The sequence below is a fragment of the Agrobacterium sp. a22-2 genome (assembly GCF_012276985.1).
In the GTDB taxonomy this organism is placed as follows: domain Bacteria; phylum Pseudomonadota; class Alphaproteobacteria; order Rhizobiales; family Rhizobiaceae; genus Allorhizobium.
In genome coordinates, this window is sequence record NZ_JAAXMM010000009.1 from 1 (window position 1) to 54154 (window position 54154).

At 62.6% G+C, this 54154-nt stretch carries 60 protein-coding genes and 1 tRNA gene (1 of these 61 cut by a window edge); 24 read left to right on the top strand and 37 right to left on the bottom strand.

The genetic code is table 11. The features are described 5' to 3' along the window. Positions 1–2653: excinuclease ABC subunit UvrB (gene uvrB / locus HFC70_RS14800; RefSeq protein WP_246735806.1), on the bottom strand; the 2653-nt coding region annotated here is incomplete at its 3' end. 73 nt (positions 2654–2726) lie between these two features. Continuing rightward, positions 2727–4694 (bottom strand): bifunctional diguanylate cyclase/phosphodiesterase, encoded by a 1968-nt coding sequence (locus HFC70_RS14805; RefSeq protein ID WP_168474043.1) that lies wholly within the window; start codon positions 4692–4694, stop codon positions 2727–2729. 214 nt (positions 4695–4908) lie between these two features. On the opposite strand from HFC70_RS14805, the gene HFC70_RS14810 reads away from it, so the two are divergent. From HFC70_RS14810 to HFC70_RS14820, 3 genes are all read left to right on the top strand, one after another. Beyond that, positions 4909–5262, top strand: coding sequence for a DMT family protein (locus HFC70_RS14810; RefSeq protein WP_168474044.1), 354 nt, complete (start codon positions 4909–4911; stop codon positions 5260–5262). 68 nt (positions 5263–5330) lie between these two features. Beyond that, positions 5331–6794 carry a DUF1800 family protein gene (locus tag HFC70_RS14815; protein ID WP_168474045.1) on the top strand — a complete coding sequence of 488 codons (1464 nt, stop codon included), beginning with the start codon at positions 5331–5333 and terminating at the stop codon, positions 6792–6794. 1 nt (position 6795) lies between these two features. Continuing rightward, on the top strand, positions 6796–7968 hold the full coding sequence (locus HFC70_RS14820; RefSeq protein ID WP_368669677.1) for a DUF1501 domain-containing protein: 1173 nt from the start codon (positions 6796–6798) through the stop codon (positions 7966–7968). 21 nt (positions 7969–7989) lie between these two features. On the opposite strand, the gene HFC70_RS14825 is transcribed toward HFC70_RS14820, so the two are convergent. After that, positions 7990–8376 carry an acyl-CoA thioesterase gene (locus HFC70_RS14825; RefSeq protein WP_168474047.1) on the bottom strand — a complete coding sequence of 129 codons (387 nt, stop codon included), beginning with the start codon at positions 8374–8376 and terminating at the stop codon, positions 7990–7992. Between the two features lie 252 nt (positions 8377–8628). Here HFC70_RS14825 and HFC70_RS14830 point away from each other — a divergent pair, with 252 nt between their 5' ends. Then, entirely contained in the window at positions 8629–9243 is a 615-nt protein-coding gene (locus tag HFC70_RS14830) for a hypothetical protein (protein WP_168474048.1), read from the top strand. Between the two features lie 53 nt (positions 9244–9296). Here the strand turns inward: HFC70_RS14830 and HFC70_RS14835 are convergent, their stop codons facing one another. The 3 genes from HFC70_RS14835 to HFC70_RS14845 all read right to left on the bottom strand — a co-directional run bounded on the left by HFC70_RS14835 (position 9297) and on the right by HFC70_RS14845 (position 11123). Further along, a complete protein-coding gene (locus HFC70_RS14835; RefSeq protein ID WP_210259280.1) occupies positions 9297–10316 on the bottom strand; it encodes a GlxA family transcriptional regulator in 1020 nt (339 codons plus the stop codon). 289 nt (positions 10317–10605) lie between these two features. Further along, a complete protein-coding gene (locus tag HFC70_RS14840) occupies positions 10606–10833 on the bottom strand; it encodes a hypothetical protein (RefSeq protein ID WP_168474041.1) in 228 nt (75 codons plus the stop codon). A 122-nt stretch (positions 10834–10955) separates the two neighbouring features. Next, positions 10956–11123, bottom strand: a complete 168-nt coding sequence (locus tag HFC70_RS14845) for a hypothetical protein (RefSeq protein ID WP_168474050.1) — start codon at positions 11121–11123, stop codon at positions 10956–10958. A 111-nt stretch (positions 11124–11234) separates the two neighbouring features. Between HFC70_RS14845 and HFC70_RS14850 the strand changes: the two genes are divergently transcribed. After that, positions 11235–12131 (top strand): LysR substrate-binding domain-containing protein, encoded by an 897-nt coding sequence (locus HFC70_RS14850; protein ID WP_168474051.1) that lies wholly within the window; start codon positions 11235–11237, stop codon positions 12129–12131. A gap of 31 nt (positions 12132–12162) precedes the next feature. Here the strand turns inward: HFC70_RS14850 and HFC70_RS14855 are convergent, their stop codons facing one another. Beyond that, positions 12163–12891 carry a pyridoxamine 5'-phosphate oxidase family protein gene (locus HFC70_RS14855; protein ID WP_168474052.1) on the bottom strand — a complete coding sequence of 243 codons (729 nt, stop codon included), beginning with the start codon at positions 12889–12891 and terminating at the stop codon, positions 12163–12165. Positions 12892–12955: 64 nt separating this feature from the next. Here HFC70_RS14855 and HFC70_RS14860 point away from each other — a divergent pair, with 64 nt between their 5' ends. Next, complete coding sequence (locus tag HFC70_RS14860; protein ID WP_168474053.1) at positions 12956–14422, top strand: PLP-dependent aminotransferase family protein; 1467 nt, start codon at positions 12956–12958, stop codon at positions 14420–14422. 148 nt (positions 14423–14570) lie between these two features. Continuing rightward, positions 14571–14978: a hypothetical protein gene (locus HFC70_RS14865; protein ID WP_168474054.1), complete on the top strand. Its 408-nt coding sequence runs from the start codon at positions 14571–14573 to the stop codon at positions 14976–14978. 169 nt (positions 14979–15147) lie between these two features. Here the strand turns inward: HFC70_RS14865 and HFC70_RS14870 are convergent, their stop codons facing one another. The 9 genes from HFC70_RS14870 to HFC70_RS14910 form a co-directional block, all read right to left on the bottom strand. Continuing rightward, on the bottom strand, positions 15148–17184 hold the full coding sequence (locus HFC70_RS14870) for an ASKHA domain-containing protein (RefSeq protein WP_168474055.1): 2037 nt from the start codon (positions 17182–17184) through the stop codon (positions 15148–15150). 56 nt (positions 17185–17240) lie between these two features. Next, positions 17241–17501 (bottom strand): BrnA antitoxin family protein, encoded by a 261-nt coding sequence (locus tag HFC70_RS14875; RefSeq protein WP_168474056.1) that lies wholly within the window; start codon positions 17499–17501, stop codon positions 17241–17243. Beyond that, complete coding sequence (locus HFC70_RS14880) at positions 17491–17775, bottom strand: BrnT family toxin (RefSeq protein ID WP_168474057.1); 285 nt, start codon at positions 17773–17775, stop codon at positions 17491–17493. Before HFC70_RS14880 ends, HFC70_RS14875 begins: the two co-directional genes overlap by 11 nt. A 51-nt stretch (positions 17776–17826) precedes the next feature. Next, a complete protein-coding gene (locus tag HFC70_RS14885; protein WP_168474058.1) occupies positions 17827–18789 on the bottom strand; it encodes a methyltetrahydrofolate cobalamin methyltransferase in 963 nt (320 codons plus the stop codon). Between the two features lie 96 nt (positions 18790–18885). After that, a complete protein-coding gene (locus HFC70_RS14890) occupies positions 18886–19980 on the bottom strand; it encodes a methylenetetrahydrofolate reductase (protein ID WP_168474059.1) in 1095 nt (364 codons plus the stop codon). A gap of 2 nt (positions 19981–19982) precedes the next feature. Then, positions 19983–20552 carry a methylenetetrahydrofolate reductase C-terminal domain-containing protein gene (locus tag HFC70_RS14895; RefSeq protein WP_168474060.1) on the bottom strand — a complete coding sequence of 190 codons (570 nt, stop codon included), beginning with the start codon at positions 20550–20552 and terminating at the stop codon, positions 19983–19985. Further along, entirely contained in the window at positions 20545–20847 is a 303-nt protein-coding gene (locus HFC70_RS14900) for a virulence factor (protein ID WP_168474061.1), read from the bottom strand. Before HFC70_RS14900 ends, HFC70_RS14895 begins: the two co-directional genes overlap by 8 nt. A 98-nt stretch (positions 20848–20945) precedes the next feature. Then, on the bottom strand, positions 20946–21722 hold the full coding sequence (locus HFC70_RS14905; RefSeq protein WP_246735807.1) for a formyl transferase: 777 nt from the start codon (positions 21720–21722) through the stop codon (positions 20946–20948). Between the two features lie 14 nt (positions 21723–21736). Continuing rightward, complete coding sequence (locus HFC70_RS14910; RefSeq protein WP_168474063.1) at positions 21737–22384, bottom strand: exopolysaccharide biosynthesis protein; 648 nt, start codon at positions 22382–22384, stop codon at positions 21737–21739. Between the two features lie 212 nt (positions 22385–22596). Here HFC70_RS14910 and HFC70_RS14915 point away from each other — a divergent pair, with 212 nt between their 5' ends. Next, positions 22597–22773 (top strand): entericidin B signal peptide protein, encoded by a 177-nt coding sequence (locus tag HFC70_RS14915; RefSeq protein WP_210259297.1) that lies wholly within the window; start codon positions 22597–22599, stop codon positions 22771–22773. A 12-nt stretch (positions 22774–22785) separates the two neighbouring features. Here the strand turns inward: HFC70_RS14915 and HFC70_RS14920 are convergent, their stop codons facing one another. Next, positions 22786–23388, bottom strand: coding sequence for a DUF1638 domain-containing protein (locus HFC70_RS14920; protein WP_168474064.1), 603 nt, complete (start codon positions 23386–23388; stop codon positions 22786–22788). Positions 23389–23436: 48 nt separating this feature from the next. Here HFC70_RS14920 and HFC70_RS14925 point away from each other — a divergent pair, with 48 nt between their 5' ends. Then, positions 23437–23595 (top strand): entericidin, encoded by a 159-nt coding sequence (locus tag HFC70_RS14925; RefSeq protein WP_168474065.1) that lies wholly within the window; start codon positions 23437–23439, stop codon positions 23593–23595. 27 nt (positions 23596–23622) lie between these two features. Next, positions 23623–23781: a hypothetical protein gene (locus HFC70_RS14930; RefSeq protein WP_168474066.1), complete on the top strand. Its 159-nt coding sequence runs from the start codon at positions 23623–23625 to the stop codon at positions 23779–23781. A gap of 18 nt (positions 23782–23799) precedes the next feature. On the opposite strand, the gene HFC70_RS14935 is transcribed toward HFC70_RS14930, so the two are convergent. Next, positions 23800–24501: a B12-binding domain-containing protein gene (locus tag HFC70_RS14935; protein WP_168474067.1), complete on the bottom strand. Its 702-nt coding sequence runs from the start codon at positions 24499–24501 to the stop codon at positions 23800–23802. Between the two features lie 252 nt (positions 24502–24753). Here HFC70_RS14935 and HFC70_RS14940 point away from each other — a divergent pair, with 252 nt between their 5' ends. Together HFC70_RS14940 and HFC70_RS14945 are read left to right on the top strand one after the other, a co-directional pair. Further along, complete coding sequence (locus HFC70_RS14940) at positions 24754–26322, top strand: trimethylamine methyltransferase family protein (RefSeq protein ID WP_168474068.1); 1569 nt, start codon at positions 24754–24756, stop codon at positions 26320–26322. 101 nt (positions 26323–26423) lie between these two features. Next, a complete protein-coding gene (locus HFC70_RS14945; protein WP_168474069.1) occupies positions 26424–27122 on the top strand; it encodes a 4Fe-4S dicluster domain-containing protein in 699 nt (232 codons plus the stop codon). Between the two features lie 10 nt (positions 27123–27132). On the opposite strand, the gene HFC70_RS14950 is transcribed toward HFC70_RS14945, so the two are convergent. Beyond that, positions 27133–27843 (bottom strand): ParA family protein, encoded by a 711-nt coding sequence (locus tag HFC70_RS14950; RefSeq protein ID WP_168474070.1) that lies wholly within the window; start codon positions 27841–27843, stop codon positions 27133–27135. Positions 27844–28041: 198 nt separating this feature from the next. Here HFC70_RS14950 and HFC70_RS14955 point away from each other — a divergent pair, with 198 nt between their 5' ends. Further along, positions 28042–28791: a phosphodiester glycosidase family protein gene (locus HFC70_RS14955; protein ID WP_168474293.1), complete on the top strand. Its 750-nt coding sequence runs from the start codon at positions 28042–28044 to the stop codon at positions 28789–28791. A gap of 10 nt (positions 28792–28801) precedes the next feature. On the opposite strand, the gene HFC70_RS14960 is transcribed toward HFC70_RS14955, so the two are convergent. Next, positions 28802–29155 carry a hypothetical protein gene (locus HFC70_RS14960; protein ID WP_168474071.1) on the bottom strand — a complete coding sequence of 118 codons (354 nt, stop codon included), beginning with the start codon at positions 29153–29155 and terminating at the stop codon, positions 28802–28804. Between the two features lie 266 nt (positions 29156–29421). On the opposite strand from HFC70_RS14960, the gene HFC70_RS14965 reads away from it, so the two are divergent. Beyond that, complete coding sequence (locus tag HFC70_RS14965; protein WP_168474072.1) at positions 29422–30444, top strand: glycosyltransferase; 1023 nt, start codon at positions 29422–29424, stop codon at positions 30442–30444. 32 nt (positions 30445–30476) lie between these two features. Here the strand turns inward: HFC70_RS14965 and bmt are convergent, their stop codons facing one another. The 5 genes from bmt to HFC70_RS14990 all read right to left on the bottom strand — a co-directional run bounded on the left by bmt (position 30477) and on the right by HFC70_RS14990 (position 35649). After that, a complete protein-coding gene (bmt, locus tag HFC70_RS14970) occupies positions 30477–31496 on the bottom strand; it encodes a betaine--homocysteine S-methyltransferase (RefSeq protein WP_168474073.1) in 1020 nt (339 codons plus the stop codon). 127 nt (positions 31497–31623) lie between these two features. Further along, complete coding sequence (locus HFC70_RS14975; protein WP_168474074.1) at positions 31624–32676, bottom strand: glycine betaine/L-proline ABC transporter ATP-binding protein; 1053 nt, start codon at positions 32674–32676, stop codon at positions 31624–31626. Continuing rightward, positions 32669–33583 (bottom strand): proline/glycine betaine ABC transporter permease, encoded by a 915-nt coding sequence (locus tag HFC70_RS14980; protein WP_168474075.1) that lies wholly within the window; start codon positions 33581–33583, stop codon positions 32669–32671. The genes HFC70_RS14975 and HFC70_RS14980 overlap by 8 nt, the downstream gene beginning before the upstream one ends. A gap of 248 nt (positions 33584–33831) precedes the next feature. Then, complete coding sequence (locus tag HFC70_RS14985; RefSeq protein WP_168474076.1) at positions 33832–34830, bottom strand: ABC transporter substrate-binding protein; 999 nt, start codon at positions 34828–34830, stop codon at positions 33832–33834. A gap of 675 nt (positions 34831–35505) precedes the next feature. Then, positions 35506–35649, bottom strand: a complete 144-nt coding sequence (locus tag HFC70_RS14990; RefSeq protein ID WP_168474077.1) for a hypothetical protein — start codon at positions 35647–35649, stop codon at positions 35506–35508. A gap of 245 nt (positions 35650–35894) precedes the next feature. Here HFC70_RS14990 and HFC70_RS14995 point away from each other — a divergent pair, with 245 nt between their 5' ends. After that, entirely contained in the window at positions 35895–37349 is a 1455-nt protein-coding gene (locus tag HFC70_RS14995; protein WP_168474078.1) for a cobyric acid synthase, read from the top strand. Positions 37350–37402: 53 nt separating this feature from the next. On the opposite strand, the gene HFC70_RS15000 is transcribed toward HFC70_RS14995, so the two are convergent. The 4 genes from HFC70_RS15000 to HFC70_RS15015 all read right to left on the bottom strand — a co-directional run bounded on the left by HFC70_RS15000 (position 37403) and on the right by HFC70_RS15015 (position 39247). Then, on the bottom strand, positions 37403–38119 hold the full coding sequence (locus HFC70_RS15000) for a phosphatase PAP2 family protein (RefSeq protein ID WP_168474079.1): 717 nt from the start codon (positions 38117–38119) through the stop codon (positions 37403–37405). 291 nt (positions 38120–38410) lie between these two features. After that, positions 38411–38659, bottom strand: coding sequence for a hypothetical protein (locus tag HFC70_RS15005; RefSeq protein WP_168474080.1), 249 nt, complete (start codon positions 38657–38659; stop codon positions 38411–38413). Positions 38660–38727: 68 nt separating this feature from the next. Next, positions 38728–38817, bottom strand: a tRNA-Ser gene (locus HFC70_RS15010). Positions 38818–39001: 184 nt separating this feature from the next. Continuing rightward, positions 39002–39247, bottom strand: a complete 246-nt coding sequence (locus HFC70_RS15015; RefSeq protein ID WP_168474081.1) for a DUF982 domain-containing protein — start codon at positions 39245–39247, stop codon at positions 39002–39004. A gap of 292 nt (positions 39248–39539) precedes the next feature. On the opposite strand from HFC70_RS15015, the gene HFC70_RS15020 reads away from it, so the two are divergent. From HFC70_RS15020 to HFC70_RS15035, 4 genes are all read left to right on the top strand, one after another. Then, a complete protein-coding gene (locus HFC70_RS15020; RefSeq protein ID WP_168474082.1) occupies positions 39540–40589 on the top strand; it encodes a septal ring lytic transglycosylase RlpA family protein in 1050 nt (349 codons plus the stop codon). Positions 40590–40671: 82 nt separating this feature from the next. After that, positions 40672–41805: a D-alanyl-D-alanine carboxypeptidase family protein gene (locus HFC70_RS15025; RefSeq protein ID WP_246735811.1), complete on the top strand. Its 1134-nt coding sequence runs from the start codon at positions 40672–40674 to the stop codon at positions 41803–41805. 121 nt (positions 41806–41926) lie between these two features. Next, on the top strand, positions 41927–42643 hold the full coding sequence (tmk, locus tag HFC70_RS15030; protein ID WP_168474083.1) for a dTMP kinase: 717 nt from the start codon (positions 41927–41929) through the stop codon (positions 42641–42643). Next, the gene (locus HFC70_RS15035; protein ID WP_168474084.1) at positions 42640–43665 is read left to right on the top strand and encodes a DNA polymerase III subunit delta'; all 1026 of its coding nucleotides are present in this window, start codon (positions 42640–42642) and stop codon (positions 43663–43665) included. The genes tmk and HFC70_RS15035 overlap by 4 nt, the downstream gene beginning before the upstream one ends. A 21-nt stretch (positions 43666–43686) precedes the next feature. Here HFC70_RS15035 and HFC70_RS15040 read toward each other — a convergent pair whose 3' ends face one another. Continuing rightward, a complete protein-coding gene (locus HFC70_RS15040) occupies positions 43687–44487 on the bottom strand; it encodes a sulfite exporter TauE/SafE family protein (RefSeq protein ID WP_256368925.1) in 801 nt (266 codons plus the stop codon). Between the two features lie 207 nt (positions 44488–44694). On the opposite strand from HFC70_RS15040, the gene metG reads away from it, so the two are divergent. From metG to HFC70_RS15055, 3 genes are read left to right on the top strand one after another with little or no spacing between them, the layout of a single operon-like run. Then, the gene (gene metG / locus HFC70_RS15045) at positions 44695–46257 is read left to right on the top strand and encodes a methionine--tRNA ligase (protein ID WP_168474085.1); all 1563 of its coding nucleotides are present in this window, start codon (positions 44695–44697) and stop codon (positions 46255–46257) included. 8 nt (positions 46258–46265) lie between these two features. Continuing rightward, complete coding sequence (locus HFC70_RS15050; protein WP_168474086.1) at positions 46266–47045, top strand: TatD family hydrolase; 780 nt, start codon at positions 46266–46268, stop codon at positions 47043–47045. Between the two features lie 3 nt (positions 47046–47048). Next, entirely contained in the window at positions 47049–47876 is an 828-nt protein-coding gene (locus tag HFC70_RS15055) for an MBL fold metallo-hydrolase (RefSeq protein WP_168474087.1), read from the top strand. A 269-nt stretch (positions 47877–48145) separates the two neighbouring features. Here HFC70_RS15055 and HFC70_RS15060 read toward each other — a convergent pair whose 3' ends face one another. Next, the gene (locus HFC70_RS15060; protein WP_168474296.1) at positions 48146–48346 is read right to left on the bottom strand and encodes a hypothetical protein; all 201 of its coding nucleotides are present in this window, start codon (positions 48344–48346) and stop codon (positions 48146–48148) included. Positions 48347–48592: 246 nt separating this feature from the next. Here HFC70_RS15060 and HFC70_RS15065 point away from each other — a divergent pair, with 246 nt between their 5' ends. Continuing rightward, complete coding sequence (locus HFC70_RS15065; RefSeq protein ID WP_168474088.1) at positions 48593–49027, top strand: DUF4864 domain-containing protein; 435 nt, start codon at positions 48593–48595, stop codon at positions 49025–49027. A 24-nt stretch (positions 49028–49051) separates the two neighbouring features. On the opposite strand, the gene tgt is transcribed toward HFC70_RS15065, so the two are convergent. The 6 genes from tgt to coaD are packed head-to-tail and all read right to left on the bottom strand — an operon-like array spanning position 49052 to position 53572. Then, positions 49052–50182 (bottom strand): tRNA guanosine(34) transglycosylase Tgt, encoded by a 1131-nt coding sequence (tgt, locus tag HFC70_RS15070; RefSeq protein ID WP_168474089.1) that lies wholly within the window; start codon positions 50180–50182, stop codon positions 49052–49054. Position 50183: 1 nt separating this feature from the next. Beyond that, on the bottom strand, positions 50184–51263 hold the full coding sequence (gene queA / locus HFC70_RS15075) for a tRNA preQ1(34) S-adenosylmethionine ribosyltransferase-isomerase QueA (RefSeq protein ID WP_168474090.1): 1080 nt from the start codon (positions 51261–51263) through the stop codon (positions 50184–50186). A 1-nt stretch (position 51264) separates the two neighbouring features. Continuing rightward, a complete protein-coding gene (locus HFC70_RS15080) occupies positions 51265–51924 on the bottom strand; it encodes a hypothetical protein (RefSeq protein WP_168474091.1) in 660 nt (219 codons plus the stop codon). Beyond that, positions 51924–52433 carry a peptidylprolyl isomerase gene (locus HFC70_RS15085; RefSeq protein ID WP_168474092.1) on the bottom strand — a complete coding sequence of 170 codons (510 nt, stop codon included), beginning with the start codon at positions 52431–52433 and terminating at the stop codon, positions 51924–51926. The genes HFC70_RS15080 and HFC70_RS15085 overlap by 1 nt, the downstream gene beginning before the upstream one ends. 39 nt (positions 52434–52472) lie before the next feature. Further along, entirely contained in the window at positions 52473–53042 is a 570-nt protein-coding gene (locus tag HFC70_RS15090) for a peptidylprolyl isomerase (protein ID WP_168474093.1), read from the bottom strand. Positions 53043–53077: 35 nt separating this feature from the next. Next, on the bottom strand, positions 53078–53572 hold the full coding sequence (gene coaD / locus HFC70_RS15095) for a pantetheine-phosphate adenylyltransferase (protein WP_168474094.1): 495 nt from the start codon (positions 53570–53572) through the stop codon (positions 53078–53080). Positions 53573–54016: 444 nt separating this feature from the next. On the opposite strand from coaD, the gene HFC70_RS15100 reads away from it, so the two are divergent. Beyond that, positions 54017–54154 carry the 5' portion of a hypothetical protein gene (locus tag HFC70_RS15100; protein WP_168474095.1) on the top strand. It continues 15 nt past the right edge of the window, so only the first 138 of its 153 coding nucleotides appear in the window; its start codon is at positions 54017–54019; its stop codon lies beyond the right edge, outside the window.

Here is a 54154-nt window from a genome sequence, read left to right on the forward strand (position 1 = left end):
CAGCACCTCCCCCCTCAAGGGGGAGGTGGGGGCCGGCCTTGCCGGGGCCGGACGTAATTCCTTTTGGCTGGCCTTTGCCGCTGCCCTCGATGGCCTTGGCTTCCTGCCGAGCCATCGGGTCGTCCATGGAGGCGAGTTCGACGGCTTTGAGGCGTTTGATTTCGTCGCGCAGGCGCGCGGCCTTTTCGAAGTCGAGGTCGGCGGCTGCGTCGCGCATGGATTTTTCCAGCGCGGTCAGATGGGCCTGGAGATTGTTGCCGACCAGATGGCCGCCATCGGCAAAGCCCTTGCCGGAGACGCCCGAAATGTCGGCGCGGACATGGTCACGCTCGTAGACCGAATCGAGGATGTCGGAAATCTTGGCCTTGACCGATTCCGGCGTGATGCCGTGCGCGAGATTGTAGGCGGTCTGCTTTTCGCGGCGGCGGGCGGTTTCGTCCATGGCGCGCTGCATGGAGCCGGTGATCTTGTCGGCATAGAGGATGACCTTGCCGTCGACGTTACGGGCGGCGCGGCCGATGGTCTGGACGAGGGAGGTCTCCGAGCGCAGAAACCCTTCCTTGTCGGCGTCGAGGATGGCGACGAAGCCGCATTCGGGAATGTCGAGGCCCTCGCGCAACAGGTTGATGCCGACCAGCACGTCGAACGCACCCAAACGAAGATCGCGGATGATTTCGATGCGCTCCAGCGTGTCGATGTCGGAATGCATGTAGCGGACGCGCACGCCCTGCTCATGCAGGTATTCGGTCAGATCCTCGGCCATGCGCTTGGTGAGCACGGTGACCAGGGTGCGATAGCCGGCCTGGGCGGTCTCGCGGATCTCGCCGAGCACGTCGTCGACCTGGGAGCGGGCCGGGCGGACCTCGACCGGCGGATCGATCAGGCCGGTCGGGCGGATGACCTGTTCGGCAAAGACGCCGCCGGCCTGTTCCAGTTCCCAGGCGGCGGGCGTCGCCGAAACGGCAACGGTCTGCGGGCGCATGGCGTCCCATTCCTCGAAGCGTAAGGGCCGGTTGTCCATGCAGGAGGGCAGGCGGAAGCCGTATTCGGCCAGCGTCGCCTTGCGCCTGAAGTCGCCGCGATACATGCCGCCGATCTGGGAGACCGAGACATGGCTCTCGTCGATGAACAGCAGGGCATTGTCGGGGATATATTCGAACAAAGTCGGTGGCGGCTCGCCGGGGGTGCGGCCGGTCAGATAACGCGAATAGTTCTCGATGCCGGCGCAGGAGCCGGTCGCCTCCAGCATCTCGATATCGTAGCGGGTGCGCTGTTCGAGGCGCTGGGCCTCCAGCAGGCGGCCGCCCTTTTCCAGCTCGGCGAGGCGGAGTTTCAGCTCCTCCTTGATCGACTTGATGGCGCCGTTGAGGGTCGGGCGGGGCGTGACATAGTGGCTGTTGGCGTAGATCTTGACCGACTTCATGTCGCCGGTCTTCTGGCCGGTCAGCGGGTCGAATTCGGTGATGGCGTCGATCTCGTCGCCGAACATCGAGATGCGCCAGGCGGCATCTTCCAAGTGGGCCGGGAAGATCTCGATGGTGTCACCGCGGACGCGAAACGAGCCGCGCACGAAATTGATGTCCTGGCGCTTGTATTGCTGGGCGACGAGGTCGGCGAGCAATTGCCGCTGGTCGATGCGGTCGCCGACCGACATCTGGAAGGTCATGGCCGTATAGGTCTCGACCGAGCCGATACCGTAGATGCAGGAGACGGAGGCGACGATGATGCAGTCGTCGCGCTCGAGGATGGCGCGGGTGGCGGCGTGGCGCATGCGGTCGATCTGCTCGTTGATCGACGATTCCTTCTCGATGAAGGTATCGGAGCGCGGCACATAGGCTTCCGGCTGGTAATAATCGTAGTAGGAGACGAAATATTCGACCGCATTGTCGGGGAAGAAGTTCTTGAACTCGGAATAGAGCTGGGCCGCCAGCGTCTTGTTGGGGGCGAGGATGACGGCCGGGCGCTGGGTGGCCTCGATCACCTTGGCCATGGTGAAAGTCTTGCCCGAGCCGGTGACGCCGAGCAGGACCTGGGTGCGGTCGTCGTTCTGCAACCCCTCGACGAGGTCCTTGATGGCGGTCGGCTGGTCGCCGGCCGGCTCGTAGTCGGAGACCATGCGGATGGCGATGCCGCCTTCGGATTTGTCCGGGCGGGCCGGGCGGTGCGGCACCCAGATCTTGCCGTCCTTGAACAGCGGATTGCCGCTCTCGATCAGCGAGGACAGCGCCTCGACCGTGGCGGTGACGGCGCCGGGCGCCAGGCTTTCGGCATCCTCCAGCGAGGTATCCATGCCGGCGACCGGATTGAGACCGGCGGCGGCGCGGGTTTTCGGATCGGTGGAACCGCCCATCGAGGTGCCGCGGGAGGATCTTTGTGCGCTCGGGCCGTCCGGGGCGGCCTTGCGGCCGGCGGCGGATTTCTCGAAAGCCACCTTCTCGGATTGCTTGCGCGCCTCGATCTCGATCTTCTTGCGGTGCTTGCCGGCCTTGGAGGCCAGCTCGCGCTGGCTCTCGACGGTGGAAGCCTCGGCCTCGGCCTCCAGCTGCTTGACCCAGTCGGAGACGCTGCTGGCGAGCGGCGCGCCTTCAAACGATGCCTGGGGAGACTCTTCGAACCCGGTCGAGCGGGCGGGGGATTTGGGTGCTTTGGCCATGGCCGGAATATGGAGAAGATCGCGGCGAAAGAAAAGGGGCCATGAGTACAAAAGGGAAACACTTTTGTAGGTTTCAGGCGGTACCGGCAAGGCTCTCCGGCTGCGCCTTTGGGGAACGGGCGGCCAGCCAGGCGGGCAGGGCGGCGGCCGGCATCGGGCGGCCGTAGAGATAACCCTGGGCAAAACGGCAGCCGAGCATGCGCAGCACTTCGGCGTCTTCGGGCGTTTCGACGCCCTCGATGACGATGTCGATCGACAGGGCATGGCCCATGCCGACCAGGGCTGCGACCAGCGCCTGGTTCTGGCGGCTGGCGGCGATGCCGTGCACGAAGCTGCGGTCGATCTTCAGGCGATCGACCTTGAGGCTGATGATATAGGCGAGCGAAGAGTGACCCATGCCGAAATCGTCGACGGCGAGGCGGAAACCGGCCTTTTCCAGCAGTTCCAGCTCGGTGCCGGCGGCGGCGGTGTCGAGGGTGGCCTCCTCGGTGATCTCGATCTCCATCTGCGACGGCGAGATGCCGGCGGCGCGTGCCACTTCGCCCAGCGTCTTCGACAGGGAATACAGCGAGAATTCGCGCGGCGAGACGTTGATGGCGACGCAGATGCCGGCCAGGCCGAGGGCGGGCAGGCGCAGGACGAGGTCGGCGGCCGCTGTCGCCACATGGCGGGTCAGCCGTTCCGAGACATGCAGGGCGCGGGCCGCCTGGACGATTTCCGGCGGGCTGATGGCCCCGAGCGCCGGATGGTTCCAGCGCACCAGCGCCTCGAAGCCGATGACGGTTTCGCCGGACAATTCCACCTGCGGCTGGAAGAACACTTCGACCTCGCCGGACGCGAGGGCGTCCTCAAGGCCGATCTCGATCTGTTTCTGGCGATCGAGGCGCTGCTTGATATCGGGGCTGAAGACGCGCAGGCGACGGCGGCCCTGTTCCTTGGCGGCATACAGGGCGATGTCGGCACAGGCGAAGATCGCCTCGGCCGAGCGGGCATGTTCGGGCACATGGGCGAGGCCGACGCTTGAGCCGATGGTGACCTGGCGATCGCCGATCATCACCGGACGGGCCGTCAGGTCTAGGATTTCCGTGCCGAGGGCGAGGGCCTTGGCTGCGGCGTCCTCGCCTTCGATCACCACAGCGAATTCGTCGCCACCGAGGCGGGCGACCAGATGCTCAGGGGCCGCAATCGCCGACAGGCGGCGGGCAAATTCGGCGAGCACGATATCGCCGGCGGTGTGGCCCATGGTGTCGTTGATCGACTTGAAGCGGTCCAGGTCGATGATCAGCAAGGCCATGGGTACATCGCCTTCAGGCTGCCCAAGCAATTGGTCCAGCCGCAGGTTGAAGGCGGCGCGATTGCCGAGGCCGGTCAGCGGATCGCGGCTCGCAAGGATTTCCAGCTGGCGGTTGGACGAACTGATCTCCTCGTTGGCCCGCGACAGGGAGGCGGCCAGGGAAACGGCCTTGAGACGATCGGTCAGACTTATGATGAAATTGACCTCGCTCATGCGGCTGCTGCGGAACATCATCACCATCAGCAGCAGGACGTCGGCAGCGATGACCGTGTTGACGGTGCTGGGCGATTGCAGCAGCGAGGCTACGGCGGCCAGCATCGCCGGTGCGCCGAAGGCGATGGCGGTCCGGGAATAGGCGGTGCTCTGGATGATTGCGCCGGCCGAAATGCCTGCAATGATGAAGATGACATAGGCCTGGGCGCCGTCGGAGCTAAGCCCTGGACCGAGAAATGGCGCGAAGGCCCAGAGACAGCCGCTGGCAAAGGCGCCGATGGTGAGGTGATTGAGAACCGCCTTGGGGTCGCGCCGGCCGACATCCTTTCGCTTGAGGATGGCGGCCGCGACCTGCCGCAGCATGTTCAGGGTCACAATGCCGACGAGCCAGATGGCCTGGTCGGTGGCGGGCTGCTGCAGCCACAGGACTGCGGCCGTGGTCAGCGCGATGAAACTGTTGGCAAGCAGGGAGACGGTCAGCACCGCCAGCACGGAGTCGGCCTGGGCAGCGCGGATCTGGTCCTCGAATTTCATGCTGTGACTGCCTTTTTAGCCATCGTGGCCCCAAGTCTCTACCCGGCTCGGACCGCAAACGGGCTCCTCATCCCATCTGCTTATATAACGCGTCCCTGATAATTTTGATTTAACGCAGTTGGAGGTGGCCGGGCCACACGAACCCGCGGACTTGTCGACCGTGCCACAGCCGTTTATGGGCATTCAATTCCGTTCGAATCCCAAGGATCAGCTGATGCCCTTCTCCCTGAGCGCCGCCGCCGTCTGGCCGATCGTCCTTTTGCTCCTGTCCAATGTCTTCATGACATTCGCTTGGTACGGGCACCTGAAATTCACCTCCCTGCCGCTCTATGTCGTGATCCTCGCCAGCTGGGGCATAGCCTTCTTCGAATATTGCCTGGCGGTTCCGGCCAACCGGATCGGCCATGAAGTCTACTCGGCGGCCCAGCTGAAAACCATGCAGGAGGTCATTACCCTGGTGGTGTTTTCCGGCTTCTCGGTGTTCTGGCTGAAGGAGGCGCTGACCTGGAATCATGCCGCCGGTTTCGCGCTGATCGCTATCGGCGCGACATTGATCTTCCGGGCCTGAGCCTTCTTCAAATCGCCGTAAAAATCGGTATCGTCCTTGCAACGGCCCAATTGCGAGGAAACCCATCGATGAGTCTCTCTGTGTCCAGTACCGCGGCCATGCGGTTCGGTTACGGGCTGCGGCCGTCAGAGCCTGGAATTTCCGGGCCGGACGAACTGTTGGCACAGGTCGAGCGCGGTGCGGCTGCAGCGCCTCTGTTTCCGCGCGAGGGACTTGCGGGTCGACGAGAGCAGATCGTCAGATATGCGTCCGAGTTCAAGGAATTGCGGTTGCAGAAGCGGCGCGGCGAGGCGACAGAAGAACAGAGCCGCGCAATCAACAAGGAACTGGCTGCCCTGTTTCGAGCCGATAGCGAGGCGAGGATCGCCCAAGCCGTGCTGTCGCCAAACGGGTTTCATGAGCGGCTCGCCAGCTTCTGGACCAACCACTTTGCCATCGGGTCAGGCAAAAACCCGATGATGCGCATCATGGTGCCGGCCTTCGAGGCCGAAGTTGTTCGGCCGCTGCTGGCCGGGCGGTTTTCCACCCTGGTCCAGACCGTCTCCCTGCATCCCGCCATGATGATCTATCTGGACCAGACGCAGTCTACCGGACCCAATTCCGTGGTCGGCATGGAAAAGGGCAAAGGTATCAACGAGAATTTTGCCCGCGAACTGATCGAATTGCATACGCTTGGAGTTGGCGGCGGCTATACGCAGAATGATGTGCGGCAGGCTGCTTATGTCCTCTCCGGTCTGGCCGCCGATCTGGAAACCATGGAGGTGCGCTTCCAGCCTCGCCGGGCGGAACCCGGCCGCTTTACGGTGCTTGGGAAGACCTATGGTGGTGAGAAACGCGCCATGGACGATTGCCTTGATCTGATCGACGACCTGTCGGCCCATCCGAGTACCGCGGTGCATATCTGTCGCAAGCTTGCCGTGCATTTCGTCAGCGACGAGGCGCCGCAAGCGCTGATCGATGCCATGATGGCGGCCTGGAGCCGTAGCGATGGCGATCTGTTCCAGGTCTACCGGGCGCTGGTCCAGCACCCGTCTGCCTGGGAGAATCCCGGGGGAAAGATCAAGCTGCCCTTCGATTATGTCGTCTCGTCGCTGCGTGCTTTCGATGCCGACGAGGTGGCATTGTCTGGAGCCGGGACCGTAGGACCGGTCACAGAGACAGACGGAATGATGGGGGGTATGGCCCCCGCGCCGATGCAGGACGACCAGCCGTCGGCAGTGCCGGTAGCAAAATCACTAAACAGCCTCAACGTTTTGCGACGAATGGGCCAGCAGCTTTGGGCGCCACCCAGCCCAGCCGGGTTCGAAGACGATTCCGAGTCCTGGATGAATGCCAACCAGTTGACCGAACGGATCGGCTGGGCACGCCGGTTGTCCGCCAGCCTTGGCAAGGACCGAGATCCCCGGGAGTTTGCGACGATTGCGCTTGCGGATGCGGCGCGGGACGAGACCATTCGGATCATCGGGCAGGCACCCTCGAAGGCGATCGGCATTACGCTGGTGCTTGCCTCCCCCGAGTTCAACAGGCGATAGGATCCAGACGATGAGCGACAGGACCAATCTCTCCCGACGCGGCTTCATTGCCTCGGCTTGCTGTCTGGCAGCCGCGCCTGTATTCACTCCGTTGACCTTTGCCGCGATGCCGGGTGATAATCGCTTCGTTGCCATCGTGCTGCGCGGCGCCATGGACGGCCTGGCATTGGTGCAGCCCTATGGCGATCCGCTGCTGAAGCAATTGCGGCCCGATCTGGTGGTCGGCGCAGATGCAGGGTTGCTCGACCTGGACGGCTTTTTCGGCCTGCATCCCGCAGCAGCGGACCTGATGCCGCTGTGGAAAGCGGGAGAACTGTCCTTCGTGCATTCGGTTTCCACCCCCTATCGCAACGCGCGCAGCCATTTCGATGGTCAGGACATTCTGGAGACGGGCGGTTCGTCCACCGACGGACTGCGATCTGGCTGGCTCAATCGCACGCTGTCGGTAATGGCGCAGCCGACTGCCGCCGTCGACGTCAGTACATCGCGCGATCTCATTCTCGCCGGCCCGAACAAGTCGGAGGTCTGGTCGACGCAATCGGACGTCACGATGGATGGTGATGCCCTGCAGTTTCTGACGCGGCTCTATGAAAATGATCCGGTGTTCGCGACAGCCATGGCGGAAGCCGTCAGCGTCGATGGTTTCAGCGACAAGCTCTATGGGGACACCAAGCGCGGGCAGGGTGTGCACGACGTGGCGCGGCTGGCCGGGGGATTGCTGCGCGAGCAATACCGGGTGGCCGCCTTCTCGATCAGCGGTTGGGACACCCATATCCGCCAGGCCGCCGATTTTGCCAAAGCGGCCAAACAATTGGCGCTGGCCATCACGACTCTCAAGGAGACTTTGGGACCTGAGGCCTGGAGCAAGACGGCGGTGGTGGCGATGACGGAGTTCGGCCGCACGGTGCGCCAGAATGGTAGCGCCGGCACTGACCACGGCACAGGCGGCTGCTGCGTGATGGCAGGCGGGGCGATCAAGGGCGGACGGGTGCTCGGCCGCTGGGCCGGGCTGGGCGATGGCGACCTGCTGGACGGGCGCGACCTGATGCCGACCGGCGACGTGCGTGAAGTGGCCGCCGCCATGCTCTACCGGCAATTCGACGTGCCGATGAGCGCGCTGACCTCGACGATTTTCCCCGGCCTCGATTTCAGCAACAGGTCCGCCTACCTCTAAGGCCGAGGCGCCGAAGGCTGTTCATTCGGCCGGCACAGGGGTTGGTTTGCCGTCGCCGTCGAGGGCGACCATGACGAAGGTCGCCTGGGTGACCTTTTCCATGACGTGGGTCAGGTAGCGCTGGGCCCAGACCTCCACCGACAGGGTGATCGAGGTGCGGCCGACGCGGGCGATATCGGTATAGACGCAGAGCGTGTCGCCTATCTTGACCGGCATGGCGAAGGCCATTTCCTGGACGGCGGCGGTGACGACGCGGCCGCGGGCCCGCTCTGCCGCGCGGATACCGCAGGCAAGGTCCATCTGCGCCATGACCCAGCCGCCGAAAATATCGCCGGCGGCATTGGCATCGGCCGGCATGGCCAGCGTTCGCAAGGTCAATTCGCCGGTCGGGGCTGCGGTGTCGGTCATGTCTTTCCTCCGAGTGGTCTGCGTCGGGCGGCGCAATGCGCCAGCGTCGAATCACGGCCTGGCCATGCCCGCCGTGAACCTTGAGAAAAAGCGTATGAGCCTATGCGGATGGATACAAGGCGAAAGCACGGGCCATGGTGCCGCAACCGGCAGGGAGGAGCGACAGCTATCGCAACAAAGCCTTTACCGCTTGGCGCTTATGATGGAGCAATCATCCCGCGGCCTGAAAATCCGCCAAACCGGGCATCGAGCATGGCGCAAAGATCCGTTTCAGACAGCATGGCGATCCTGACGATCGCGGCGCTCGGACTTTCCAGTTGCTCTTCGGACGGCTTGATACCGCCGGAGGAGATCGATGGTGGAACAAGGGTCGGCTCGATATCGTCGATGCGCCAACCGATCGGCCGCGTCGGCCAACCGATCGGCCGCGTCGGCGACCCGATCGGTCGCGTGGAGGAGCCCAGCGGCTATGTCCAGGACGCCCCAGAGGCACCGGGCGGGCTGGCCGATGCGGATTATCTCGATACACCGAACCTTGCCGATACGGGCACGGCGGCGCCGGTTTCCAGCGCGCCGCTCGAGACGGTGGCCGCAGTGCCGGACAGCGCACCCGACGAAAGCGGACCGTCGCAGTCCGCCGCCGGCCAGATGATCGTTCCCGAAGAGGGGATCAATATCGACAACGAGGTGATGGGCACGGCGGAAGGCCCGGATCTGCTGGCCGACGAGCCCAAGCCCGTGGCGCAACCGGCACCGGCGGACGGCCCGATGGCGATTGCCGAGGGCAGCACCAGCCAGCCGGTGGTCGATGGCATCGGCACCGACGAGCCGGTTTCCGTGACGCCGCCGGGGCAGGCGGTTCAGTAGAGCAAGCACGAAGCCTGTCGGCCGATCCCCTTGGCGGTCGACAGGCTATTCGTTCAGACGACGACGCCGGTGCGGGTCGTCGACATGGTCAGCTTGCGCTCGGCGCGTTCCTGCTGCGGCGAGCGGTTATAGAGTTCGCGATAACACTTGGAGAAATGCGAGGCGGAGACGAAGCCGCAGGCAACCGCCACTTCCACCACCGGCATGGAGGATTGCACCAGCAGGTGGCGGGCACGGTCGAGGCGGATTTCCAGATAGTAGCGGGCCGGCGAGCGGCCCATCTCCTGCCGGAAAAGCCGTTCGATCTGGCGGCGCGACAGGCCTGCATCGTCGGCGATTTCCAAAAGCGACAGCGGCTCGGCCAGATGGCTTTCCATCAGCTCGATGATCGACAGGACCTTTGAATTCTGCACGCCGAGACGAGCCCTGAGCGGAAGCCGCTGGCGGTCGTGCGGACTGCGGACGCGGTCCGTCAGGTGCTGTTCGCAGACGCGGTTGACGAGGCCCTCGCCAAAATCCTGGCCGATCAGGTTGAGCATCATGTCGAGCGAGGCGGTGCCGCCGGCGCAGGTGTAGAGATTGCTGTCGACCTCGTAGAGATCGGCATAGACCTCGGCCTGGGGGAAGGTTTCCGAAAAGCCGGGCAGGTTTTCCCAATGGATGGCACAGCGCTTGCCGTTCAGCAGCCCCGCCTGCGCCAGGACGTGGGCGCCCGTACAGAGGGAACCGACGGCGACGTTGCGGTTATAGGCCTCGCGAAGCCAGGCATTGACCGACTTGTTGTTGAATTCCTCGACATAGATGCCCGAACAGACCAGCGCCATGTTCGGCCGGTTTTCACCGCCGAGATAGCGGCGCTCGTCGGCCAGCGAGGAATTCACCTCGATGCCAATGCCGGAGGAGGAATACACTTTCTGGCCATCGACGGAGGCCAGTCGCCATTCGTAGGCGGCATAACCCAGCATGCGATTGGCGATGCGCAAGGTCTCGATGGCACCCGAAAAGGGCAGCAGCGTGAAATGCGGGACCAGAAAGAAAACCAGAGTGCGTTTCTTGATAGGCGTCTTGCTCATGTCGGACCACCATGCTGCGCAGCGAATGCCCATTCCTCGCGTGGAATTTGCAATCTGGATATCTCAAATGCGACAATAGCATGGAGAAATCCGCCGGCCATGACAGGCCGGCGAGAAAAACGCGACATTTTTTTGAAATTTTGCCAGTTGCGACCTTATGCCTCGAATGGGCGGGGCGGCAAAGGCAGGCATGCGCTTGAATTCCAGCGGTATTTTCTCGTCCGAACATTGCCCGTCATGGTCCGCCGAATTGGCCGGAACACGACGGGTGCAAGGCCGTCTGTCGCAATCAGGACTTGTTCGTCCGCGGCAGGGCGCGGTCGGCGGCAGGCCAGCCGAGATCCTTGCGCATGTCGGCCGGCATGGCCTCGATCTGGCGCAGGGTCTGGCGGTTGCGATGCCAGGCAATGACTGCGGCCGCGGATGCCTGCACGGCTCCGGCGATCTGTGCGACGACCGGCGCATGCGGCCGCAGCGGGCCGGTCAAGGTGTCGTGATGGATCAGTGTCAGTGTCATTGTCTTTCCTCCAAGGTTGGAAGCGGCGATGATGAAGATATGCTCCCAGGTGTTTCATCAATCAAACGAATGTTTCTTATGTCAGGCATGAGATATATTGATGCGTCTGTTGTGCCGGTGACTTAGGGGCAGGGGTGACCATGCCCTTGCGGCACGCCGATATCGTCTTTGAGATAGGGCGGCAGAGCGGTGATCTCGTGGATGGCCTGGTGACGGAGGCGGCGCAGGCGCTGTGCTTGCAGCCGGGCCTTGAGATAGCGAACGGCACGCAGGATGGTCGCAATGAACATGTCAGTCTCCTTCCCGATGGTTGCGTCTGATGAGGAAGATGCGCCCCGATTGACATTCAATCAAACGAAATGATATGTCTCTTAACTTCAATTATATTGATGAGGCGAGCCATGACCCTGCCATTTCGTCAACCTTTGCCGCTGCTCGACAACGATGTCTTGCGCACCTTCGTGGCGATCGCCGAGGGCGGCAGCTTCTCGGCCGCAGCCGATCTGGTGCTGCGCACGCCGTCCGCCGTGTCCATGCAGATCAAGAAGCTCGAGGAGCAGCTGAATACGGTGCTGTTCCTGCGCGACGCGCGCTCGGTGACGCTGACGGAGGGCGGCGAGATGCTGCTGACCTATGCGAGGCGGATGATCGCCCTGTCCAACGAGGCGGTCGGCCGCTTTCGCATGCCCGACATGAAGGGCGTGGTGCGGCTCGGGGCGCCGGATGATATCGGCGAGCGCTTCATGCCGACCATCCTCAGGCGCTTTGCCGAGATCTATCCGGCGATCATGGTGGACATGACCGTCGACAATAGCAGCGGATTGCGGCGGCGACTGCAGGAACAGCGGCTGGACCTCACCCTCGTCAACTGCGCGCCCGGTACGGTGACAACGGAGGGCGAGGTGATCCACACCGAGCAGCTGGTCTGGGCCGGTGCCAAATGCGGCACGGCGCATCTGCGCGATCCGCTGCCGGTGTCGATCTGGGAGGACGGCTGCTGCTGGCGGGCCGATGCGCTGGCACGGCTGGAACGCGACAAGCGGCCCTATCGCATCGCCTATCTCAGCGCCCATACCATGGCACAGCGCGCCGCCGTGGTGGCGGACCTTGCCGTCGCGCCGCTGCCGCGCAGCTACCTGACCTCCGAGATGGCGGCACTTGGTGCCAAGCATGGCATGCCCGATCTCGGCAGCTTCGAAGTGCGGCTGCTGACCGGAACGGAGCGCTCCGATCCGGTCAAGGCGGTGGCCGACAGCGTGCGCTTTGCGTTTTCCGAAATGGTCGGGATGGCGGCGTAAGGTTTAACGCCGGGCAGACCGCACTTTTCGATCAGGCGTCCTTGCCCTCATAGAGGGCCTGGCATTCGGCCAGTGCCTCGTCTAGGGGGCGGCCTTGGCGATAGATGTCCAGAAGGGCCGGGGCCTCGACACCGGTTGGCACATGCGGGCTGATCTCTGCGGCGCCGATCACGGTGCGCACGGGAATGACGCCGGCCCACAGCGGCGTTGCCATGTCTTCTTCATCATCTCCAACGCCGGCGGCGCGTGTTTTGGCGGAGGCCTCCTCGATCTGCATGCCGATCACCATGGTCGCCTTTTCCTCCTGGGCATGGTTGGCGCGCAGCTCCGTGCTGCGGCCGGGATAGAAGCGGTCTACGACGCCCTTGAGGGCGCGGGCCTTCTGCTGGGGATCGTCGATGATCTGAGCGGTGCCGAAGCACATGGCGGAACGGTAGTTGGCCGAATGGTTGAAGCCGGAGCGGGCGAGCACCAGACCGTCGAGATGGGAGACCGTCAGGCAGACCGGCGTGCCTTGGCTCTGGTTGCGCAGCATGCGGCTCGCCGAGGAGCCGTGCCAATAGAGCCACTCGCCTTCGCGCCAGTGGATGGTCGGCGTGCAATAGGGCTGTCCGTCGATGACATAGGCGACATGACAGAGAAAGGCGCTGTCGAGCACAGCAAACACCGCTTCATGATCGTAGCTGCCGCGCTGGTGCAGGCGCTTGATGCGGCTACGCTGCGTGGCGGAGAAGGAATTGTCTGGGGTGTGAACGGTCATGCTTGCCTCCGGGCTCTGGTTGAGGCAGAGCTACGGCAATCGATTGGTTTGAAGAAGATCCAATATGGCCAAGATTATCCGAACCAATTTCCCCGACTGGTCGGCCTCCGTGCCGGTGTTGCCGAAAACCGGGCCACGACGCCAGGCGCTCTATGGCGAGTTGCGGCGCATGATCGAGGCAGGCACGCTGCCGCCGGGCGCCAAGCTGCCGACGACGCGCGACCTGGCGCGGCGCTTCAGCCTGTCGCGCGGTGCAGCGGTCGCAGCCTATGACATGCTGGTGGCCGACGGCTTTGCCGAGGCGCGCATCGGGGCCGGAACCTATGTGGCGTCCGTCGTGCCGGTGATCGAGACGCCACCGCCACTGCGGCGCAATACCGTGCAACGCGAACCGCCGCCGCTGCCGGGCGTGCTCGGATCGTCGACGGCGGACCAGCGGACATTGCAGATCTTTCGCGGCCTGCTGAACCGGCATCTGGCCAAGCCGTCGATCCGGCATTTTCACTACAACGAGCCGGCCGGCGGACAGGACCTGCGCGACGAGATCGCGGCCTATCTGCGGGCCGCCCGCGGCGTCCAGTGCACCGGCGACCAGGTGATCGTCACCGCCGGCACGCAACACGGTATCGACCTGGTCATCCGCACGCTGCTGAAATCCGGCGATCCTGTCTGGGTCGAAGAGCCCTGCTATCCGGCGGCGCGGGCCGCCTTCCAAGCCGCCGGCATGCGCCTGATCGGCGTTCCCGTCGATGCCGAAGGGATTGACCCGGCGGCGGGCATTCGGCTCGGCCCACAGGCGCGCGCCGCCTATGTCACGCCGTCGCATCAGTTTCCGTTTGGCGTGACGCTGTCGATGCCGCGCCGGCTGGCGCTGATCGCATGGGCCGAGCAGCAGGACGCCTATATCATCGAGGACGATTACGACAGCGAGTTCCGCTATGCCGGCCCACCGCTCACCTCGCTGCAGGGCATCGACGGCCAGGGCCGGGTGATCTATGTCGGCACGTTTTCCAAGGCGCTGATGCCGGGCCTGCGGATCGGCTATCTGGTGGCTCCGTGGGCGTTGCGCGATGCATTGCTTGACACGCGGCGGCTGTCTGATCGCTTTCCGCCGACGCTGGCCGAAGAGGCGCTCGCCGAATTCCTGCGCGACGGCCATTTCGCCGCCCATATCAAGCGGGCCCGCCGACGGCTGAGGCTGGCGCGCGACATGCTGGTGTCAGCGCTTGCCGACGGCGGACTGGAGGTTTCGACGCCGGAGCAGGGCCTGCACCTGGTGGCAGGCCTGCCGCCCGGCCTGTCCGATCTGGCCCTGTCCGATCCCGCCCTGACGGATCTCGCCCTGACGGATCTCGCCCTGGCCGCCGATGCGGCGCGTAGCGGCTTCGGGGTGCGTGCCCTGTCGCCGATGTATCTCGGCCCGCCCGCCCGCCAGGGCCTGATCATCGGCTTTTCCGGCTTTCCGGCCGAAGAGATCGCGCGCGCGGCGCGCCGCTGGCTGGAGACGAAGCCGTTCCGTCCCGAATTTTAAGGCAGGCCCTGGTGGCGATATCGTGGCGCATGCGCCAAACCGTGGTCGGCCCAGTAGGGTCATGGGGTCCACTTTGGTGATTATTGCCTCAGAGCTGAGAGCGGCTATGCTAAGGCCTTTGGCTATGGCGATCCATGGAAAACCCAAGATGAAAACGGTCGAGTATCCCAGCGTTGGACAGCTGATCTGCCCCAATTGCGCGGTGGAAATGCCAGCATGGAGATCATCCGGAATGAGCCAGATGTGCCCGCATTTTTATTGCTCCGACTGCAACAATGCAATTCTTCGTGAAAAAGACCGCCTTATCAGCTGGAACGGTGAAAGTCTGGAGGTTTTGCACATCATTGCATCGTCTCTTCCAGATTGCGCGTGCGGCGGCAAATTTGTGCCGGGAGCAAATCCGAAGTGTCCGACTTGCCACTACGAGTTTCGACATCCGTCATCCCAGCTTGAACGGCTGAGCGATCCTCATATCATTTTGATCGACGGTACCGTGATGTACGGAGATGATGGGCCGCAATACAAGGTCCTGATCGTTCCCAAGCGAGGGGAGTAGAAAATCGTCGAGGGAGTCCGTGAGGGCAACGCTCAAATACGCTTTCACCATTCCTGCGTTGCGCTGTTCGGTGTGAACTATCGTTGAGCGGTCCGCTCCCTCATGATCCTCGCCGCACTCCTTCGCGCCGCATCCCTGCGGAATTGACCGAAGCCGGCGAAAGGCCTGCTCAGGCGTCCCTATTCCGTCGCCGTCTGCGGCCGCCGCCGGGGTCTTCGCCTTCGGCGAGAACCTTGCGTTCCGGCAGGGTGACGACGGCGGAGAGTTTCGGAAAACTGTCGACCTTGTTGGGCATGGCCATGGCGAAGACGAAATGCTCCTGGAATTTCGGCTCCAGGGCGGTTTCGATCTTTTCGATGCGGGTGACGGTGTCCTCGATCTCGCGGCGGTAACCGCGATTGAGCAAAGCCATGCGGGCGCCGGTGCCGGCGGCATTGCCGACCGCCTTGACCTTGTCGAGGTCGCAATCGGGGATCAGCCCCAGCACCATGGCATATTTCGGATCGATGAAGGTGCCGAAGGCGCCGGCCAGGCCGATGCGGTCGACATGGTCGATGCCCTGCTTGTCCATCAAAAGCTTGACGCCGGCATAAAGGGCGGCCTTGGCCAGCTGAATGGCGCGCACGTCGCCTTGCGTGATGGTGATCTTCGGTTCGCCGTCATGCAGCAGATAGGAAAAGGTGCGGCCGGTGGCCTGGATGCGGGGCGAGCGCTCGGCCAGGGAACCGTCGACCACGCCATCCTCGGAAATGATGCCGGCCAGGAACATTTCGGCGATCACCTCGATGATACCAGACCCGCAGATGCCGGTGACCCGCACCTTGGCGGCCTCCTCGGCAAAGCCAGGCTCGTTCGACCATTGCTCGATGCCGATGACGCGGAACCGCGGCTCCAGCGTCACCGGATCGATCCGCACGCGCTCGATGGCGCCGGGGGCGGCGCGCTGGCCCGACGAGATTTCCGCACCTTCGAAGGCGGGACCGGTCGGCGAGGAGGCGGCAACGACGCGGGCGGCATTGCCCAGCACGATTTCGGCATTGGTGCCGATATCGACCAGCAGCATCATCTCGTCCTGGCGATGCGGGCCTTCACACAGGGTGGCGGCGGCGGCATCGGCCCCAACATGGCCGGCGATGCAGGGCAGCATGTAGACGCGGGTGCCGGCATTCATCGGCAGGCCGATCTCGGAGGATTTGAGGTGAATGGCGCCGGAGACGGCGAGCGCAAAGGGCGCACCGCCAAGCTCGGTCGGATCGATGCCGAGGAACAGGTGGTGCATGATCGGATTGCCGACGAAGACGCTATCGAGAATATCCTGGCGCGATATGCCGCCATCGGCGCAGACCCGGTCGATCAGCGTGTTGAGCGCCTCGCGCACGGCGAGCGTCATGCCCTCGCGGCCGTCCGGGTTCATCATCACATAGGAGACGCGGCTCATCAGATCCTCGCCGAAGCGGATCTGCGGATTGGAGGTGCCGGCCGAGGCCACCGTGCGGCCCGACAGCAGCGACGATAGATGCATGGCGATGGTGGTCGAGCCGATATCGCAGGCGATGCCATAGGCCTCGTTCTTGAGGCCCGGATAAAGCGCGATGATATGCGGCCGGCCGGTCTCGTTGTCGCGGTGGATGGCGGCCGTCACCTTCCATTCGCCCTTGCGCAGGATCGTCTGCACATGGGGGATGAGGTGGAAATCGACTTCGAGATTGTCGTAGCGCCAGTCCCGGGTCAGCGCTGCCTTCAGCCGGTCGAGATCGCCGAGCGGCATGTGCATGTCGGGCTCCTCGACCTCGACATAACACATGTGGATGGCCGGGTTGCGCTCGATGACGCGGCCGTCCGAATCCTTGCGCACCACCTGGGCATTGACGGCGATATCCTGCGGCACGTCGATGACGAGATCGCCGAGCACGGTGGCCGAGCAGGACAGGCGGCGGCCGTCCTTCAGCTCGCGCTTCTCGGCATAGCGCACTTCCTTCGGCGAAAACTCCGAGATGTGGTCATTCGACGAGGTGATGCCGTGCTTGGCGAACTGACCTTCCTGCACTTCGATCTGACAGCGCCCGCAAATGCCCCGCCCGCCGCAGACGCTCTCGACATAGACGCCGAGCTGGCGTGCGGCCTCCAGCACCGGCGTGCCCACAGGGAAACGGCCGCGCTTGCCCGAGGGCATGAAGAGGACGAGGGGATCGGTGGCGTCGGTCATTCAAAGTCTTTCAAATCAACGTTGGGCTCGGCCCCTGAGCCTCGAGCAAGCGGATATTACTTGGCTACCGTCTGCTCCAGAGCCTCCCGGATCAGGCGGGTATAGGGAATACCGCGCTGTCGGGCCTTTTCCTTGACGGCCGTCAGGAGGGCTTCCGGCAACCGCATATTCAGCTGGGCGGATTTCTTTTCGAACTCGAACTGGGCGGGCTTGAAGCCCGACAGGTCGTATTCGGACAAGTCAGCCGTATCAACGAAAGCTTCCGCTTCCTCATCGGTTCTCAAAACAGGTAGTTTCTTGCCTTTGTCATTGCTCATATCGCCTGATCTCCCGCTGATGCATGAACCTTGCGCTCACCGGACGGATATAAGTCTTCGTCGCGATCCGCCGAAGGGTGAAGACTATGAAAACGTACCGTCCTTCCGTGGTCGTTCCGATCGCCCGCCATCGATCCTCATCCGTCGTTGGATCGGAATAGATGTCTGGCCCCTCTTCAAAGACCTCCTCGATTTCCGTTTTCGTCAGGCCATGTTTGGCGCATTTTGGCCAGTTGCCATCGTCCCAATCGAATCCGGAAATCTTTTGCTTCATAGCTTCATACTACACGTTTGTATAGACGAATGTAAAACAAGGCGGCGAAATTTACTCCGTCGCAGCACCCGCACCGGCCCTTGCCGCGCGGCCGCCGCGGCGGCCGGAGGAGGCGCCGGGGGCTGATGTGGAGGGGGCAGCGCCGGGCTCGGCGGGCTTGTGGTCGCGATAGGTCATGATCCAGTTGCCGCAATTGGGATCGGTGCCGTTCAAGACGTTGGCGGCGCGCACGGCTTCCATTTCCTGGGGGCGGCAGGGGTTCATGATGGCCGACGTCATGCCGGCGCCGATCACCATCGGGATGAAGCCGGCATTGATGCCGTGGCGGTGCGGCAGGCCGAAGGAGATGTTGGACAGGCCGCAGGTGGTGTTGACCTTCAGCTCGTTGCGCAGGCGATAGAGAAGCTGGAACACCTGGCGGCCGGCGTCACCCAGCGCGCCGATCGGCATGACCAGCGGATCGACGACGATGTCATGCGGCTTGATGCCATAGTCCATGGCCCGTTCGACGATCTTCTTGGCAACGGCGAAGCGCACGTCGGGATCCATGGAAATGCCGGTTTCGTCGTTGGAGATGGCGACGACCGGCACGTCGTATTTCTTGCAGAGCGGCAGGATGGCCTCGAGCTTTTCCTCCTCGCCGGTCACGGAATTGACCAGCGGCCGGCCCTTGGCCACTTTCAGCGCGGCTTCGATTGCCGCGGTGACCGAACTGTCGATCGACAGCGGCACGTCGACCAAGCCCTGCACGATTTCCATGGTCTTGACCAGCAGGCCCGGCTCGGTCTCGTTGGGGTTGACCGAGGTGACGCCGGCATTGACGTCGAGCATGGTGGCGCCGGCGGCGACCTGTTCCAGGGCATCCTTGATGACCGTGTCGAAATTGCCCTCGATCATCTCGGCGGCGAGCTTCTTGCGGCCGGTCGGGTTGATGCGCTCGCCGATGACGCAGAAGGGCTGGTCGAAGCCGATGATGATTTCTCGTGTGGCGGATGCGACGATGGTACGGGTCAATTTCAGTCCTCCGGTCGTGGCGCGTCTGGTGACGAGGTCTAGCGCGCCGGTATAGGCGTTACAAGGGCGGCAGGGCCGCGTACGGCCCTTCACAAATCAATGGGGATTTCCGGCGGCAAGGCCCGCCAGTTGCTGCTGGTCCTGTTCGTCGTGCGTGCGAATGTCATCCATGCGCTGGGCGACTTCGGCATCGCCGCGATTGGCCTCGCGCTTCCAGGGCTTGCGGCCCTTCAGCACGCCGGATTCATGGACGATCTCGGCGACATATTCCTCCTGCCGATAGGCCATGACATGCACGCCCGACACACCCTCGATCTCCTTCACCTCGTTGATGATGTCGATGCAGAGCTGCTTGCCTTCCTTCTTCTGGTCGGCAGCGCCTTCGAGGCGGGCGATGATGGGATCGGGAATATGAATGCCCGGCACGTTGGAGCGGATCCACTTGGCTGTCTTGGCGGAGGCGAGAGGCCCGACACCGACCAGGATGAAGCATTTTTCGTGCAGGCCCAGGTCGACGACCTTTTTCATATAGTCGCGGAACATCGGCACGTCGAAGCAATACTGGCTCTGCACGAATTGCGCGCCGGCCTCGATCTTCTTGGCAAGCCGGTAGGGGCGGAAATCGTATGGCGGCGCGAAGGGATTGATCGCGGCGCCGAGGAAGACCTGCGGCGGGGTGGTGAGCTTGCGGCCGGACAGGAATTTTGCCTCGTCGCGCATGGTGCGCACGGTTTCCAAGAGCGACATGCAGTCGAGGTCGAAGACCGGCTTGGCACCCGGCTGGTCGCCGGCCTGCACGCCGTCGCCGGTCAGGCACATCATGTTGGCGACGCCCATGGCGGCGGCACCGAGCACATCGCCCTGGATGGCGATACGGTTCTTGTCGCGGCAGGCGATCTGCATGATCGGCGCATAGCCCATGCGGGTCAGAAGGGCGCAGATGCCGACCGAAGACATGTGGCAATTGGCGCCGGAGGCGTCGACCGCGTTGATGCCGTCGACCCAGCCGTCGAACACCTTGGCGCGCTCGTAGACGTCGTGCGGGTCGGCGCTGTCGGGCGGGTTCAGCTCGGCGGTGACGGCGAATTCGCCGCGGCGCAGCACGCGCTCCAGCCGGCCAAGGGAGGAATGGCCGGGCAGGGGATCCAGCGGCAGGTGAATGCCAAGCGGGTTTTCGTCGATATGGGCCATGCTCAGGCGTCTTTCCGTGCGGTTTCGCGGGCGGCGGCGGCTTCCGCCGTGACCCGCAGCCAGGACGAGGTTTCGCGCAGCGACTGGTTGACCGGCTTCTGCACCGTCATGATGGCGCTTCCCTTCTCCATGGACTGGGCCCCCTTCCAGGCCTGAACCCAGACGCAAGGCATGTCCGGCTCGACCTCACAATTGCCATTGGCGCGCACGCCACCGCAGGGGCCGTTGCGCAGCTGTTTGGGACAGTTCATCGGGCAGGACATGCCCGTCGACGACAGCGCGCACTGACCGCACATGCGACAGTCGAACAGCAGGCCTTTGACATTGCGCTCGACGAAGGTGATCGGCTTTTCGACGCGCGAGTAGCCGATCGCTTTCCACACGGGATGCAGCAGCAGGAATGTGTGGGCGAAGCGGTGATAGACCCATTCGAGAAAGCGCGAATGGCGGACCGACCAGAGCCGGATGGTGTAGCTGCGGCGGGCGCGGCGGTTGGGCGACACGCCGGCCGGAGTATAGGCGCCGGTGGCGGCCTTTTTGGCCGGGGCGGCATTGCCTTTGAGATCAGGCATCGGCGCGGCCTCCGGCGTGAACCAGGGCCACCAGCCGGGCCTTGTCATAGGCCGCCTCGATCTCGGCCACGGCTTTGTCGGCCTCGGCCTCCAGATCGTCGCCGACCGGCGTCGGATCGGCCTTGCGCCATTCGGCGAGATAATCGCCGGATTCGGCAGCGCCGGTGCGCATCGCCGCCATATCGATCGCCTCGGTGAAGCGCAGCGACAGCTCGCGCTTGGCGTTTTTGCGACCCTGCTTGATGATGACCTGGGCGGGTATGTCGCGCCAGTAGACGATGATCCGATCCGCCATGTCCTTCAATCTCCCTTTGCGTCACAATGCACGCGCTTCCGACAATGGACTGCGCTTGCGACGACGTCGCATATGCTGAAATACGACGCGGCGGAGATTTACCAGATTCGCCGGGTCAAACCGACAGAGATCCATGTCCAGAGGGCGGGCGGAAATCTTAAATGCGACGGTCCGGCCGGCATGATCGGCGCAAGGCTGCCGTCGAGCGCATCACCGACGGCGCGCGACACGATGTCGAGGGCGGCGGCCGTCAGAAGCATCGGATAGGTGGAGATGAAGTCGCCTTGGGCGGGGGTGGTTCGCACCTCGTAGAGCGTGCCGCCGGTATCGGTGCCGGCATCGACCAGATGCACGGTGGCGCCGAAATTTTCGCGATCCCCTTCGACCAGCGACCAGTATCCGCCCATCTGGCCGCGATAGGCGGGATTGATGCCGGCATGCAGGTTGAGGACCGAACAGGGTATGGCGGCGAGGGCCTTCCGGCTGAGCAGGCGGGTGGAGACCAGCAGGGTGACGGCGGGTTTCAGATCGGCGATGCGTTGAAGCGTGTCGGCACCATTGATCGAGGCGACCTTGTGCACAGGAATCCGGGGATTGGGATTCGGGTCGACGCGGAAGGTTCTGCAGATCTCATCGATGCGCTTTTGCGCGGCTTTGCGCAGCAGTCGTGCGGCGATCATGGTGGCGAGCTGGCCGGTCGCCTGCAGGACCCCGAGGCGCCGGGCGCGGCGGCGCCAGATCTCGGCCTTGGATTCCGGGCTTTCCTCGATGACGTGCAGGTCGGGATAACGGGCATGGAGCGCGTTGATGACGATGGCCGGGTTTGGGCCGCCGGCGGTCATCACCACCACTCTTTTGTTTATTTCGCTCGCCATATCGACCCGAACCTTCAAAAGACCAGAGAGAACAGGGCGCCGGCCGTGCAGACGATGAAGCCGGCGATGGCGACCGAGAGCAGGCCGACCAGGCAGCCGACGAGGACGCCGGCGCCGTCGCGTTCGGAATGGGCAAAGCCGATGATGGCCAGGGCAAAGGCCGGCGGCCAGTTGCCGAGCGGAATGGGCAGCACGATGATGACGGCGAGGAACAATGCGTAGACGCCGAGGACCCGTTCGGAGACGCGGGTTCCGAGGAACCAGAAGCGCGGCAGGACCCAGGTTTCGGCCCGCTTCAGCCAAGGGCCGATGCGCTTGACGATGAGATCGAAGGTCTGCGGTTCGAAACCGTAGTCGCCGATGCGGCGCGGCAGGTAGACACGGCCGTGCGGCGAGGCGATCATCTGCCAGGCGACGAAGACCAGCGGCAGGCCGAGAATGAACGTGGCGCCGGGCGGCAGCGGTACAAGGTTTGGAAGCGCGAAAACCAGCAGGAAGGCGCCGAAGGAGCGATCCTGCAGGGCGACGGCGATGTCGCGAATGGTGATCCTGGAGGCGGACGTCCGCGACAGGCGGACGAGGAGATCGGACAAATGCTCGGGCGCTTGCGCCTCGTCTGATTTGTCGAAGGAACTGTCAAGCGTTGCCACCCTGTTGGTCATTTCTTGCCTTTTGGATTTTTGTTGACCTGGGATCATCTTGGCGGAGGTCGATTAGAAAGGGCTTAAGTCGGGGCTCGGGGCAAGGGCAATTTCGCCAATAGCGTAAAGGGCCGATTAACGGGCGGACCCGCGTCGCATGTCTGCCTTGATTTCCGCCAAAACCGGTGCGAGGAACGCGATCGTCGATTTTGTTCCATCGGGGAGAAATTTTTATGGTCACCAAGACGTCCACGCTTTCCAAGGGCCTCGCAACCGTTGCCGTGATCGGCGTGTCGCTCATCTCGCTGTCGGGCTGCGGCAATACGATCCGCGGCGTCGGGCGCGATGTCGGCAATGTTGTCGACGCGACGCAGGATGCCGGCCAGAGCGTGGCGAATTCGGTGAAGTGACGCCGTCGGTGATTAGAGGGCCGCGAGTTCGGTCTTGAGGTCGCCATAGCCGGTAAAGCGATATTCGTAGGCAAGCCCCAGAAACGCGGCGGCTTGCCTGGCCTTGTCCTGCAGAACAGGGTCTGCCTCCTGGGAGAGGTAGACCAGTTTGCGGTAGTTTGAAAAATACATGTCGCGCAGTTCTGGATGGCGGTCGAGGCCGAGCGGCTCGACCACGAAGGCCTCGAACTGACGGGCCAGGAAATCGGTCAGGAAAAACGAGGTGAAATCCTCGTCCCAGCGCGCCTCGAAATCGGCGTTTCCGGCAAAGAAGGAATAACAGTGGGGACCGGACAGCCGGGTTATGCCTTCCCGCTCGCAAATGGCGTCGATGGCGCCACCGGTGCCGCAATCGGCGTACCCCACGAAAATCCGTTCCGCACCCTCGGCCCTTGCCTCGGCAATGGCTTTTTCGAGGCCCGGCGCAATCTTTTGCGGATGGGAATGCCAGATGGCGGGCAGGCATTGCAGCGCGACATGATCCATCCGATTGACCCGGACAATGGCCATGATTTCCCGGGCGATGGCGCCGCAGGCGATCACGTGAACCTTTTGCCGAGTTGTGCGTTGTTCCATCGCTAAGCCTTTAAACCAACCGATTGTCGATCAAGGGGTCATTCTACCATGTATGCCAAAAAAATTCCCGCCGCCGCTGTTCTCGTTCTCGCCGTCCTGTCGCTGAGCGCCTGCGGCAATACCATTCGCGGCATGGGCAAGGATACGGCCAATACGGTCGACGCCACGCAGGCCGCCGGCCGCAATGTCGAACAGGCTGCCCAGTAACACTGGACCCAAGGGAGGGGATGAACGATGTCGCTCTCTGTCACCGCCAAATTGAGCGCCGCCTATATCCTGGCGGTGCTTTTGTCCGCAGCCGGACATTCCGCATGGGACGCCGGCCGCTCCACAGAGATGGCCTCGATGGTGCCGGCGGATCTTGCCGCCGGCTCCGGATTGACCGGGCGCTAGACGTCCGGTCTTTTAGCCTCAGGCGCGACCGGCCAGCCGGTTGTGCTTGCGGTTGATGAAGTCCTTCGCCGTTTCGACGGCCACCGCCGCATCGCGACAATAGGCGTCGGCGCCCACGGCCCTGCCGAACTCCTCGTTGAGCGGCGCGCCGCCGACCAGCACGATGTAATCATCGCGCATGCCCTTTTCCTTCAGCGTATCGATGACCACCTTCATATAGGGCATGGTCGTGGTCAGAAGTGCCGACATGCCGAGAATGTCCGGCTTCTCGCGCTCGATGGCTTCCAGATAGTTTTCGACCGGATTGTTGATGCCGAGATCGATGACGTCGAAACCGGCCCCTTCCATCATCATGCCGACCAGGTTCTTGCCGATATCATGGATATCGCCCTTGACGGTGCCGATCACCATCTTGCCCTGCTTCGGGGCGCCGGTGGCGGCCAGCAGGGGGCGCAGAATGGTCATGCCGGCCTTCATGGCATTGGCCGACAGCAGCACTTCCGGAACGAACAGGATGCCGTCGCGGAAGTCGATACCGACGATGCGCATGCCTTCGACCAGAGCCTGGGTCAGAACATCGTAAGGCGTCCAGCCGCGATCGAGCAGGATGCGCGTGCCCTGCTCGATTTCCTCTTTCATGCCGTCGTAGAGGTCATCATGCATCTGCTGCACAAGTTCTTCGTCGGACAGATCTTCGAGAATGATTTCGTCGTCTGACATGATGGTGCTTTCCGATTGGCTCGATCGCGATTCAGTGTCGCAGTCATCAGAGACTGCATGATCAGCAGTTAAACCTCAATATCGCTAAAAACTCTTTTCGATAGCGACGCCGTACCCTTGAAAAGCGACGGTAACGGACCAACGATGTCTGTTCCGTGCAAGTGGTTGGCGCATTAAGGAAGGTTTGAGATCGGAATTCGAATAGCATAGAGACATGACAGAGCGCGGAGAGCGCCAGAGCGAGGAACGACCATGGACGATATCACAGAGCAGTCAGGCGCCGCCGGCCGGCGGTCGCGTGGAGAGGGACGGGGAGCGGCTGCACGGCGCGCCTCGCGGACCGGCGGCGGAGCCGGGCCGTCGCTTCCCTATATCCAGCGCAAGATCGGCGTCTATGAGGTCCTCGATGAGGAAGGGCTGCAACTGATCGAACGCAATGCCGATATCGTGCTCGAAGAAATCGGCATCGAGTTTCGCGACGATGCCGAGGCGCTTGATTTGTGGAAGCAGGCCGGCGCCGATGTGCGCGGCCAGCGCGTGCATTTCCCGAAAGGTCTGTGCCGCGAACTCTTGAAGACCGCGCCGTCGGTTTTCACCTGGCATGCCCGCAATCCGGAGCGCAATGTGCAGATCGGCGGCAATGCCACGGTCTTCGCGCCGGTCTACGGCCCTCCCTTCGTACGCGATCTTGAAGGCGTGCGCCGCTATGCGACGATCGAGGATTTCCGCAATTTCGTGAAGCTGGCCTATATGGCGCCGTCGATCCATTCGTCGGGCGGCACGGTCTGCGAGCCGGTGGATATTCCGGTCAACAAGCGCCATCTCGACATGGTCTACAGCCATATCAAATATTCCGACAAGCCGTTCATGGGCTCGGTGACGGCGCCCGAGCGCGCCGAAGACACGATCGCCATGGCCAAGCTGGTGTTCGGTGACGATTTCGTCGAGAACAACTGCGTGACGCTCAACCTGATCAATGCCAATTCGCCGATGGTGTTCGACGAAACCATGGTCGGGGCACTGAAGGTCTATGCGCGCCACAACCAGGCCAGCGTCGTCTCGCCGTTCATCCTGTCGGGCGCCATGAGCCCGGTGACGGTCGCCGGCACGCTGACGCAGATTCTCGCCGAAGTGCTGGCGGGCGCCTCGTTCACGCAGCTGATCCGCAAGGGTTCGCCGGTGCTGTTCGGCACGTTTGCCGCCTCCATCTCGATGCAGTCGGGGGCGCCGACCTTCGGCACGCCGGAGCCGTCGCTGGTCTCCTACGGCGCGGCGCAGCTGGCGCGTCGTCTCGGCCTGCCGTTCCGCACCGGCGGTTCGCTGTGCGGCTCCAAGGTGCCGGACGCCCAGGCCGCCCATGAAAGCGCCAATACGCTCAACACCACGCTTTTGGCCGGCACGAATTTCGTGCTGCATGCGGCCGGATGGCTCGAAGGCGGTCTGGTGTCGTCCTACGAGAAGTTCATGATCGACCAGGACCAGCTCGGCATGATGCAGAAGATGGCCATGGGCGTCGACCTGTCGGAAGACGGCCAGGCGATGGACGCGATCCGCGAAGTCGGCCCCGGCAGCCACTATCTCGGCTGCTCCCATACCCAGGCCAATTTCCAAACCGCTTTCTACCGTTCGGCGCTGATGGACAACAATTCCTTCGAACAGTGGGAGATCGAAGGCGAGAAGCGCATCGAGGACCGCGCCAATGCGCTGTGCCGCTCATGGCTCGACAGTTACGAAGCGCCGCCGCTCGATCCTGCCATCGACGAGGCGCTGCTCGCCTTTATCAAGGACCGCAAGGATTCGATGCCCGACGCTTTCACCTGAAGGCATCCCGACACCGCCAGGGAGCAAGGCGGCGCGCGACAGGTGGCTGATATGATTCAAGAATCGGTCTGGCGTCCGCACTACAAATACGAGGGGCCGCGATGAGCGGCCTTTCTCTTATTCTCGAGGAGTTGGCACGGGCGTTGGAGCCGCATGGCTTGCTTTTGCGTGGTGTCGTGCCCTTCGAGCCGGGGCAGGGCGGCCCTGACCTTGCCGATGGCAAGCCGGCGCTAACGCTCGTGCTGATCGGCAATGCCGGCGGATCGCTGTGGGAGCCGTTCAGCCGCTGGCGAAAGCTGCAGCCGGATCGCGGCGGCCCGGATCCGCTCGATCGCTGGTCGGCGCAAGTGATAGGCCCGCTGGCCACACGTTATGGCGCGACCGCCTATTTTCCATCCGACCAGCCTTACCAGCCGTTCCAGCAATGGGCGATGCGGGCCGAAGGCCTGAAGGCCTCGCCGCTCGGCATTCTCATTCATCCGCTCTACGGGCTGTGGCATGGCTATCGCGGCGCCCTGGGCTTTGCCGAGGCCCTCGACGGCGGGGCAGAACAGCGACATCAGCCGCAGCCTTGCGAGACATGCATCGGCAAGCCGTGCCTTACGCACTGTCCCGTGGAAGCCGTCGGCATGGAGCGCTTCGATGTAGCGTCTTGCCGGTCGTATCTTTCGAGCGATGAAGGCAAGGCCGGATGCATGGTGAAGGGCTGTGCGGCCCGAAATGCCTGTCCCATCGGGGCGGCCTACCGGTATCCGGCAGGCCAGCTCCGTTTTCACATGCAGGCGCTGAAGCGCCTGTAACAGCTGCGCCTCAGGCGGCCTTGGCCATCACCTGCTTGCGGGCGGCCGGGCGGGCCGCCTTCTGCGGCAGGAGGGCGATCAGTTCGTCGGCGAGCTGGGCAGCGTTTTCGAGTGCCTTGCCGAGATTGCTGACCTCGTCGGGGTTCAGCGCCTGCAGAGCGCCGCCCTTGTCGAAAATGTCGCGATAGGCCGCACGTTCGGCAATCGGCGTCCTGAGGGTCGGAATGGCGCGGCTGGCCAGGAAATCCTTGGCGGCCTGCAGGGCGCGGGTGGTGACGGCGGCGTTGACGCGGGTCAGCACCACCGAATGAGGCACCTGAATGCCGCAGCGGCTGTCCAGTTCCTTCAGCAATTCCAGCACTTCGGCGCCGCCGGCGGCATCCATGGCACAACCCTGAACCGGGATCATCACATGATCGGCAAGGCCGACAGCCTTGGCGAGAAGGGCATCATGGCTGCTCGGCAGATCGATCAGAATATAGCCGCCGCGCTTCTTGGCCTTGGCGGTCATCTCCTCGATCGTCTCTTCGGTCACGCCGGAGGCAACCGAGATCAGCTTGCCGGCGCCGGCAATGGCATGCCAACGGCTGATCCAGCCGCGCGGGTCGGTATCGAGAATGGTGACGCGATTGCCGCGGCGGGCAAGTTCGGAGGCGAGGATGAGGGTCGCCGTGGTTTTTCCGGCGCCGCCCTTGGTATTGGCAAAAGTGATGACTGGCATAACAGTTCCTCTGGAAATCAGTGATCGAGCCTGTTGATCGCTCTTGAAACGGGCAGCGCCGAATCCATGCTGCGTGGGAATGAGTTTTGGCAATTATGGTTAATGAAACGTAAATGGCGGATACTGTTGATTAACACCTGTGGCCGATTGCGAACCGGTCAGCCGCCGCAGGTGTTCGACGAAGAGGCATTGCAGCGTATGATCTTGTTTCGAATTGGTTTTCTGCTGCTTGGCCTGCTTTGTGGCGCTACCGGCGCCCTCGGGGCACCATCGTGTCGCGACCTGGGATTTCGCCAATCACACTATACCGTCTGCCAGTTCGACCCGGCGCGCCAGACGATTCGCATCTACGATCGCAGCCCGGACGGGCAGCCGTTCGGCGGGTTTGATTCGCTGGCCCGGCAGTTGTGGAAGGAGCGCCACACGCTGGTCTTTGCCAGCAATGGCGGCATGTATCACGACGACCTGTCGCCGGTCGGGCTGTTCGTCGAGTATGGGATCGAGCGCCAGCCGATCAGCACTGCCGGCGGTTGGGGAAACTTCCACCTGCTGCCGAACGGCGTGTTTTTCCTGAAAGACGGACGGGCCACCGTCATGGAGACGCAGGCCTATCTGCGGGCAGGGGTGGCGCCGGATTTCGCGACGCAATCAGGCCCGATGCTGGTCATCGACGGCCAGATGCATCCCCGCTTCCTGCCCGACAGCGACAGTCTGAAGCGGCGCAATGCGGTCGGTGTCGATGCGCGGGGCCAGGTGTTTTTCGCAATTTCGCAAGATACGGTGCGGTTCTACGATTTTGCGCTGCTGTTTCGCGACGAACTTCACTGCGCCAATGCGCTTTATCTGGACGGCACGATTTCAAGCGTGATGATTGCCGAGCGTGGCCGGCGCGACGATGTCTTTCGGCTTGGACCTGTTATCGCGGTGATCGGCAATCTGCCGGACTGAATTCCGTGGCTCAGGTGGGAGATTTCGGAAAGGCGCGCTCAAGCCCGCCGGAGCGCGTCAGCCCATCACGGAAGGCCATATAGGCCGGGTGCTGGCTCGAGCGGGCGGCTTCCATCAGGCGGATCTGCAGGCGTGCAGGGGCATGGTTGCCGAGCCACTCGCCGCAGCGTCCGAGCTTTAGCGAATTGAGGAAACGCGATGCGGAGGCGGCGTCGAGATAGACCGCCAGCCCTTCGAGCAGGCGCTCGTCCTGCAGCGGGTTTTCCAAGAGCAGCGCCAGATAGGACTGGTCGGCCTCCTGTAGTCCGGCCAGCTTGTCGGCCACCGTCTTGGCGTCCGGAAAGGATGTCGATGGACTTGTCATGGGGGCCTCCCGTCGCGTTGCAGGTCTATCTCGATTCTGTCATTAGAGCGGGACGGGGAAGGGTGCAAACCTCTTTCCTTCTCGGTCCCGTTGAAAATGATGAAAACCGATCCCGTCCTTCCTTGCCCGCTCATGCCCTGCACCGGGCTAAAAGGTTGACAGAACGGCGAGCAATCCAGAGGTTTATCCAAGGGGCCGGCGATTCGCGGCCTGCCCCGTTATCGATTGGCGGTTGCGATGCTGTCCGTCGCCGCCCGGAGTCAGAAATGCCTGAACTGTCCCTCTGCATGCCGAGCCATCGGAACCTCGAAAACTCCCGCCGCTCGATCGAAAGCGCGGTTGCCTATTGCGAGGCGCGCGATGCCGTGCTGATCGTGTCGGACAATTCGGGCGATGCGCAAAAGCAGGCCGTCCTGAAAGACCTGTCGCCGCGGCTGGTGCTGGTTGATTCCGGGAATGCTAGCGCCATCGAGAACATGGAACGGGCGCTCGATGCGGTGCGCACCACCTTTGTGATGCCGATGGGCGACGACGACGAGATCCGCTTCGATGCGAGCCTGCCGGCCTTCGACCTGGCGTCGCTCGGCTATGACTATATCGGCGTGACGCCGGTCAGCGTGCCGTTCACGACGCGACACGGCGACATGCCGGCCAAGGGCTTTGCGCTGGACTCGAACGATCCCGGCGAGCGCATGAGCGCCTATATGGCCAAGGCGCAAGGCAATAACAGCCTCTATTACAGCATGTATCGCCGCGACGTGTTCGTGTCGCTGGTGCATGCCTTCACGCAGCACCATCCGACCAAGGGCAGCTATTGCGACTGGGCGCTGAGCCAGGCGCTGGTTTCCTATGGCAAGATGGCGCACGATCCGGGCACGACCTTCCGCTACAACATGGACAAATGGGATTCCGCCGGGAAGATCGCCGAAATGTACCAGGCGCTCTATACCGGTGTCGGCCTGCCGGTGGGCTCGGAAAAATTCGAGAACCTGTTGATGTATCTCGATGTGTTTATTCTTTCGACCCGTCCGGGCACGCCTCTGCCGCAGGACCAGCGCCAGAAGCTGGCCCTGTCGATCAATAGCCGGCTGCTCGGCCCGTTCATCAAGCAGGTCGCCAACAATCCGGACAATTTCGACGGAACGGTGCGGCATCTCTCAAGCATGGTGCTTGATGAGCAAGACAGCTTCGGCCAGTTCCAGATCGCCCTTCTGATGGTCGACAAGGTGCAGCCGGGTCTGAAAGACCGCTATGTCGAATTTCTGAAAGCGGTGATGACGCCGGGCTGATCAGGCGCCGGCGTCTATTTCCAATCGAACGATCAGCCGCGACGACGTGTGCGCTTCTCGCGGTTCGATTCGGCCGGCGCTTCGCTGGCCGACTTGTTGCGTAGCGGTCCGATGCGGTCGACGATCGTCTCGATGGTCGGACGCGGGCCGGGCGTATAGCTGTCGAGGGCGGCGCGCATGGCGGCGAGGTGGCCGCAGGAGGTTCCGCAGCAGCCGCCGATGATTTTCGCGCCGGCGTCGCGGGCAAGGCGTGCATAATCAGCCATCAGCGGCGGCGTGCCGGAATAATGGATCTCGGCGCCGCGGAACTCCGGAATGCCGCAATTGCCTTTGACGATGACGGTGGCGGTCGGATCGGCCTGGGTCATGTCGAGCAGGCTGGAGAGAATGTCGGAAGCGCCGACGCCGCAATTGGCACCGACCGCCAGCGGTCCGGCACCGATGTCCTTGGCAACCGCATGGATGTCCTTCGGATCAAGGCCCATCATCGTCTTGCCGGCCGTGTCGAAGGAGCCCGTGTAGACATAGGGCAGGCCGACCTTGGTTGCAGCTTCGGCTGCGGCACGGATTTCGTCGACGGCCGACATGGTCTCGATCCAAGCGACATCGACACCACCGGCCTTCAGGCCTTCCATCTGCTCGACGAAGGCCGAGACGGCATCCTCGTAGGACATGGCACCGAGCGGGATCAGCAATTCGCCGGTCGGGCCGACGGAGCCGCCGACGATGACCTTGCGCGGCGCCTTGTCGGCGACCGAACGGGCGATTTCCGCGGCCTTGCGGTTCATCTCGAACACCCGGTCATCGGCATTGTGCAGCTTCAGGCGATGGCGGGTGCCGCCGAAGGAATTGGTGAGGATGATATCAGCGCCGGCATCGACGAAATCCTGGTGCAGCTTGACGATGCGGTCCGGGTGGTTCTCATTCCACATTTCCGGAGCCTCGCCGGCCTCCAGTCCCATGGCGAACAGATTGGTGCCCGTGGCGCCATCGGCGAGCAGAACACCTTTCTCAGCCAGGAGTTTCGAAAGCGGATTGGAAGCGACGGGCATGGCGATATCCTTTGAAGAACCTTTGCCCAATGATATAAAGACTTCTTTATATGTCTGCAATGCAGAGTGCCAAGAAATCGACCGGAGCGCGCCGATCGGACGCGCCCCGGTCGATTGCAACCGGGTCCTATTCGGCAGCCATCTGTGTGTCGAGATGGCTGGTCGGCGTGACCATGGCGGAAATGATGGCAGAGAGATCGACAAAGCCGACCGGGTTGCCATTGTCGTCGACGACATGGGCCAGTGACTGATTGGCATCGGTCATCGCCTTGGCAGCCGTTTCCAGCACGGTATCGGCAGGCAGGGGAAGACCGCTCGGGGCCGAGGTCAGCGGCTGCATGATGGTCTTGACCTGGATCACCCGGCCGCGGTTCACCTCCTTGACGAAGGCCGAGATGTAATCGTCGGCCGGCGTCAGGACGATTTCCTGGCCGGTGCCCTGCTGCACGACTTTGCCGTCGCGCAGGATGGCGATCTTGTCGCCGAGCCGCAGCGCTTCATCAAGATCGTGGGTGATGAAGACAACGGTCTTCTTCAGCTCTTTCTGCAGGTCCAGTAGGACCGACTGCATGTCGACGCGGATGAGCGGATCGAGCGCCGAATAGGCCTCGTCCATCAGCAGGATATCGGCATCGTTGGTCAGTGCCCGGGCCAGCCCGACGCGCTGCTGCATGCCGCCCGAGAGCTGGTTGGGATAATGGTTCTCGAAGCCGGCCAGGCCGACCCGTTCGATCCAGTACTGTCCCTTCTTCAAACTCTCGTCGCGGCTGATGCCCTGGATGTCGAGGCCGTAGACCGTATTCTCCATGACGGTACGGTGCGGCAGGAGCGCAAACTTCTGGAACACCATGGCGGTCTTGTGCCGACGGAATTCCCGCAACTCGCTCTGATCCATCTTGCAGACATCGACGCCGTCATAGAGGACTTCGCCGGCCGTCGGCTCGATCAGCCGGTTGATGTGGCGGATCAGGGTGGACTTTCCCGACCCCGACAGGCCCATGACGACGGTGATGCCGCCGGCCGGCATGGAGATGGAGATATCCTTCAACCCCAGGACATGGCCGTGCTTCTCGTTCAGTTCGGCCTTCGACAGGCCGTTCTTGACGGCCTCGATATAGCTTTGGCCGGACGGGCCGAAGATCTTGTAGAGTTCGCGGATTTCAATGCCGTGACTAGCCATGGACGACCTCCGAGTGCTTCTGAAGCCGCTTGCCATAGGCCTGGCTGGTGCGGTCGAAGATGATGGCGATGGCGACCAGGGCAAAGCCGTTCAGGAAGCCGATGGTGAAATACTGGTTGGTGATGGCCTGCAGCACGTTCTTGCCGAGACCGCCGACGCCGATCATCGAGGCGACGACGACCATGGCGAGCGACATCATGATGGTCTGGTTGATGCCGGCCATGATGGTGGGCAGCGCCAGCGGGATCTGCACATTCATCAATTTCTGCTGGTTGGACGAGCCGAAGGCGTCTGCCGCTTCGAGAACTTCCTTGTCGACCAGCCGGATGCCGAGATTGGTGAGCCTAATCATCGGCGGCACGGCATAGATCACCACGGCGATCAGGCCCGGAACCTTGCCGATGCCGAAGATCATCACGACGGGGATCAGGTAGACGAAGCTCGGCATGGTCTGCATGACGTCGAGGGCCGGATTGATGACGGCCTGGACCCGGTCGGAGCGCGCCATGAGGATGCCGATCGGTATGCCGATCACGATGGAGATCAGCGTACAGACCGTGACGATGGCCAGCGTGATCATCGTGTCTTCCCAAAGGCCGACGAGGCCGATGACGAGCATGGAGAGCGCCGTGCCGATGGCGATCCGCGTGTTGCGGCTCGTCAGGTAGACGACGGCCACAAGGGCCACGAGAAAGACGATCCACGGCGCATCGACGAACACGTCCTGCAGCCAGTTCAGGAACCATTGCAGCGGCTGCAGCAGGTTATCCAGAAAGTCGCCGTAAGCGCGCACGAAGGCCTTGAAATTGGTGTCGACGGTCAGCTTGAACACGCGCATGTAGCTGTCGTCGATCTTGGGGAAATCGCAGAGGATCTCCGGAATGTAATTGCAGATGCCAGAAGCCATGTCAGTTCCCCTTTTTGAACCCGTTCATTCGGCTGGCGGGTCCGTATGGCTTTCCAGACCTTCTTATGCCACCCCTTTGTTCCGTCTCCAGAACAAGCGGAGACTGCACAGCCCCTTTAAGGGATTTTTCTGCGGGTATGATTTTCTGTCTGCGACCTTATGAGGACGCGACCAGAAGCAGTCGCCTGCCGTGGCAAGCATAAAGGGAAGACGGACCGATGGGTCCGTCTTCCATTATCGTGCAACGATCAGAGGTCGGCCTTGACTTTTTCGGCGACATCCGGGGCGACCCAGGTGGTCCACATGTCAGGAAAGGTTTCGAGGAAGTACTTGGCGGCATCCTCATTGGTGCCCTGGTTCTCGTCCATCCAGGCCAGAACCTTGCCGACCGTCTGGTTGTCCCACTTGCGGACCTTCACGTAATCCATGGCAACGCCGGCGTTTTCAGAGAACCGCTTTGTCACCACCGAGTAGACGTCGGAAACCGGATAGGAATTGACCTTCGGATCCGGGCAATCGGCAACGGCCGTGCAGGCATCCCAGTTGGCCTTGTCGTGCTCGACGCCGAAGCTCAGCTTGACCATCTCGTATTTGCCGAGAATGGCGGTCGGCGCCCAATAGTAGCCGATCCAGCCGGTCTTCTTTTCAAAGGCATTGGCAATGGAGCCATCGAGGCCGGCTGCCGAGCCGGTATCGATCAGTTCGAAGCCCTTGTCCTTGGCGCCGAGTGCCTTGTAGAGGTTGGCGGTCGAAATCTGGCAGTTCCAGCCCGATGGGCAATTGTGCACGGCACCCTTGGACGGATCTTCCGGCGCCGGGAAGAGTTCCGGATGCTTCAGGGCATCTTGAACCGTCTTGATATCAGGATGGGCATCGGCGAGGAATTTCGGGATCCACCAGCCTTCGACGCCGCCGTCGCTGAGCAGCGGAGCGAGCTGGATCAGGCGGCCTTCGGCGATGGCGGCATCCAGGGGCACGCGGACTGAGTTGACCCAGAGTTCCGGTGCCAGATCCGGCTCTCCCTTTTCGTTCATCGAGGCAAAGGTCGGCATGGTGTCGCCGGTGACCATGGTCACCTTGCAACCGTAGCCGCTTTCCAGGATGATCTTGTCGACATAGGCCGCGACGCCGGCCGATGCCCAGTTCATTTCAGCGATGGAGACGTCGCCACAATCGGCGGCCTGCACGGAGCCCGCCAGCGCGAAAACGCCGGTTGCGAAGAGGGTGGAAGCGAGGAGCTTCTTCATGATGATAAGACCTCCCAGTCTTAATCTGCAGCATACAAAGGACGGGATATGCCTGGCACTGCTCTTCCGGGCATTCCAATGGCGAGGTTCAAGAGTCCGATCCGCCGCCGTTCCAAGGGTTCGGCGAACGGGCAATTCGGGCCGGCTGAATTCCGTCTCTTTGAGGACTGCGTAACCCTGTCGCAGCCCTGTCGCGTTTTGTGCCAGCCTTCGCAGCCTAAGGGTTCCAGCACAGAAATCAACCGCCTCCTCGCTGTGGCGCGCACCAGTCCGGCGGTGCAACCCTTTGTAACACCTCGACTTCGAGCATCAATCCGGGCAATTGACCGTGTTGTGGGCTAACGATTGCCTGTTAAAGTCGCAGCAACGGCCAGCGGAACGAAAGGCGCCGAAATGTCACGCCCGAGATGAGACCTTTGGTGTCGCGAACGCGCCAATAGCGGGCGTTGAAATTTTTTTGTCGGAAGAACGATTATTTTTGCATTTTTCCCGCTGCCGGGGCGAGACGGCATGCCGACCGAGTGTCGGAGGCCCGAAAAATGGGCCGCGGCAATCGCAGCGACCCGGCCGGATCGCGTTCAGGACGATACCGGGGATGTGTCGCCTGCCGCATTCCGGCAGGCCTGTTTTCGGCGTTTTAGGCCAAGAACTGTGTGTGGCCGACCGGCCGGAGGATCAGCCGGCGCTCCAGGTGCGGATGAAACGCGTGTTGCCAAGACGCGGGAAGAGCTGCTCCGTGCGGCTCTCGCGAACATTCTTCGGGGTCTTGGAATCCCAGGCGATCTGCAGGCTATTGTTCTGGCTGAAAATATAGAGCATTGGGTGTTTCCTTGGTGCCGGCTCTTTGGCGAGCCGATCGGTTGATTTCGACGTGGAGATAATCCTATTCGGGCCGCTCCGCCATGGCGGAAGTCGTCATGGAATGTCGCATTTTGACGATGCGACAAACCGCCATGGGAAACGGCTCATGCATGTCGGAAAACGATGGCGCATCAGGCTTGAATCGCGGCAAGAAGACGGCAAAACAGTGGTTTTCGAAAGAGCGTCTTGAAGGAGATTGCGACATGACAAAAACCGTCATGCTTCAGGGCACCGGCTCGGATGTCGGAAAGACGATACTGGTGGCCGGGCTCTGCCGGCTGGCCGCCAACCGCGGCCTGACGGTGCGGCCGTTCAAGCCGCAGAACATGTCGAACAATGCCGCCGTGGCCGATGACGGCGGCGAGATCGGCCGGGCGCAATGGCTGCAGGCCATGGCGGCGCGCGTCCGCTCCAGCGTGCACATGAACCCGGTGCTGTTGAAGCCGCAGAGCGAAACGGGCAGCCAGATCATCCTGCAGGGGCGGGTGTGGGGCCAGGCGGCCGGCCGCGACTACCAGCGGCTGAAGCCGCAACTGCTGGAGGCGGTTCTCGAGAGTTTCGAGGAGGTCAAACGCGGCGCCGACCTGGTGATCGTCGAGGGTGCCGGATCGCCGGCGGAAATCAACCTGCGCGCCGGCGATATCGCCAATATGGGATTTGCGACGCGGGCCGGCGTGCCGGTGGTGCTGGTCGGCGATATCGACCGCGGCGGGGTGATCGCCTCGCTGGTCGGCACCCATGCCGTTCTGTCGCAGCCGGACCGGCAGATGATCCGCGGCTATATCATCAACAAGTTCCGCGGCGATGTCTCGCTGTTTTCAGACGGCATAACGGCGGTTGGCGCCCATACCGGCTGGCCCTGTTTCGGCGTCGTGCCGTGGCTCAAATCGGCGGCGCGACTGCCGGCCGAGGATTCCGTGGCGCTGGAGCGGCTGGTGAGGTCCTCGGCGGGCGCCGTCAAGATCGCCGTGCCGGTTCTGTCGCGCATCGCCAATTTCGACGATTTCGATCCGCTGGCGGCCGAGCCCTCGGTGGACCTGGTGTTCGTCCGGCCGGGCGAGCCTTTGCCGGCGGACGCCGCGCTGATCATCCTGCCGGGATCGAAATCGACGATCGGCGACCTGGAGGATTTTCGGCGCAATCGCTGGGACCGGGATCTCAGCCAGCATATGCGGCGCGGCGGCCGGGTAATCGGCATCTGCGGCGGCTACCAGATGCTCGGCCGGGTGGTCGACGATCCGCTCGGGCTGGAGGGCAGCGCCCGCTCGGTCGACGGGCTGGGGCTGCTCGACGTCGAGACGCAGATGGCGCCGGAAAAGACGGTGCGCAACAGCCGGGCGCACTCGCTGGAATACGATGTGGCGCTGTCGGGCTACGAGATTCATCTGGGCGTGACGCGCGGGCCGGATTGCCTGCGGCCGGCGATCAGCATCGACGGGCGGGCCGATGGTGCCGTGTCGGTCGACGGGCGGGTGATGGGCACCTATCTGCACGGGCTGTTTGCCAATGACGCCTATCGGGCGGCGCTGCTCAGGCAATTCGGGGTGGAACAGGCGGGCGAAAATTATCGCGACGGCGTCGATGCGGCGCTGGACGGGGTGGCCGCCGAGCTGGAGGCCGTGCTGGACAAGACCTGGTTGGACGATCTGATGGGGTAGGGGAGCGGCGACGGGCGCAAGCCCCGGCATGCGTCAAAGGACTACCTCGTCGCTTAAGCCTCCGGCTCGCCATTGCCCGGTGTGCGGCGGCCGAACAGGGTCTCGGCGACCAGCCAGAAGGTCAGCGCCCAGGCGGCACCCGCCACCCAGCCGGCGAGCACGTCGGTCGGCCAATGGACGCCGAGATAGATGCGGCTGATGCCGATCAGCAGCGTCAAGATCACGCCGACCGAGAAGACGAAGATGCGCAGCCGCCAGCTCGACTGGGCGCGGGCCACCAGCGCGCCGAGCGTCAGATAGGCCACCGCCGACATCATCGCATGGCCGCTTGGAAAACTGAGCGTCTGCACCTCGACCAGATGCGGCACCACATCCGGGCGCGCCCGCTCGAAGACATATTTCAACAGCGACGAGACGAGCGAGCCGAGCGCAATGGCGATCGCCACCAGCACGCCCGAGCGGTATTTGCCGGCGGCCACCAGATAGGCCGTGGTCAGAACGGTCATCAGGGTGATGACGGTAAAGCCGCCGAGACTGGTGATGTCGCGAAAGGCCGATTCCAGCCATGCAGGTCCGATGGGCAGGCTGAGATCGCTGGGCGACCGCAGAGAAAGCAGGATCACCCGGTCGAAGGCGTGACTTTCCTTTTCGAGCACGTCTTCGGCGACCGCGACGAACAGGAAGACCAGACCGGCCAGGCCGATGAGCGCGCTGAGGATTCGGGGCTCGATCCGTCGGGCTAAGCTTTTGAGGGGCAATCTATAGGGCATCGAACCTCTTCGGGATTTTGTCGCGTGTCGCCCATATAAGGAGGACGGACATGGCTTTCCAGCGGGCCGGAGCCGCTGTCGCCTCGATGCGCACCCGTCGACAAGGAGCGACATAGAGCGGCCACGTTGTTTCGCGGCAGCAGGAGAGACGTCAATCAACCTGCCCGACCCCGTCCTATAGATGACGGCAGCCGCGCCCAGAGGGGCTTGTGTCAGATTTTGTCGCGAAGGGAAACCACGGATCTCAGCCGGCGCCGACGTTTTCTACGGCGGCGCCGGTTTATCCCGCGATTAGCGCCGGGATCGGACACGAAGGGCTTCGATCAGCCGGTGAACCTTTTCGGTGCCATAGACGATATCTTCGCGCGGCAGATGCACGGTGATCTCGATGTCGTTCCAGCGCCCGCCGTTTTCGCGGGCATAGATGACCGCGGCGCGCAGCGAGCGGACCTGCACCGCCGGTGTGTCGGGGGTCCAGAATTGCACCGAGCAATCGACTTCGGCAAATTCGGTGAAAGCCTTGATAGGATCCAGAGCCATCTCGGCCTCCTTGTGGCGATTGCGCCCGCCGGCATGGGTGAAAACATAGCGGTCTTGACGAGATTGTTTGGCGGAAGAGGTGGGATTCGAACCCACGGTACGGTTTCCCGCACGCCGGTTTTCAAGACCGGTTCCTTAAACCACTCGGACACTCTTCCGTATCGTCGATCCCTAGTCTTTCCGCATCGGTGCAGGGCAAGTCTTGCCGGAACCGCGGGAGAGACCGCAAATCGTGGTTTGCTGGCTTTATAGCCTTTGGGATTGCAGCGTCAACAGGTTCCGCGCGGTCTTGCTTCGCCTCGACGCCTCTGGGCGAACCCGTCGAAGGCGCGGGCGGGCGGTTCAGGCGCTGACCAGGATATTGGCCTCGACTGCGGCGTCGATGAAGGCCTTGCGGGCGTCTTCGGGCTTCTGCTTTCCGGCATCCACGGCGGCGCAGACGGCAAGGGCGCGGTCGAGCGCCGTGCCGTCTTCCATCGGCCAGTCCTCGATCAGGGCCCAGGCGGCGGCCTGGGTGGTGTCGATCTTCGTTTCGCTCGGTGTCTCGCCGATCAGCACGGTGACGGGCTTGGACCAGGGTGTATTCATGGGCGGAGGGTTCCCGTGTTCGGATTTCCTGCTCCATATACCGTTTCCGTCGACCTGGCGAGGCCGGGCCAGGCGGGAGCGGACGGTTCCCGACACCTGGTTTGCTTCGCGCAAGATTAACTCTTTAGTAACCATACAAGAGCTTGGATGAATTGCATGTTGCGCATATTCGCAATTTCGCCATTTTGTGGGATTGCTATGGGAGTGTGACATGCTTCACGCCAGGGGACAGGATTTTGAAGCTTGAATTCCAGACATCGTTGCACGCCCAGGTCGGATCTTGTTGATAACCATGCGTAAGCCGACCTTGAAAGCGTGCCGTGCATCGCTCACTGTCAGCGCCAGACTGGCGGTTGTCGCCGTGCTCGGCGTCAGTGCGGCTGCGTGCACCTCGACGACCCATGCCAGCAAGTCGGGCAGCCGGTCCAAGGAATATTTCGCCGAATCCGAATATGGGGTGAAGGCGAGCCCGCGGGTGACCACCTCTGGCGCCGTGCCGAAAGGCGGCGGGCGCGCCATGGTCGGCAAACCCTATCAGGTGCGCGGCAAGACCTATGTGCCGAAACTCAATCCCGATTACGACAAGACCGGCTATGCCTCCTGGTATGGTTCGGCCTTTCACGGACGCCGCACCGCCAATGGCGAGGTCTATGACCAATACCACCTGTCGGCGGCCCATCCGACCATGCCGCTGCCGAGCTACGCGCGGGTGACCAACCAGGATACCGGCGCCTCGGTGATCGTGCGGGTCAACGATCGCGGACCGTTCCATTCCGATCGCATCATCGACGTCTCCGACAAGACGGCCGAAATGCTCGACATGAAGGCCCACGGCACGGCCAAGGTGCGGGTGCAATATGTCGGGCCAGCCGACATGAGCGGTCACGACATGCCGTTCCTGATGGCGTCTTATGTCGCCAAGGGCAGCCGCTTCCCGCAGACCTTGCCGGAAGGCCAGATCGCCAGCGGCGTGATGGTGGCCTCCGCCGGCCCCGTGCAGATGCCGGCGCAGACGTTCGAAGCCCAGAGTGCCGCATTGCCCGGCGTCGCGACGTCGGCCGTGCCCAGTTCGACCATGGCCCTGCAGGCAACGCCGACGCAGAGCCCCGCCTTCGACGCCATCACGCAATTCGTCGTGCTGCCGGAATTCGGGCCGATGTTGATCGAACGGCCGATCGAGGGACCGGGCGGGCGGCAAGGCGGCGCCAGCTATGCCTCGGCCTATATCGATCCCGGTTCCATTTCGTCCGATGGCCTTGCCTTCGACGCCATTCTGGTGCGCAATGACGGCCTGACGCCGGCTGCGATTCTCCATTCAGCCAAGCGCCGCGCCGCCGACTGACCTGTCGCTGCGGCGCGCGGACGACCAGGGCGAGGGAAGGGCGGATTGTTTGCGCAGGGGTTTGTTTCTCGTCACAGCTGCCTTGGTGCTTGCCGCATTTGCGGCCTTTCCCGCCTCTTCGCAGACGGCTCAAACCGGTTTTGAAAGCCGCGCGGCGCAGGCGATCCTGATCGAGGCGGAAACCGGCACGCTGCTCTATGCCAAGAACGAGGCGCAGCCGATCGCGTCGGCGTCGCTTGCCAAGCTGATGACCATGGAACTGGTGTTTGCGGCGCTTAAATCCGGCGAAATCCGGGGCGATACCGAGTTTATGGTATCGGAACATGCCTGGCGGACCGGCGGCGCCCCGTCGCGCACCGCAACGATGTTTGCAGCGCTCAAATCGCGCATCCGGGTCGAGGATCTCGTCAAGGGCGTTACCGTGCAGATGGCCAATGACGCCTGCATCATCCTGGCCGAAGGCATGGCCGGCAGCGAGGAAAAGTTTGCCGAGCGCATGAATGCGCGCGCCAAGGTGCTCGGCCTGAAGGATACGGTCTTCGCCAATGCGACGGGACTGCCCAATCCCTTGAACAAGACCAGCGCCCGCGACATGGCGCTTCTGGCCCGTCATATCGCCGCCAGCTATCCCGAAGAGTATCGCCTCTACGCGCTTCCCGAATTCGAGTGGAACAAGATCCTGCAGCGCAACCGCAATCCGTTGCTCAACATGGATATCGGCGCCGACGGGTTGCTGACCGGCTATGCCGAACAGAGCGGCTATGCGATCGTCGCCTCGGCACAGCGCGGCGGCGTGCGGCTGTTTCTCGCCATGAGCGGCCTTGCCAGCGACAAGGAACGCACCGAGGAGGCAGCCCGCGTGCTCAATTGGGGGCTGACCAGCTTCGAGCGCAAGCGGGTGTTCGAGGCCGGTGAGGTGATCGGTGCGGCGAGCGTCTATGGCGGCGCGGCGTCGAGTTTGGACCTGATCACCCCGGCACCCGTCGAGGTCTTCGTGCCGGTCGCCAACCCTGAGCGGCTGGCAGCCCGCATCGTTTATCGCTGGCCGCTGTCGGCGCCGGTGGAGGCGGGCCGCGAAGTGGGCGTGCTGCGGATCTTTTCCGGCGAGCGCCTGTTGCGCGAAGTGCCGTTGCAGACGGCTGCCGCAGTCGAGAAGGGGTCGCTGCGCCGGCAGGCGACCGATGCGCTGCTGGAACTGCTGTTTTTCTGGCTTTGACGGCCCGTCGGCCTGATGGTCGGAGAATAGGCCGGGACCTGTCCGTTCGGGCGGTTCCCTGCGCCGGCTTCTTGCGCTAAACAAACTCAAATGGAAATGCCTTCGGGCGGGAAAAGGCATCGTGTCGATCGGTACGGGATTATTCGTGAGCTTCGAAGGCGGCGAGGGGGCGGGCAAATCGACCCAGATCGCCGGCCTCGCGGAGGCTTTGACAAAACAGGGCGTGACAGTGCTGAAGACCCGCGAGCCTGGCGGCTCGCCCGGCGCCGAGGCGCTGCGCCATGTGCTCTTGTCGGGCGCTGCCGAGGAGTTCGGCATCCGCATGGAGGCGATCCTGTTTGCCGCAGCCCGCAGCGACCATGTCGAAACGCTCATTCGGCCGGCCCTTGCCAGCGGCACGGTGGTGCTCTGCGACCGCTTCATGGATTCCGCGCGCGTCTACCAGGGCGTGACCGGAAATCTGGAGCCGGACTTCATCGAATCGCTGGAGCGGGTGGCGGTCAACGGCGTGACGCCGGATCTGACCATCATTCTCGACCTGCCCGCCTCGGTGGGCCTTGCCCGGGCCAAGGCGCGCAGCGGTACTGAGGCGGATGCCCAGGTGGCGCCCGACCGTTTCGAGCGGGAGGAGCTTGAAACCCATGAGAAGCGCCGGCAGGCCTTTCTCGACATAGCGAGTGCCGACCCGCAGCGCTGCAAGGTGATCGATGCGCGCCAGCCGGTGGAGGCCATCGCGCGGCAGATCCTGTCGCATGTGCAGCCGCTGCTTGCCCGGCACGGTCATAGCGCCGGCAGCGCTGTGCGGACCGCCGCGCCCCAGACGGAACGCGTCGAATGAGCGCAGAACAATCCGGCCTGCTCGACGGCGCCCTGGCGCCGGCGCAAAATCCCAAACTGTTCGGCCACGAGGCGGCGGAGGCCTTCCTGGCGCAATCCTACCGCTCGGGCAAGATCCACCATGCGATCCTGATCGAAGGGCCGGAAGGCATCGGCAAGGCGACGCTTGCCTTCCGCTTCGCCCACCACGTGCTGACCCATTCCGATCCGGCTACGGCGCCGGAGCATATCGCCGATCCCGACCCCGTGTCGTCGGTCGGCCGGCAGATCGCGTCCGGCGCCTCGCACAATCTCCTGCATCTGACCCGTCCGGTCGACGAGAAGACCGGCAAGGTGAAGCAGGCGATCACCGTTGACGAGGTGCGGCGGGCCGGACATTTCTTTGCCCAGACATCCGGCACCGGCAACTGGCGGATCGTCATCATCGATCCGGCCGACGACCTTAACCGCAATGCGGCAAACGCCATTCTGAAAGCATTGGAAGAGCCGCCGAAACGGGCGCTGTTCCTGGTGCTGTCCCATGCGCCGGGCAAGTTGTTGCCGACGATCCGCTCGCGCTGCCTGCCGCTCAAGCTTTCGCCGCTCGACGGCACGGCCATGGGCAAGGCACTGCGCAATCTAGGGCTGGAACCGGTCGGCGACGATCCCGACGGCATCTTGCAGCTGTCCAAAGGCAGCGTCGCCCAGGCATTGAAGCTCGTCAACTATGGCGGCGCCGATATCATCGCCGCGTTTCGAGCCGTTCTCTCGGCGGAGGGCGCCGACGCGCGCCGCGAAATGCACAGGCTTGCCGATGCGCTCTCGGCCCGTGACACCGACGTGATCTTCAATTTCTTCAAGGACCATCTTGGCGAATATCTGATCGACCGCGCCAGGCAGGCGGCGGCGGCCGGCGACCTGTTCGGGGCCGATCACTTCGCGCGGCTGTCGGTGTCGATCGGCGAGCGGATGGCGGTCAGTACCGCCTACAATCTCGATCGCAAGCAGACGCTGCTCGAGGTGCTGGGGGAAGTGGCGCGATAGGCCGACAGAACCTGAGTATCCTCAGGATGCGATCAGCTTGGCGCCGACCATGGCCAGCGTGACGGCCAGAATGATGCGGACCAGCCTTTCCGGCATGCGCGGCGCCAGAAAGCTGCCGAGAATGATGCCCGGAATGGAGCCGACCAGCAGCGCCAGCAGCATGAACCAGTCGATCTCGCCGATCAACCAATAGCCGATGCCGCCGACAAAGGTCAGCGGGATGGCATGGGCGATGTCGGAACCGACGATCTCCTGGATGGCGGTTCTGGGATAAAGCAGCAGCAGCATGGTGACGCCGATGGCACCGGCGCCCACCGACGTCATGGTGACGACGAAACCGAGGACCAGGCCCAGTATCAACGTGTAGATGGCAATGGTGCGGCTCGAGGGCAGGGCATGGGTTTTGACCCAGCGGGTCTTGGCCGCCATGATGGCGCCGCGAAAGATCAGGATGGTCGCAGTCAGAAGCAGCATCCATCCGAGCGCCGTGGTCAGCGTCGAGACGGCTGCCATGTCGGTGCGGTCGATGCCGCTCATCAGCCACAGGGTGAGGAGCGCGGCCGGAATGCTGCCGAGCGCCAGGAGGCCTGTCATCTGCCAGTTGATCTTGCCGTGCCGGTGATGCACGGCCGCACCCGCCGTCTTGGTGATCGCGGCATAGAGCAGGTCGGTGCCGACCGCCATGGCGGGATGGACGCCGAACAACAAGACCAGCAGGGGCGTCATCAGCGAGGCGCCACCCACCCCGGTTATACCGACCAGCATGCCGACGCAGAAGCCGGTGATCGAGAACAGCGGGTTGAAAGGACCTTCAAAAAACAAATGCTGTCCCCTCTGGAATGCAATCGGAAAATCATCAGCTCGATATCCGCGTTAAGCCGGGGCTGACTGGCTGTCAAGGCGCCGACGGAGCACGAGAACAGGCAAAACGGCGCGCCGGCTCGAAACTTGCTGTTCCACCTTGCCGAAACATGGGGTAAGAGCGGCTTCTACAAATTTGTAAAGCCAGTTCCGGACCTGATGCTTCCCATGACAGACACTTCGCCCTTCTACATCACCACCGCGATCTCCTATCCGAATGGCAAGCCGCATATCGGCCATGCCTACGAGTTGATCGCCACCGATGCCATGGCGCGCTTCCAGCGGCTGGACGGGCGCGACGTGTTCTTCCTGACCGGCACGGACGAACACGGGCAGAAGATGCAGCAGACGGCGCGGGCCGAGGGGATATCGCCGGCAGAACTGGCCAAGCGCAATTCCGACGAATTCCGCGCCATGGGCAGACTGCTCAACGCATCCAACGACGATTTCATCCGCACCACCGAAGAGCGCCACCACAGAACCGTGCAGGAGGTCTGGCGCCGCATGGCCGCCAATGGCGACATCTACAAGGACAGCTATGCCGGCTGGTACTCGGTGCGCGACGAGGCCTATTACCAGGAAGAGGAAACCGAATTGCGCGCCGACGGCGTGCGCTACGGACCGCAGGGCACGCCGGTCGAATGGGTCGAGGAGGAGAGCTATTTCTTCAAGCTGTCGGCCTACGAGGACCGACTGCTAAAGCTCTACGACGACCAGCCCGATTTCATCGGCCCCAACGAGCGGCGTAACGAGGTCATCTCCTTCGTGAAATCCGGCCTCAGGGACCTGTCGATCTCGCGCACCACGTTTGACTGGGGCATACCGGTGCCGGACGATCCCAAGCATGTGATGTATGTCTGGGTCGATGCCCTGACCAATTACATCACCGCGACCGGCTATGTCGAAGATGAGAATGGCCCGCGCGCCAAATACTGGCCGGCCGATGCGCATATCATCGGCAAGGACATCATCCGCTTCCACGCCGTCTACTGGCCGGCCTTCCTGATGTCGGCCAAGCTGCCGCTGCCCAAGAAGGTCTTCGCCCACGGCATGGTGCTGAACAAGGGCGAGAAAATGTCGAAGTCGCTCGGCAACGTGGTCGGGCCGCTCGATCTCGTCAACCAGTTCGGGCTCGATCCGCTGCGGTATTTCCTGATGCGCGAAGTCTCCTTCGGCCAGGACGGCAATTATAGCGAAGAGGCTATCGCGACGCGCATCAATGCCGACCTTGCCAACGGCATCGGCAACCTGGCCAGCCGCTCGCTGTCGATGATCGTCAAGAATTGCGACGGCCAGTTGCCGGCGCCGGGTCCGCTCAGCGACGAGGACAAGGCGATGCTGGCAGCGGCCGACGCCATGCTGGCGACCTGCCGCGAGGAGATGAACAAGCAGATGATCCACCGCGCCGTGGCGGCGATCATCGGCACCGTGTCGGAAGCCGACCGCTATTTTGCCGGCCAGGCGCCCTGGGCGTTGAAAAAGACCGATCCGGCCCGGATGGAGACCGTGCTTTACGTGACGGCCGAAGTGGTGCGCCAGATTGCCATCCTGCTGCAGCCGATCATGCCGGACAGCGCGGCCAAGCTGCTCGATCTGGTGGCGGTGCCCGAGGACAGGCGCAGCTTTGCTTATCTCGGCGAAGCCGGCCGTCTGACGCCGGGAACGGCGCTGGACGCCCCGGCGCCGGTGTTTCCGCGTTATGTCGCGCCCGACGCGGCGGCCAAGGCCTGAGGACCGGCATGCTGATCGACACCCATTGCCATCTCGATTTCGCCGATTTCGACGCCGAGCGCGACGATCTGGTGGCGCGGGCCCATGCGGCCGGCGTCGCGCAGATGGTGACGATTTCGACGCGGGTCAAGAAGCTCGACACGCTGCTGGCCCTGACGGAGCGCTATCCGACCGTATTCTGCTCGGTCGGAACGCATCCCAACAATGCCAATGAGGAACTCGACGTCACCGCCGACGACCTGGTGCGGCTGGCCCAGCATCCAAAGGTCGTGGCGATCGGCGAGGCAGGGCTCGATTATTTCTACGACACGCAGACGCCGGAAGACCAGAAGACCGGGCTTCTGCGCCATATCGCGGCGGCGCGCGAAACGCAATTGCCGCTGGTTATCCACGCGCGCAGCGCCGACGACGACATGGCGGCTGTTCTGACCGAGGAAACAGGGAAGGGGGCCTTCCCTTTCATCCTGCATTGTTTCTCGTCCGGTGCGGATCTGGCCAGGACCGGCGTGGAGCTCGGCGGCTATGTGTCGTTTTCCGGCATTTTGACCTTTCCGAAATCGACCGAATTGCGCGATATCGCCAAAACCCTGCCGCTCGACCGGCTGCTGGTCGAGACCGATGCGCCGTATCTGGCCCCAAAGCGCTGGCGGGGAAAACGCAACGAGCCATCTTACGTGGTCAATACGGCCGAGGTTTTGGCCGAGACCATGGGATTGAGCTTCGAGGAGATGGCGAAGATCACCACCGAGAACGCTTTCCGCTGCTTTTCCAAGATGCCGAGGCTCTGAGGCATGGGTTTTCGACGTCGCTTCACGATCCTCGGCTGCTCGTCGTCGCCCGGCGTGCCGCGGATCAATGGCGACTGGGGTGCCTGCGATCCGGGCAATCCGAAAAACCGCCGGACCCGCGCATCCTTCCTGATCGAGCAGATTGCGCCGGATGGTGGCAAGACGACCGTGGTCATCGACACCGGCCCGGATTTCCGCGAGCAGATGATTGCGGCCCGCGTCAGCCACGTCGAAGCGGTGATCTACACCCATGCCCATGCCGACCATCTGCACGGCATCGACGACCTGCGCGGCTATTTCCACACGCAGCATCACCGCATCCCGATCCATGCGGAGCGCGAGACCATGGAGCGGATCCGCCAGGGGTTCGGCTATTGCCTCGAGACGCCGCCGGGCAGCAATTATCCACCGATCGTGGCGCCGAGGATCATCGACGATCTCGACAGCCCGATCACGATAGACGGCAAAGGTGGAACGCTGTCGCTGCTGCCGCTTGTCCAGCAGCACGGCGACATCACGTCACTGGGCCTGCGCATCGGCAATGTGGCCTATTGCTGCGACGTCAGCGACTTTCCGCAACCGACCATCGACAAGCTTGGCGGCCTGGACGTGCTGATCATCGACGCGCTGCAGTACCGGTTCCATCCGAGCCATCTGTCGCTGGAACAGGCGCTGGGCTGGATCGATCGGCTTCAGCCACGCCGCGCCATCCTGACCCACATGCATGTGCCGCTCGACTACGCGACCGTGATGGCGGAAACGCCGGATCATGTGGAACCGGCGTATGATCAGATGGCGTTCGAGATCGAGATCGATGACGGCACGGACTGAATACCGCCTGATAAGATATGCCGTCAAGTGATTGATGGGGCCGAGTTTTTCGCCTTTTCCCAAGGCCGTGATTTCACGGTGTTCAGTGGCGGCCATATAGGATTTAGTTCCATAATCTATCTTATGCGATCTACGTGTGCGGCCGGGTGGGGTCAAGGATGAAGTGCGACTTGCGTTGGCCGCCATCCCTCTCATGACCAAGGCGACCTTCGTCTGGATCTATGGTCCAGCTTGCGCATCTCAATTCCCACCTTGCCGGCGATCTCGGTTCAGAACTTGCGAGCATTGAGCCGTCGCCTGTCGCGCTCGACATAGTCGGAGCCGAGTTCGGTCAAACGGAATTGTCTTTTCTGAAATTCGCCGCGGATCAAGATGAAACCCTGTTCTTCGGCTTCACTCAATGTCTTCAGGCTTGTGCCTTTCGGCGGTGACTGCCAATCCGCGCCATTTGCGCTGTGCAGCAAGACCAGTATTTTGTGAATTTTATCTCTCCATGACCGATGCACACGATGGTGATGTGCCGCCTCGTTGGCGATTGGGACCTGACTATTTGCAGCGAGTGTCGCGTTTCTACCTGGCGGAAGACGTTGAGCGTCGTCCAGGTCCGCCGGGCTCTCGCGGTGGTATCCAGCGGCTTTTTCCCCCGCTCTTTTCGAATCTCCGAACTGGTCTATACTTGTTTCAGGATCACTTAAAAAACCAGAAGGGGAATTGCCATGCATGCCGGACTTTCCAGTGCCTTCGCTTTCCTTGGTATCTTTAGTTTCGGCCTGCTGCAGCCGGCGCTCGCCGATGACAAGACCGATGCCGCGCGTCTGGCGATTTCCGGCCAGATCTCGGCCTTTCTGAACGATGATGCGGAAAAGGCCTATTCCTTCGCCTCCCCCGATATCAAGGCGCGCTTTCCCGATGCCGAGCGGTTCTTCGACATGGTGAAGCAGACCTATACGCCGGTCTACCGGCCCGGCAACTATGCCTTCGGGCGGGCCAAGTTCCTGGCGGACGGCAAGCGCGCCTACCAGGAAGTGCTGATTTCCGGCAAGGACGGCAAGGACTGGGCGGTCTATTACGACCTGATGCGCCAGCCGGACGGACGCTATGTGATCAACGGCGTCAAGATGACGGTCGATACGCTGAGCCGCGGCATCTGAGCCATTGGAGCGTGTGGGACGCCGTTATCGCGCCTCGATATCGCCCCTCGCCCACATATCCTGGGTCTCGGCCATGAAATCGGCAAAGCGGCCCTCGTCGAGCGCCTTGCGGATGCCTTTCATCAGGTCCTGGTAATAGGACAGGTTGTTCCACGACAGCAGCATGCCGCCCAGCGCCTCGTTGGAGCGCACCAGATGGTGCAGATAGGCGCGGGAGTAATCGCGGGCGGCCGGGCAATCGGATTCTTCGTCCAGCGGCCGCATGTCCTCGGCGTGGCGGGCATTGCGGATATTGACCTTGCCGCGGCGGGTAAAGGCCAGGCCATGACGGCCGGAGCGGGTCGGCATGACGCAGTCGAACATGTCGATACCCTCAGCCACCGATTTCAGCATGTCGTCCGGCGTGCCGACGCCCATCAGATAACGTGGCTTTTCAGCTGGCAGCACCGGCAATGTGACGTTCAGCATCTGCAGCATGACGTCCTGCGGCTCGCCGACCGCCAGGCCGCCGATCGAATAGCCCTTCAGGTCGAGGTCCTTCAAGGCTTCGGCCGAGCGGATGCGCAGTTTCGGGATGTCGCCGCCCTGTACGATGCCGAACATCGCCTTGCCGGGCTGCGTGCCGAAGGCGACGCGGCAGCGCTCCGCCCAGCGCAGCGACATTTCCATGGCGCGCTCGATCTCCTTGGGCTCCGAGGGCAGTGCCACGCATTCGTCGAGCTGCATCTGGATATCGGAGCCGAGCAGGCCCTGGATCTCGATCGAGCGTTCCGGCGACATGTGATGCAGGCTGCCGTCGATATGGCTCTTGAAGGTGACGCCCTGCTCATCCAGCTTGCGCAGGCCCGACAGCGACATGACCTGGAAGCCGCCGCTGTCGGTGAGGATCGGATGCGGCCAGCGGATCAGCTCATGTAGGCCACCCAGGCGGGCGACGCGCTCCGCACCGGGCCGCAGCATCAGGTGATAGGTATTGCCGAGGATGATATCGGCGCCGGTGTCGCGCACCTGATCGAGATACATGGCCTTGACCGTGCCGACGGTGCCGACCGGCATGAAGGCCGGCGTGCGGATGGTGCCGCGCGGCATGGTGATCTCGCCGAGACGGGCCCTGCCCTCGGTCTTCTTCAGGATGAACTGGAAATTTTCAGTCATATCAGGCTTTCCGGAACAGGAGGCTGGCGTCGCCATAGGAATAGAAGCGATAGCCGTCCGCGATGGCATGAGCATAGGCGGCGCGCATGGTCTCAAGGCCGGCAAAGGCCGAAACCAGCATGAACAGCGTCGACTTCGGCAGGTGGAAATTGGTCATCAGCATGTCGACCGCCTTGAAGCGGTAGCCGGGCGTGATGAAAATGCCGGTGGCGCCCGACCAGGGCTGGATGATGCCGTCCTCCTGCGCAGCACTCTCGATCAGCCGCAGCGAGGTGGTGCCGACGCAGACGATACGGCCACCGCGCGCCTTGAGGGCATTGAGCGCGGCTGCGGTCTTCTCAGAAACATGGCCGGTTTCCAGGTGCATCTTGTGATCGTCGGTATCATCGGCCTTGACGGGCAGGAAGGTGCCAGCGCCGACATGCAGGGTGACGAAATGGCGCTCGACGCCGGCGGCATCGAGCCTTGCAAACAGGTCCGGCGTGAAGTGCAGGCCGGCGGTGGGGGCGGCCACGGCCCCCTCTTCCCGCGCATAGATGGTCTGGTAGTCGGTGCGGTCCTGCCCGTCCTCCGGGCGCTTGGCGGCGATATAGGGCGGCAGGGGAATATGGCCTGTCGTGGCGATGGCGGCATCGAGATCCGGGCCGGAGAGATCGAAGGACAGGGTGATTTCACCCGCCTCGCCCTTTTCCGTGACGGTGGCGATCAGCTCGCCGAGCAGGCAAGTATCGCTGCCCTTGCCGAAGACGATGCGATCGCCCGGCTTGATGCGCTTGCCGGGCCGTGCAAAGGCCAGCCAGCGGTTTGCCCCGACGCGCATGTGCAGCGTTGCGGAGACCGGCGTCTGCTCGGCGCCATCGCGCAGGCGGATGCCTTCCAGCTGGGCCGGAATGACCTTGGTATCGTTGAAGACAAGCGCGTCGCCGGGTCTCAGGAAGGATGGCAGGTCGAAGACCTTGCGGTCCTCGAAAGCGGCTTCCTCCGGCCGGACGATGAGCATACGGGCGCTGTCGCGCGGGCTTGCGGGCCGCAGCGCAATGTTGTCGTCGGGCAGGTCGAAGTCGAACAGGTCAACGCGCATGCTAAACTAACTTCATCATTAAGTTGCTGATCAACTTCTCAAATTGGCAAATCCTGAAATCAAAGAGGAAATCACGTCCACTTGACGACAAGAAGTTTTTCCCGCGTTCAGAAAGTGAACGTGATCCTACTTCTGCATTCAATGACGCTTTACGAACACGCGCAAACTGCCGATCATGGGCATGCGCCACCGCATCCCTAGCCTCAGTAAGGTTATGAAAATCAAGATCAAATATCGCCTTCAGCTCCTTGATATCACCGCCGCATATCTCCAAAATCTCCGGTGAAAATATGGTTTCGCGAAAATTGTAAAGGTCGATTGGAACGACATCTGCATGAATGTGAGCCGCATCGATTGCCGCTGAATTGATATCTAGGTCAGATTGATATCCAGATGTGGCTGTAAAAATCTCAAAGTAGAGAAAGTAGCAATTGGCAGAGAATATGGCACCCCACAAATGACTATGAGCGAAGTCAGGTGCTGCAAATATCCGGTGCTTTTCGGGTTTCTGCTCTCGACGTTTCATAACTTCTACTGAGCGTTGATGCAGAGTTAGCCACTGTTGATTGAAAGGGGATAGAACGTCAGAAGTTAAGAGCCGTGCCTTAACAAGCACGGCTCCAATATCATTTAAGGAATAAAGATCCTTAGACCGCGCCATCAGGCGTCGGCGGCGACCTTCATCGAGACGATCGAGTCGGGGTCGCGCACGGGCTCGCCCTTCTTGATCTGATCGATGATGTCCATGCCTTCCATGACCTGGCCCCAGACCGAATACTGCTTGTTGAGCCAGGGAGCATCGGTGAAGCAGATGAAGAACTGCGAATTGGCCGAGTTCGGGCTCTGCGAGCGGGCCATGGAGCAGGTGCCGCGGATATGGGAGGTCGCGGAGAATTCCGCCTTCAGGTCGGGCTTCGACGAGCCGCCCATGCCGGCGCGGGCCGGGTTGAAGCTTTCGCCGCCCTGCTTGCCGAACTGTACGTCGCCGGTCTGGGCCATGAAGTCGGGAATGACGCGGTGGAAGACGACGCCGTCATAGGCGCCTTCGCGCGACAGTTCCTTGATGCGGGCGACATGCTCGGGGGCCAGTTCGGGCAGAAGGGCGATGACGACCTTGCCCTTGGTGGTTTCCATGATGATGGTGTTTTCGGGATCCTTGATCTCGGCCATGCACTTTCTCCTTGCTGCGGGATATTGCCCGTTTGGGTATTATTTTCTGCCGACCGTGACCTTGATCATGCGGTCGGGGTCGGTGACTTCGCCATTGCCGCCCTCGCCGCGCTTGATCTTGTCGACATAGTCCATGCCCGCAATGACCTTGCCGACGACCGTGTACTGGCCATTCAGGAAGCCGCCATCGGCAAACATGATGAAGAACTGCGAATTGGCCGAATTCGGATCCTGGCTGCGCGCCATGCCGACCGTGCCCTTTTCGAAGGGAATGTTGGAAAATTCGGCCGGCAGATCGGGCAGACTGGAGCCGCCGGTTCCGGCACGGCCGGCTTCGAAGCCGCTTTCCATGTCGCCGAACTGCACATCGCCGGTCTGGGCCATGAAACCATCGATCACCCGGTGAAAGGCGACATTGTCATATTCGCCCTTCTTGGCGAGTTCCTTGATCTGCGCGACGTGCTTCGGCGCGACATCCGGCAGGAGTTCGATGACGACCGGGCCGTCTTTCAGCTGGATCGTCAGGAAATCATCCTCGCCGGCAAAGGCGCCGACGGCCGTTGATGCGAGAGCGAGTGCGCCAACAAGGGCGAGATGAAGCAGTTTCATGGGGGCTCCATAAGCTTTGAATTAAAAAAACCGGCTCACGTCTTGAGCTTGGACTGCAACGCCCGCAGCACGGCCGCGGGCACGAAGGCGCTGACATTGCCGCCCATGGCGGCGATTTGCCGGACCAATGTGGCGGTAATAGGCCGGGAGGCCGTTCCGGCCGGCAGGAAAATCGTCTGCAGGTCGGGCGCCATCTGGTGGTTCATGCCGGCCATCTGCATCTCATAGTCGAGATCGGTGCCGTCGCGCAGGCCGCGCACCAAAAGCCGGGCGCCGTGCTTGCGGGCCGCATCGACGGCGAGCCCGTCGAAAGCGACCACGGAAATGCTGGTGGCCCGATCGGGAAATGCATCGGAAAGGCTCTGCCGGATCAGCTCGGCCCGTTCTTCATAGGAAAACAGCGGCGGCTTGCCGGGATGAATGCCGATCGCCACGATGACCTCAGGCACCACGTTCAGCGCCTGAACAAGAACGTCCAGATGTCCGTTGGTCATCGGATCGAAGGAGCCCGGATAGAATGCTTTGGTCATGGCAGCCCAAGGAGTGGATTTTCACGCCTTTTGTCATGGAAGAACCGGGACCGCAAGCAATTTAGGCATAGTTGCGGCGCTGGCCGCGTGAACCGCCGATGAACGCGCCATTCAGCGCGATTTCAGGGCGAGCGTGTCAATAATGACACCCAGATCCTGATTTTATTGTTCGGTGCAACATATGCTTGCTGTTCTCGTCATCCTTGCGATATTGGCGTCGCTGCTTTTCGAAATCGTCCTCTCGCTCGTGCTTGACTACGAGCTGCCGCCCGGCCCCCAACGGCTCGGGTGCGAGCGCCCTGACATGAACGGGAGATGAACGAGGCGTTAAGGCGAGCTTCAGGCCGGCCGTCATATTACCAACTTCTAGAAACACTGGAACAAACATCATTCCGATGAGTTGTTAGCTCAAGTCGATGATGCTTCCTAGGAAGGATAAATCCGATGCCCGATAAAGTGACGATGATCAATGTGGTATGGATGGCCCTCATGGGCGCCATGCTGGCAACCACGCTCGGCTTTCACACCAGTGAAGACGAGGGTGGCACCTTCTACGGACCGCCGATCACTGCCCGCTATCAC

What these genes read in the sequence shown, in the direction of transcription:
- HFC70_RS14805 (WP_168474043.1), bottom strand. Translation starts at nt 4,694, where the DNA reads ATGAAATTCGAGGACCAGATCCGCGCTGCCCAGGCCGACTCCGTGCTG.
- HFC70_RS14810 (WP_168474044.1), top strand. Translation starts at nt 4,909, where the DNA reads ATGCCCTTCTCCCTGAGCGCCGCCGCCGTCTGGCCGATCGTCCTTTTG.
- HFC70_RS14815 (WP_168474045.1), top strand. Translation starts at nt 5,331, where the DNA reads ATGAGTCTCTCTGTGTCCAGTACCGCGGCCATGCGGTTCGGTTACGGG.
- HFC70_RS14825 (WP_168474047.1), bottom strand. Translation starts at nt 8,376, where the DNA reads ATGACCGACACCGCAGCCCCGACCGGCGAATTGACCTTGCGAACGCTG.
- HFC70_RS14830 (WP_168474048.1), top strand. Translation starts at nt 8,629, where the DNA reads ATGGCGCAAAGATCCGTTTCAGACAGCATGGCGATCCTGACGATCGCG.
- HFC70_RS14835 (WP_210259280.1), bottom strand. Translation starts at nt 10,316, where the DNA reads ATGAGCAAGACGCCTATCAAGAAACGCACTCTGGTTTTCTTTCTGGTC.
- HFC70_RS14840 (WP_168474041.1), bottom strand. Translation starts at nt 10,833, where the DNA reads ATGACACTGACACTGATCCATCACGACACCTTGACCGGCCCGCTGCGG.
- HFC70_RS14845 (WP_168474050.1), bottom strand. Translation starts at nt 11,123, where the DNA reads ATGTTCATTGCGACCATCCTGCGTGCCGTTCGCTATCTCAAGGCCCGG.
- HFC70_RS14850 (WP_168474051.1), top strand. Translation starts at nt 11,235, where the DNA reads ATGACCCTGCCATTTCGTCAACCTTTGCCGCTGCTCGACAACGATGTC.
- HFC70_RS14855 (WP_168474052.1), bottom strand. Translation starts at nt 12,891, where the DNA reads ATGACCGTTCACACCCCAGACAATTCCTTCTCCGCCACGCAGCGTAGC.
- HFC70_RS14860 (WP_168474053.1), top strand. Translation starts at nt 12,956, where the DNA reads ATGGCCAAGATTATCCGAACCAATTTCCCCGACTGGTCGGCCTCCGTG.
- HFC70_RS14865 (WP_168474054.1), top strand. Translation starts at nt 14,571, where the DNA reads ATGAAAACGGTCGAGTATCCCAGCGTTGGACAGCTGATCTGCCCCAAT.
- HFC70_RS14870 (WP_168474055.1), bottom strand. Translation starts at nt 17,184, where the DNA reads ATGACCGACGCCACCGATCCCCTCGTCCTCTTCATGCCCTCGGGCAAG.
- HFC70_RS14875 (WP_168474056.1), bottom strand. Translation starts at nt 17,501, where the DNA reads ATGAGCAATGACAAAGGCAAGAAACTACCTGTTTTGAGAACCGATGAG.
- HFC70_RS14880 (WP_168474057.1), bottom strand. Translation starts at nt 17,775, where the DNA reads ATGAAGCAAAAGATTTCCGGATTCGATTGGGACGATGGCAACTGGCCA.
- HFC70_RS14890 (WP_168474059.1), bottom strand. Translation starts at nt 19,980, where the DNA reads ATGGCCCATATCGACGAAAACCCGCTTGGCATTCACCTGCCGCTGGAT.
- HFC70_RS14895 (WP_168474060.1), bottom strand. Translation starts at nt 20,552, where the DNA reads ATGCCTGATCTCAAAGGCAATGCCGCCCCGGCCAAAAAGGCCGCCACC.
- HFC70_RS14900 (WP_168474061.1), bottom strand. Translation starts at nt 20,847, where the DNA reads ATGGCGGATCGGATCATCGTCTACTGGCGCGACATACCCGCCCAGGTC.
- HFC70_RS14905 (WP_246735807.1), bottom strand. Translation starts at nt 21,722, where the DNA reads ATGGCGAGCGAAATAAACAAAAGAGTGGTGGTGATGACCGCCGGCGGC.
- HFC70_RS14910 (WP_168474063.1), bottom strand. Translation starts at nt 22,384, where the DNA reads ATGACCAACAGGGTGGCAACGCTTGACAGTTCCTTCGACAAATCAGAC.
- HFC70_RS14915 (WP_210259297.1), top strand. Translation starts at nt 22,597, where the DNA reads ATGGTCACCAAGACGTCCACGCTTTCCAAGGGCCTCGCAACCGTTGCC.
- HFC70_RS14920 (WP_168474064.1), bottom strand. Translation starts at nt 23,388, where the DNA reads ATGGAACAACGCACAACTCGGCAAAAGGTTCACGTGATCGCCTGCGGC.
- HFC70_RS14925 (WP_168474065.1), top strand. Translation starts at nt 23,437, where the DNA reads ATGTATGCCAAAAAAATTCCCGCCGCCGCTGTTCTCGTTCTCGCCGTC.
- HFC70_RS14930 (WP_168474066.1), top strand. Translation starts at nt 23,623, where the DNA reads ATGTCGCTCTCTGTCACCGCCAAATTGAGCGCCGCCTATATCCTGGCG.
- HFC70_RS14935 (WP_168474067.1), bottom strand. Translation starts at nt 24,501, where the DNA reads ATGTCAGACGACGAAATCATTCTCGAAGATCTGTCCGACGAAGAACTT.
- HFC70_RS14940 (WP_168474068.1), top strand. Translation starts at nt 24,754, where the DNA reads ATGGACGATATCACAGAGCAGTCAGGCGCCGCCGGCCGGCGGTCGCGT.
- HFC70_RS14945 (WP_168474069.1), top strand. Translation starts at nt 26,424, where the DNA reads ATGAGCGGCCTTTCTCTTATTCTCGAGGAGTTGGCACGGGCGTTGGAG.
- HFC70_RS14950 (WP_168474070.1), bottom strand. Translation starts at nt 27,843, where the DNA reads ATGCCAGTCATCACTTTTGCCAATACCAAGGGCGGCGCCGGAAAAACC.
- HFC70_RS14955 (WP_168474293.1), top strand. Translation starts at nt 28,042, where the DNA reads ATGATCTTGTTTCGAATTGGTTTTCTGCTGCTTGGCCTGCTTTGTGGC.
- HFC70_RS14960 (WP_168474071.1), bottom strand. Translation starts at nt 29,155, where the DNA reads ATGACAAGTCCATCGACATCCTTTCCGGACGCCAAGACGGTGGCCGAC.
- HFC70_RS14965 (WP_168474072.1), top strand. Translation starts at nt 29,422, where the DNA reads ATGCCTGAACTGTCCCTCTGCATGCCGAGCCATCGGAACCTCGAAAAC.
- bmt (WP_168474073.1), bottom strand. Translation starts at nt 31,496, where the DNA reads ATGCCCGTCGCTTCCAATCCGCTTTCGAAACTCCTGGCTGAGAAAGGT.
- HFC70_RS14975 (WP_168474074.1), bottom strand. Translation starts at nt 32,676, where the DNA reads ATGGCTAGTCACGGCATTGAAATCCGCGAACTCTACAAGATCTTCGGC.
- HFC70_RS14980 (WP_168474075.1), bottom strand. Translation starts at nt 33,583, where the DNA reads ATGGCTTCTGGCATCTGCAATTACATTCCGGAGATCCTCTGCGATTTC.
- HFC70_RS14985 (WP_168474076.1), bottom strand. Translation starts at nt 34,830, where the DNA reads ATGAAGAAGCTCCTCGCTTCCACCCTCTTCGCAACCGGCGTTTTCGCG.
- HFC70_RS14990 (WP_168474077.1), bottom strand. Translation starts at nt 35,649, where the DNA reads ATGCTCTATATTTTCAGCCAGAACAATAGCCTGCAGATCGCCTGGGAT.
- HFC70_RS14995 (WP_168474078.1), top strand. Translation starts at nt 35,895, where the DNA reads ATGACAAAAACCGTCATGCTTCAGGGCACCGGCTCGGATGTCGGAAAG.
- HFC70_RS15000 (WP_168474079.1), bottom strand. Translation starts at nt 38,119, where the DNA reads ATGCCCTATAGATTGCCCCTCAAAAGCTTAGCCCGACGGATCGAGCCC.
- HFC70_RS15005 (WP_168474080.1), bottom strand. Translation starts at nt 38,659, where the DNA reads ATGGCTCTGGATCCTATCAAGGCTTTCACCGAATTTGCCGAAGTCGAT.
- HFC70_RS15015 (WP_168474081.1), bottom strand. Translation starts at nt 39,247, where the DNA reads ATGAATACACCCTGGTCCAAGCCCGTCACCGTGCTGATCGGCGAGACA.
- HFC70_RS15020 (WP_168474082.1), top strand. Translation starts at nt 39,540, where the DNA reads ATGCGTAAGCCGACCTTGAAAGCGTGCCGTGCATCGCTCACTGTCAGC.
- HFC70_RS15035 (WP_168474084.1), top strand. Translation starts at nt 42,640, where the DNA reads ATGAGCGCAGAACAATCCGGCCTGCTCGACGGCGCCCTGGCGCCGGCG.
- metG (WP_168474085.1), top strand. Translation starts at nt 44,695, where the DNA reads ATGACAGACACTTCGCCCTTCTACATCACCACCGCGATCTCCTATCCG.
- HFC70_RS15050 (WP_168474086.1), top strand. Translation starts at nt 46,266, where the DNA reads ATGCTGATCGACACCCATTGCCATCTCGATTTCGCCGATTTCGACGCC.
- HFC70_RS15055 (WP_168474087.1), top strand. Translation starts at nt 47,049, where the DNA reads ATGGGTTTTCGACGTCGCTTCACGATCCTCGGCTGCTCGTCGTCGCCC.
- HFC70_RS15065 (WP_168474088.1), top strand. Translation starts at nt 48,593, where the DNA reads ATGCATGCCGGACTTTCCAGTGCCTTCGCTTTCCTTGGTATCTTTAGT.
- tgt (WP_168474089.1), bottom strand. Translation starts at nt 50,182, where the DNA reads ATGACTGAAAATTTCCAGTTCATCCTGAAGAAGACCGAGGGCAGGGCC.
- queA (WP_168474090.1), bottom strand. Translation starts at nt 51,263, where the DNA reads ATGCGCGTTGACCTGTTCGACTTCGACCTGCCCGACGACAACATTGCG.
- HFC70_RS15080 (WP_168474091.1), bottom strand. Translation starts at nt 51,924, where the DNA reads ATGGCGCGGTCTAAGGATCTTTATTCCTTAAATGATATTGGAGCCGTG.
- HFC70_RS15085 (WP_168474092.1), bottom strand. Translation starts at nt 52,433, where the DNA reads ATGGCCGAGATCAAGGATCCCGAAAACACCATCATCATGGAAACCACC.
- HFC70_RS15090 (WP_168474093.1), bottom strand. Translation starts at nt 53,042, where the DNA reads ATGAAACTGCTTCATCTCGCCCTTGTTGGCGCACTCGCTCTCGCATCA.
- coaD (WP_168474094.1), bottom strand. Translation starts at nt 53,572, where the DNA reads ATGACCAAAGCATTCTATCCGGGCTCCTTCGATCCGATGACCAACGGA.